Origin of the sequence: Lysinibacillus sp. NPDC097195 (genome assembly GCF_044762075.1) — a bacterium.
Taxonomy (GTDB): domain Bacteria; phylum Bacillota; class Bacilli; order Bacillales_A; family Planococcaceae; genus Lysinibacillus.
In genome coordinates this window covers 1,036,970-1,094,640 of the sequence record NZ_JBIWDP010000001.1, presented here as the reverse complement: position 1 = coordinate 1,094,640, position 57,671 = coordinate 1,036,970, and the positions used below count along the sequence as shown (strand labels likewise).

Below are 57,671 nucleotides of genomic sequence, written 5' to 3'. Positions count from 1 at the left end.
GTAATTTTTATATTCACCGCACGCTTATCCTTTTGACTAGCAACGATCTGGACATAGCCTTTTTTTTCAATTATAGAAATCAGTTGTTTAGCACTTTGCTTTGTGGTCCCTAATTTTCTAGCAATATTATTTAAAGTCGTTTCATCCTCTGGTAGATGAGCAATTGCAAGCATAGCCATATATTGTCTTGATGTTAAAATTTCAAGGTATTTGTCGCCTTTGACTTGAATTTTATTGGATAACGAAAATAAAGTAGCATATGTTTGCTGCATTAAAAATAGGTCTTTGTAAATATCCATTTAATTCCTCCTTTTTAGTCATTATACTGTCTAAAATGGAATTTAGTCAATATATTGTCTTTATGTGCATTTAATCACGCACAACAAAAAAAGCTACTGCTTTCGCTGTAGCTTTTTTATATTACACGTCATATTTTTGCACTTCTTCATCTTCATAGCGATTGTAGCGTTTCTTAAATAACTTGAATAAATGTGTCACGAGAACTTTAAAAATCGCATAGCCTGGAATCCCTAAAATAACACCTGGTACACCGAATAGTGAACCTGCTGTTAATAATACAAAAATAATGGAGACCGGATGGATGCTTAATGATTTCCCCATAATTTGTGGAGAAATAAATTTCCCTTCAATCAACTGTACGACTGTCCAAACGATGGCTAGTTTGACAAGCATAAATGGAGAAGTTACTAGCGCAATAATGGCTGCTGGTGTAATCGCGATAACCGGTCCTAAATATGGGACGACACTTGTAATCATTGCTAAAAAGCCGAGTAACAATGCATATTTCATACCGATTATTAGGAAGCCAATCGTCACCATGGCTCCAATACACATGGAAACTAATATTTGCCCTTGAATATAAGAACTAATTTGTTTGTCCATATCATGTAAGACATCGTGTAAACCCGTACGCATGCGCGGTGGGCAAATTTTCATAACGAATTTCGGCAGTTTTTCTCCATCTTTTAGTAAATAAAATAAAATAAACGGCACGGTCACGAGTGACAAAATAATGCCCGTTAAAGTAGATACAAATCCTGTTATACCAGTCGCAACACCTTGTGCTAAGTTTGCCGCTGTATCTTTTACGGTTTCAATGATATCCGTTGTAAAATTCGTCACAACTTTTTCATAGTTTTCAATATTGGCTAAGTACTCATTAATACGAGAGTTATTCAAGTATTCCACTATTTTTTCTGTTAAAGCCATAAAATAGACGGGGAATTCTTGTGCTAAATTGGTAAATTGATCACGTAAAAACGGATATACTAGCACGACGAGTAACGTAATAACGCCAATCACACCAATATATAAAATTAAAATGCCCCATGCTCTTGGAATACGCCACTTTTCCAGTATGCTTAATAATGGACGTAATAAATAATAACCTATTACAGCAAGCACTCCTGGTAAAATAACAACTTCAAATAATACTTGTAGTGGGGTAAATATGAAGGAAACTTTTCCAAACATGAAAATCACACATGCAAGTAATAATAAAATAAGTAACGTAAATAATAAATTTTTACCACCTAAAAAGCGGATAAACTTCGTTGAAAAAAAGTTTGAATGCTCCCTTGGTCTTTGTTCTCTCATATTGACACCCCAATCCAAATGCTCACCTTTATTTTACAGGATAATGTTGGCTTTTGCGAAATATCACTCTAATGAAATACCTAAAAATTCACTTAAAAACGCTTTATTTTTCTCTTCATCAATTACAATGGCAGAGCCTGCATGACTAAAGTTTTGGAAATCATAACTGCCTTCAATCGGTACTGTCGCTTTTTCAATAGTGACTTTCCCTTTTGATACCATTTTCAACACTTGCTTAATCTCACCTGCCGATGAATAATCGGTTGTAATATAGCCTTGAGCCGCTCCGATGAATTTTGGTAAATTCATCACGTTTTGAGGTGCTAATATTTCATTTTTTAAAGCTTCAATTACTTTTTGCTGACGAGCTACACGGCCGAAATCACCTTCTGCATCATGGCGGAACCGAGCATAGCCAAGCAATTCCTGACCATTCAGCTTGTGTGTACCCTTTGTAAGCGTTACACCAATTTTTTCAGACATATCCTTTTCTACATCTATTTCCACACCATTTGGCGCTAAAATATCAACAAGTGATTCAAAATTTTTAAAATCTACGAGTGCATAATGATGGATCGGTAATCCGAACATATTACTTAATGTATCTTTTAATAACTGAACGCCACCTAAATAGTAGGCAGTGTTTAGTTTGTAGGATTGATAGCCAGGGATGTCCGCATAAATGTCTCGCATAAATGACACGAGCTTAACATCATTCGTTTTCTTATTCCAAGATAATACCATCATTGTATCTGTACGTGATTTCTCTTCTCCACGTGTATCAATTCCTAAAAGTAAATAATTTTCAATATCGTTCTTTACTTCGTCTCCATTAAAATCCTCTTGGGCTACTTTCGTGTCAGATGCTAATTGTAAACCACTACGATACTGCATCACACTATAGCCGACAATGACAATGACACAGAGTAATAAGAACGTAAATAATGCTCTCCCTTTACGCAAGCGACGCTTTTTTGGCCGTTGCGACCGTCTTGTATACTCTTGCTCTTCCATAACAAATAACTCCTCTATTTTTTTATAGTTAATGTAACGATTGCTAGTAAGGAAAGTTTCATTTTTTACTTCGTTTCCTTATCAACAGTTCTCTATTCGCTATTTTACACCCTAATTGCCAGTAATGAGCAAAATAATGCTATAATATTTTCACAAAAGAAAGGATGATGAACATGATTGAAAAAGCAACATTTGCAGGTGGCTGTTTTTGGTGTATGGTGAAGCCATTTGTAGAATGGGACGGTATACATAAGGTCACATCTGGTTATATGGGTGGTCATTTAGAAAACCCAACATATGAAGATGTTAAAAAGGGCAACTCTGGCCATTTAGAAGTTGTAGAAATTGAATTTGACTCTTCGATATTTAGCTATGAGCAGTTACTAGATATTTATTGGATGCAAATCGATCCGACAGATGCTTTTGGTCAGTTTCATGACAGAGGTGAATCCTATGCAACCGCCATTTTTACATATTCAGACGAGCAAAAAAGAATTGCGGAGGCATCCAAAGAAAAACTTGCGAACAGTGGTCGCTTCGATAAACCTATTGTAACCATTATTCGTGATGCTCAACACTTTTATCCTGCAGAAGATTACCATCAAGATTATTATAAGAAAGAAACAGATCATTACGAGCAAGATCGTGCTATTTCTGGCCGCGATGAATTTATTGCAGAACATTGGAAGAAATAAGGCTACTTACCAACAAAAAAGAATCCATTGTGTGTTTTTTACACAATGGATTCTTTTTTCATTACTCATTTATGTTTGACGCTAGGTTAAATGACTGCATTGCCTCAAAGAAACGCTGGCCATATTTCTCAAATTTCACTTCACCGATACCACTTATTGTTCTTAACCCCTCAAGCTCAAGAGGTTTTTTATCACATAGTTCACGCAATGTTTTATCCGAGAACACCACGAATGGTGGTACTTTTTCTTCGTCTGCAATTTCCTTCCGTAATAATCGTAAATGTTCAAATAAAGGATCATTGTTTGTGAGTACACGCACAGTAACCGCTTCTTTACGCATTACAGTGCGACTGCCTAACAATACGGCCCTTCCTCCCTCTGATACATAGATGGTAGGAAACGTCCCGTGCTTCACTGCCAGTAAACCTTCCGCAATTAAAAACTCTATAAAATTTGACACTTCTTTTGAGGATTGGCCTTTTAGAATGCCGTAAGTAGAAAGCTTAGCAAAACCAAATTCCTGTACCTTTTGATTTTTAGAGCCAATTAAAACTTGAGCCACCATTGTTTTACCGAATTTTTGCCCCATGCGTACAACACAAGCCAATACTTTCTGTGCATCTTCTGTAACATCTTTTACTTCCCGATTATCATTACAATTACTGCAACGATGACACGGTTCGCCTGCTTGTTCACCAAAATACGTTAAAATCGCATTTTGGAGGCAGCCTTCTGTATGGCAATAATCGACCATCGTTTGTAATTTTTCCAATTCTTGTGCAATACGGGCTTCATCGCGCGTTTGTTCGATTAAAAAACGCTGGGTTTGAACATCACCTGAAGCATAAAGCAATATACAGGCACTAGGTAAGCCATCACGCCCTGCACGACCTGCTTCTTGATAGTAGCTCTCCATATTACGTGGCATTTGATAATGTATAACAAAGCGAACATTACTTTTATCAATACCCATGCCGAATGCATTGGTGGCAATCATAATACGCGCTTCATCCTTTAAAAAACGCTCCTGCTCAGACACACGCAAATCTTCGGATAATCCTGCATGATATTTTGCAACAGAAACACCTGCACGTGCCAGTATGTCATACAATCCATCAACTGATTTACGTGTCGCCGCATAAATAATGCCGACTTCTGTATTATTTTTTTCGATATAATTTTTAATATATCGTTCTTTATTTTCACCGATTAGTACTGTAAAAGCTAAGTTTTCTCGTTCAAAGCCTGTAATGAGTGTTGCTTTTTCATCTATTGTTAATAATTGACGAATATCTTCGCAAACTGCAGGCGTTGCAGTAGCAGTTAATGCAAGCACTGTTGGCTTTTGTGGCCATAAAGTAAACAGTTTTTGAATGGCACGATAACTTGGGCGAAAATCATGACCCCACTGAGAAATACAATGTGCCTCATCAACTGCTAGTAATGGCACATATAGCTGTGACAATGCCTGTAAAAAGGATGCACTTTCTAATCGTTCAGGAGCAATATATAACAGCTTTAAATAACCTGCACTTGCAAGTTGCATTGTTTCATCTACTTCTTGCGCTGATAACGTACTGTTAATATAAGCTGCTGGAATATTGGCTGCTCGCAACGATTCAACTTGATCCTGCATTAGTGAAATTAGCGGTGAGATAACAATCGTTAAACCATCAAGCATTAAGGCTGGAATCTGATAGCAAATCGATTTACCACCACCCGTCGGCATGACACAAAGACTTGATTGGCCACTTAACGTTTGCTCAATAATTTGGGCTTGTCCATTCCGAAACGAATCATAGCCAAAGTGGTGCTGTAGCATTTGTCTTGCTTGCTCCATTTTTTTCTCACTCCTCTGCTATAAGACGAATTAATTTGTATTCGCCTTGATCATTTTTAAATATTTCATAAGTCATGATGGAATTGGCTAACGCCTCTTGTCCTGCTGAATTGGTTAGCACATATTCCGTTTTTGCGCGCACAACTATATTTTGTCCAACTTTCTCTATACGTTTTATTGTAGTATTTGAAAAATGGATTTTGGCTTGCTTAGAAGCATAATAGGCTACCATCTCATCCAACGTATGCTGCAAATCTTCTGCCCCAGTAACCGTCTTCATTACGCTTGCATCGTTAATGGCAACAGCTGCTTTTAAATGCTCATGAAAGGTGTCAATAAATAGTTTCACTTCATCTGCATTATAAGCAAAAACATTCTTACCATATTTCTTAATAGCTTGTTGTACCGCTTCTTTATCTCCTTCTTCACTGTAGGCATAGAGATTTTTTGATTGGGATAAACGATCTTTTGCTTTCATGCCGTCGGTAATCCATTCATCTAGTAATGTGTCAATATCCTGCAATGGCAATATGTATGGCTGTGCAACGCCTTGTTGCTGACGATTAAAATAAATGCCTACGATTTGACCATTCTCCGCTTCCATCACAGGACTACCTGGAGGTAAGGCTTGCTCTGCATCTATATAATAAGCTGCTACTTTGTCCGTATATTTTTTGATTGTGTGTGGTAAGCCATCGATATACACTGCTAAGTCATCTAATTTCCCATTATAAACGCTTGGTACATTGACATCAGCTTTATACTGCACTTGTAGCACAGCAATATTATAAGCTGTCGACATATAGCGGACTTCAGCTTCAACTAGTTTGTCATTACTAAATTGCACAAGTGCCGTTGGCTTTGATGCAACGAGTGCTCCATTCGTGACAATATAAAGCATCGAGGGCTCCTTTTTCACAATGATGCCAGCCCCGATTGCATTTTCCCCAACAACCTTCACTTCTGGCACAAGCTTTTCCTCCTGCTTCACTACAGACTTCTCCGTTTTCACGTCAGCATTGTCCTTGTTAAACATATCTGCCACTGTTGGATCACTACAGCCTGTTAATAAAAAGGTTGCCGCTCCAACGATTAGCATCTTATTTCGCATACATTCACCAGTACTTTCTATCTTAACTTCTTTCCTATTCTATCATAAACAAGGATAGTATTCGTTTCAAGTTTACATAATAATATTATTTGGTTAAAGAGAGATAATAAGTTTAGAAAAATCGACTTTCCTATTAAGAACGAATTTCAAATATTTCATATACCAAATAAAAAAGACATGCTACTCTCATCAGCATGCCCTGTTCATCTTATTAGCTTTTCTTTAACACAAGTGTCGTCCCAATTATAGCAATCATTAGAGCTAGAAATATTGCATAAGTGTATGCATGATTGCCGGTTATATCATAGCAATAACCAATCAACGTGGGAATTACGGCACTCATCATAAAACCACCTGACAGTACCATCGATGACCAGCTATTGGCTTCGGCATGATTACGGGCTTCATCCAATGGTAATAATAAACCGATTGGAAACAAGCCACTTAGCACAACCCCGATAACTAATACAGCAATCCACAACACTACTCCTGTGCCAACCGATAAAAGCGCAAAACCGATAACCCCTAGTATTCCTAAAGAAAGTAGCCAACGTATACGATTGGACCATTTCTCCATTAGAATAGGTACCACAATATTGCCTATCATTTGCACGATGGATAAAAAAGTGAGCATCGTGCTTGCAGCAACGAGGGACATACCTTTATCCTGAAGCATAGGCGTGAGCCATGACATCATCGAAAAAAACAGCGAAGTTTGTAAGCCAAAATAAACTAATATTGTCCAAGCTCGAGCATTTCTCCATGGATTACGTGCCACTTCCTTCGATTGTTCGGTCCTTTGTTCAACAAGTTTAACTTCCTTGTTGTCAATGACTAGCAACCACAGTAAAAGGGCCAATGCTGCAAGTAGTGCCCAACTTCCAAGGGCAATCGTCCAGTTTTGCTGAAAGCCATTATAAAAAGACACAGTTAAGGCGGCACTTAATGTTGCACCTGTTCCGATACCAAAAGAATATATGCCAACCACTGTCGTAAATCGTTTCGGGAATTTTTCCTTAATAAATGCGTTTAACATTGGCCCGATAATAGCAATGGCAAAGCCTGCTGCAAAACTCGTTGCAACGAGCAATATATAACTTGCTTTCAACGAGCGTAACCCATTCGCTACCATAATGATCGCTAATAACAATGCAATAGCAGACTTCGTACCAAGACGTTTTTGTAATGGAACGGCCATTGGTGCAAAGAGCCCCATACAAAACACTGGAATAGATGTTAATAAACTCATTTGCAAATTTGAAACATGAAGTGACTCCATTAACACGTTAAACAGTGGACCAATTGCTGTTACTGCTGGTCGCATATTAAGAGCAACGAAAAAAATACTGACAACAACGAAAACCGTCGTAGTCGTCCATCGGTTATTTTTCATCATGATTAGTACCTTTCTGCATGGTAATCTATTCTCTGTCTTTTCCAACTTTAAGGACCAAGAGTGTTGTCAGACATCTGATTTCTTATTTATTTTTACCATTTTTTCTGTTTAACGTCAATATTATGGTAATCTAATCATTATTTTGGTTAATCAAAGGCTATACATTTTTACATATTTTCAGGTGCGCTAATACCTAATAATGCTAACGATTCTTGTAAAACTATGGCCACACATTGACATAATGTTACACGACTATTTTGCATAGCATCATTTACTAAAATTTTATTGTTGGCATAATATTTGTTGAAATGGCGGGCTAATTGTAAAGCAAACTTAGCCACTAATGACGGATCCGCTTGTTCATACGCACTGGCAACCACATTTGGGAATTGGTCTAGTAATAAAATAACTTGCCATGCTTGCTCTCCTAAAGGATAAAACGTCTCATCAAATTGGACATCAGCTTTTGCTAAAATAGAGTGAATGCGTGCATACGTATATTGAATATAGGGTCCGGTCTCTCCTTCAAAATGCAGCATTTGCTCAATGGAAAAGTCGATATCATGTAAGCGGTCATTTTTTAAATCATTAAAAATCACGGCCCCTACCCCGACCTGCTTTGCAACTTCCTCTTTATTTTGTAATTGAGGATTTTTCATCTCAATATTATGTTTTGCAGTTTCGATTGCTTCAGTCAACACATCATGTAGTAAGACAATTTTCCCTTTACGCGTTGACATTTTCTTTCCATCTTTTAGAATCATCCCAAATGCTACATGACGTAAATTTTGTGCCCAGTCATAGCCCATTTTCTCTAGCACACTAAATAACTGTTGGAAATGCAGCGTTTGTTCATGTCCTACAATATAGAATATTTTTTCAGGATGATAATGCTTAATACGATATAATGCTGCTGCTAAATCACGTGTAGCATATAATGTCGCACCATCAGTTTTCTTTATAATACAAGGGGGCATATTTTCTAATTCTACAACATACGCACCATCAGAAAGTGTCAGCAAACCTTTATCTTGTAATTCATCTACAACCGTTTGCATTTTATCATTATAGAAAGCTTCCCCATCGTATGCATCAAAATGAATGCCAAGCAACTGATACAGTGCTTTAAATTCATCTAAAGATACTTCTCTAAACCAGTGCCAAAGTGCAAGCGCTTCTTCATCCTTATCTTCTAGCGCTTTAAATGCAGCACGTGCTTGCTCAATTAACGAAGTGTCTTGCTCAGCTTCTTCATGGAACTTCACGTAGATTTTCAACAATTCCTCAATCGGTGCAGCTGCGATGGTTTGCTGTTGTCCCCATAATTTATAGGCAACAATTAATTTCCCAAACTGCGTTCCCCAATCCCCTAAATGGTTAATACGAATGGCATGATAGCCATTTTTCTCGGCAAGATTAGCGAGCGCATTGCCGATGACCGTTGAGCGTAAATGCCCCATGGAAAAGGGCTTGGCAATATTAGGTGAAGAAAAATCGAACACCACATTGCCTTTGTTAGTTAAATTCGTGCCATATAAACGTTGTTCTTTCCTAATCTTTTTTAATACTTGTTGTGTGATAAGTGATTGATTGAAAAATAAATTCACATACCCTCCTACGATGGTAACTGACTGTATCATGTCACACTTCAAGTTCTTTTCAATTTCAGCTGCGATTGTTTGAGGAGATTTCCCAAGTATTTTCGCTAACTTAAAACATGGTAGTGCCAAATCACCTACATCTGCATGTTTAGGTTTTTCTAGTAATGTTGCCATTTCAGTTACTTCTACTTGTTGATTTAACGCTTTAGCTAAGCTTGTTGCAATTTCTACATTCATCTTGATTTCCTCCTTTTCAACAATAAAAAAAGCTCCCGTCTCCATAAGAGACGAGAGCATAGATTCCCGTGGTACCACTCTAGTTGCCATTATTATGACCACTTTCAATTGATAACGGGGTGACGCCCCGGTAATCCCTACTAATTGTTCGGGAAACTTCTCCAAAGTGCGTTTCATTCAAATGTTCTGCATTAGGCTCACACCGTCCCTAACTCGCTTGGCAGCACAAAATGAATTACTGTCTTTTTCTTAGAATGTAACATTTTTCAATTTTGCAATATCTTACATTATCCCATCTTCAAAGTCAACTATGCCTAAAATATTAGGCTTTAAGTCAAATTTTAATAGGAACAGGAAGTGGTAGTCATAGAAATTGCTCTATAAGATAGGCGGACTATTGACTGAAAACGTTGCTGTCATAATGTTTATAGACTATGGAACATATTTCATGATATACTAGAGCCATTGTGAAAAAAGGAGGAACTTGCATGATTCAAGTAAGTAATGTAGGTCTTCGCTATGGCGATCGTAAACTATTTGAAGACGTAAATATAAAATTCACACCGGGGAATTGCTACGGTTTAATCGGGGCAAATGGTGCAGGAAAATCAACATTCCTAAAAATTCTTTCTGGTGAGATTGAAGCACAAGAAGGAAATGTTTCTATGGGTAAGGACGAACGTTTATCTGTCCTTAAACAAAACCACTTTGAATACGACGAGCATACAGTGCTTGATACCGTTATTATGGGTAACAAACGCCTATATGACGTAAAAAATGAAAAAGATGCAATTTATGCAAAAGAAGATTTTTCTGATGAAGACGGCATGCGTGCTGCTGAATTAGAAGGTGAATTTGCAGAGCTAAACGGTTGGGAAGCTGAATCAGAAGCTGCAACACTATTAAACGGTTTAGGCATCTCAGATGACCTTCACTATATGTTAATGGGTGACCTTGAAGGTTCTGACAAAGTCAAAGTATTATTAGCACAAGCTTTATTCGGTCAACCAGATGTTCTATTACTGGATGAGCCTACCAACCACCTTGACTTAAAAGCAATTCAATGGTTAGAAGAATTTTTAATTAACTTTGAAAACACAGTCATCGTTGTATCCCATGACCGTCACTTCTTGAACAAAGTATGTACGCATATTGCGGATCTTGATTTCTCTAAAATCCAATTATATGTGGGTAACTATGATTTCTGGTATGAATCTTCTCAGTTAGCGCAAAAAATGGCGCAAGACCAAAATTCGAAAAAAGAAGAGAAAATTAAAGAATTACAAGCGTTTATTGCTCGTTTCTCTGCCAATGCATCAAAGTCAAAACAAGCAACATCACGTAAAAAAATGTTGGATAAAATTGAGCTTGATGATATTAAACCATCTAGCCGTAAATATCCATTTATCAACTTCCAAATCGGCCGTGAAATCGGTAATGATGTCTTAACTGTTGATGGTTTAACCGCGAGTCAAGATGGGCAAACATTATTTAAAGATATTCGCTTCTCAATGAATAAAGACGATAAAATCGTATTACTAGGTAGCCCTATGGCAAAAACAGCACTTCTTGATATCCTTATGGAAGAAAAAGAAGCAGATGCTGGTACATTTAAATGGGGTGTGACAACTTCTCAAAGCTACTTCGAAAATGATCATGATAAATACTTCGAAGGCTCAGAAAAATCATTAGTAGAATGGCTTCGTCAATACTCACCTGATGACGAAACAGAAAGCTTCCTTCGTGGTTTCTTAGGTCGTATGCTATTCTCTGGTGAAGAAGTAAAAAAATCCCCTTCTGTCTTATCAGGGGGAGAAAAAGTGCGTTGTATGTTGTCAAAAATGATGTTAGCAACAGCTAATGTTATTTTACTTGATGAACCAACGAACCACCTTGACCTTGAGTCAATTCAAGCACTAAATGAAGGGTTAATCCGCTTCAAAGGTGCTATGATTTTCACATCGCATGACCATCAGTTCATCCAAACGATTGCCAACCGTGTCATCGAAATTCGTGAAGATGGTTCAATTTTAGATAAACAATTAACATATGATGAGTTTTTAGAGTGGAAAGATAGCCAAGGCTTAAAATAATCCATCTTTAAACAACTCTGATTCCACTCCCCCACTCGCTTGGGGGAGTTATTTATGTTTTAGAGCAATGGAGCGTAATAAATGAAACATAATAGCTATATGCATATATGGATTGAAGCAGAAAATTGGTCTGAAGGTGAATGGGACATCGAAAATACTAACCTTGATGTCATTGTAACTTTCCCTAATCGCTCTAAATATTTGGCAAGTTTTTTCACTTATCAAAACGTCATATCTTTGACAGAGCGCTATAAAGAAACAGGTGAAAATATGGAAGGCGCCTACTTTTCGGCAAGTGACATGGTTTTAATAGATATCGCAAGTCGAGAGCGAATTTATCAACTAATTGATTACCTTATCGATAATGATACGTTTAAGTCAGTTTTTACACGTTGTCCAGATGTTGAGATTGATGAAGATGATTTATTTCCAGAGGATTTTTTTGAAAAGAAAGTCATCAAGTAGTCATTTTAATATTGAAAAACGGCAAATACTTTGCGTATTTGCCGTCTGTTACAATTATTGCATTTCTTTTGTTGGTCCTAAGACACCTGGTACAGCTAAACCTGCTTGACGTAATAACACGGTCATTTGACCACGGTGATGTGTTTGATGATCGATTAGTGCACGTAATAATGCGCCTCGCGTGATAGGTCCATTAAAACCTTTCACTTCCACCAATAAGTCTTCCTTTGAAAGCTTTGCTGCTTCCTCTTTAATACTGTTTGCTGTTTTTTCATAAGTGGCTACGATTTCAGCAGCACTTGCTGGAACTGGATCTTCTTGACGGATCATTGGCACCGTTAAACCTGCTAAATAACTAAAATAGCCTGCCGCTCCTACTAAATGCCAGCCTAACCAGCCAAGTGAATTATGACCTTCTACAATACTTTGGCTTAACGTTTCATCTGTCATTGCTTTCAGTACTTGAACAGTGCCATTTGCTGCAATTGTCCATTCATTTAAAAAATCATCTACTTGTCGATACATATAATCGTCCCCCCATTTTGTAACTCTTCATTATCATAGACAATTCCTCAATGTATCGCAAGCTTGCTGAATTAAGTTTACATAAAAATATTATTTTAATTTTACTATTCTAATAAAGTTCTATATTTTCGTTAGTTGTAACATCTCTTTCACCAAGTTTTCTCGTTCACCCCTATTTTTCTCTACTCATGTATAATGGGCTACAACATTAATAGAAAGAGGTATTGTATGTTTTCCCCATTAAAAAAAGGCGATACAATTGGTATTTACTCGCCTTCAAAACCCGCTTCCATTATTGCACGAGCTCGATATGAGCGTGGCAAAGCACGATTACAAGCACTTGGCTTAACAATAAAAGAAGGTTCACTTACGGGCAAGCATGATACGTATCGTTCTGGGACACCAAAAGAGCGCGCCCAAGAGCTGAACGAACTATTGCGTGACCCGACAGTCAAAATGATTTTACCAACTATGGGTGGCACGAATGCAAACAGTATGTTGCCTTATATAGATTATGCTGCGATTCAACAATCCCCTAAAATGATTGTAGGCTTATCAGATGTCACAGCTATTTTACTTGCCATCTATGCAAAGACTGGCATTCCAGTATTTTATGGCCCTTCTGTAGCATCCACATTTGGTGAATATCCACCTTTCGTCCATGACACGGAACAATATTTTAAAGATCTTTTTATGCAATCCGTGGCCATTCCATATGAAATGTCACTACCCCCTATGTGGACGGACGACCGCTTGAATTGGCTTGAAAAGACAGCTGAAAAAACGCAACATGACAATGCTTGGATAACCGTTCAACAGGGGCGTGCAGAAGGTCGCTTAATCGGTGGAAATATTAATACGATGTATGGCTTTATCGGTACCCCCTACTTTCCGCAAATTAAACAAGGAGATATTTTACTGTTAGAAGACACATCTAAATCCATTGCGATAGTGGAAAAAAACTTCGCCATGCTGAAACTACATGGCTTCTTCGACAAAGCCGCTGCAATCATTTTAGGCAAACATGAGCAATACGATGATTTAGGAACTGGACGAAAACCTTATGATGTTCTTTTAGAGCAATTAGATGGGCTAGCTATACCCATTTTAGCTGATGTAGATTGTTGCCATACGCATCCATTGCACGCAATGCCACTTGGTTTACGTGTCCAAGTAGATGCAACAAATCAGCGTATCATATTTTTAGAAAACTGGTTCTCTTAATATTCGTATCTAATCTTCTATTCACGTATACTTAAAGAAAATTGCTAAAGGAGCTGGTTATGAAACGAATCTGCTTCGTATTTTCTCTAGCAATCATTCTTGCTGGTTGTAGTACACCAACGCAAACCGAACAACAACAAGCAACTACGAGCCAATTAATTAGTATTCTCGCTGCCTATTTTCCACCGGATGGCTCCACTGCCTATTTTCAAGGAGAAGGTAATGAATTTGCTAGTTACACACTTCAGACAACTTACATCGATGAATCGTCAATTGCACAAATTGAAAACAATGGTGGTGTCACATTGTTAAAAGTCTATCGGATGACGAACGCTGCTATCGAACTTGTCTATATGGAGGCAGTCGATGAAACACCTACCTTACCGTCAGCACAAGAAATAGCCATGTTTCCAGTTATTGAAACGATTCTACAACTACCTTTGAAAGTTGGTAGTCGTTTTAATGGCTGGGAAATTCTTTCGACAACAGCTTCAATCACAACTGAATATAATACTTTCCACGATGTCATGGAGATTCGTAAAATAACAGACACCATCACGACGACTAAATATTTTGCCAAAGGTATGGGCCTTATCCAGATAAAAGACGAAATGGTAACAACGAATCAAACATCATTTATTATTACGTCCACACTACAAAAAATCGAATAAATTGTAGAAACAGGCGTCTTATTTGGCGCCTTTTTTCTGAAGGATGGGGGGAGCTATTATGAGCGATATACATAAGCACTCGACTGAAGAAGCATTAACAGAAGAAGAATTCATTGAACTTGTACTTGCTGAACAACAAAAAGCGCTTGCCGAGGAACGTGCACGACGTCTCAATGGTCAAAAGCCGAAAAAACAAAAACCTCTATTTAAGTGGATTATGTGGTGTATGGCATTGGTACTATTTTTTAATACGTTTGCACTTATTTTTCAAATATACTCCATACCTGCTATAGAATTTATTAAGGTTTCGAGTCGATTATCTGCTCAAGAAGATATTCAAACCTATAAAAAAGCAATTGTTGAGATATCAACCGGATCTAGTAAGGGGACAGGCTTTGCTATTTCATCTGAAGGTCTTATTGTAACAAATGCCCATGTTGTTGAGAACGCGCTATCATTATCAGTCGTCTTCCCTGAGCAAGGGCTAATGGAGGCTCAATTACTTGAAAGCTTTCCTGAGGTTGATTTAGCACTTCTACAAGTTAAAGGGACTAATCTTCCCTCGTTAAACCTTGCACATAACCCTACTTATCAAGAAGATGATGCTCTTTATTTCATAGGTAATCCACTAGCCTTTACCGGTATTGCAAATGAAGGGACATTCCTACAAGCAACCAAACTTGAAGGTTGGCAAGAGCCCGTTATGATGATGCAAGCTCCTGTCTACAAAGGCAATAGTGGTAGCCCTGTTCTAAATAGCGACGGAGAAGTAATCGGCATTATTTTTGCCACAATGAAAAAGGAACCGTATGGACGAGTAGGCTTGTTTATACCTGTATCTGTTTTACAAAAAAATATACAGCCATTCATCCATGTACCCTCACAATAAATTTGCAAACTGCTCACTTATAAGAAGTGATTGACTGTGCTTGAAGCCTTTAACGTTTATCTTACGCTTAACAATATATAAGCCCTCCACTTTCCATAGTGGTTGGGCTTGCTTTTAGTTAAACGAGGAAGCAGCTGCATTACTTAATAACGAGCGATTGCTAAACGATCATACAAGAAATCAACGCAATCGTCTCCTAACCTGAAATTAATTTTATTTATTTAAAAATTAATATTTTTAAAATCGCAATTAAAATAATTAAGTTTTATTGTTTATTTTATTAATTCCTTATTGTATAATCAATTTAAATAAAAGAAAGGAACTAAATTATGGCGTATCAAGTAATTACGAATTGTCCTGTATGTAGTAAAACTTTAAAAATTACAAAGCTTCATTGTGCTCATTGTCACACGACGATTGAAAATGAATTTGAATTATCCAAATTAGCTTCGTTATCAAAGGATCAGCTTCATTTTGTGGAAGTATTTTTAACTTGTAGAGGGAATATTAAGGAAGTTGAAAAGGAACTTGGCATATCCTATCCAACAGTTCGAGGAAAATTAACAGAAATTATTTCTGCCCTTGGCTATGTGCAAAAAAAGAAACACGAAGTAGATGAGAAAAAAATTGTTACGATGCTGGAAAATGGCGAAATTACGCCAGAAGAAGCCATAAAAATTTTAAAAGAGGAATAGGAGGAACTAAAAATGAAAGATGAAATTTCAAGAGTGTTAACGATGATTCAAGAAGGAAAAATTGATGCAGATAAAGGATCTGAACTGATTCAAGCATTAAAAGATAAAGAAGAAACAGCCAATATTTCGTTAGAAAAAACAACGCAGTATTTAGATAAGACATTAAAAATCCGCGTAGTATCAGCTGAAAATGATAATGTTACGGTGAATTTGCCAATCAAACTTGTCAAAGTCGTGTTAATGGCTGGACACAGTATTGCTGCGAGCATTCCACAATCGGAAAAATACGTGAAAGATATCGATATCAACCTCATTATTGAAGCCATTGAAAATGAACTAGATGGCCAAATTGTTGATATTAAATCTGCGAACGGTGATACCGTTTCAGTGATTATAGAATAGAGATTTGCTTATGATGCAAGTTAAAGTAAAGACAAAAGGCGTATATTTTACGATACCCGTTCCATATGTATTTTTAAATATAGCTATTTCGATTTTATGTTCAAAGTTTGTGCAACAAATGGCGAACAAATGGACAAAAGAGCACTTCGAAAGAAAAAAAATAGACTTTTCCATCCCCCGTATTGAGAAAAAAACGCTCCAACCTATTGTGAATGAACTGAAAACCTATAAGGGAATTGTACTTGTCGATGTGAAAGCACAAGACGGAACAGAAGTTAAGGTTAAACTATAATTCACAACTGCCCACTTTGATGATAAATATTATAGCTATTCAACAATCCCTACTTTATAGTTAAGTAGGGATTGTTCATTGTTTCTCACCATTCAAGTTAACATAATAAAATTATTTTGATTTATTGCGTACATATTTTGTGAAAATTGATTTTACAGGGATATTTTGCAATAACTGATTGCTCGTTTCAGTAATATTCTGTAAAACTTCGAGCAATTTCTTATCCCCTGTCCAATGTTTCTCAATCACTGTTGCACCCCATTTATTAATCATTAAATTAAGTACAAATGTGGCCAATAATAAATCGTCAAGAAAGCCTCCAAAACCAAATATTCCTTCAGGTAAAAAGTCCATTGGGAAAATGAAATAGGCAATTGTAGCACCAATTAATGATTTACTTTTCGAGTCAATCGCAGGATCTGATGCGATTTTAATTAATAAATGAAATATATCAGGTACAAATAACAAATAATCAGCGTATTTATGCTTCTTCCCTGTTTTGGAGGCAAGAAAATCAACTAATTTTTGGCGTAATTTTTGATAAAAATCTTTTTGCTCCTGCTCATTCAATTGTTGTTCGTCGTTTTCCATCGCTCTTCCTCCTTCGCTCTCTATACCTATTACCCAAAAAGCAATAAATTAACCCGCTAAGTCATTAAATATATGATCAAAAGAAATATCAATTGTAAAAAACTACTCTTATTATAATAAAACTAGCTCAAAAGCCATACAAAAAAAGCACCCTAAGAAAATAGGGTGCTTTTTTTTAACGAAAGTAATTTTAATTACTGAGAATTAAAGTTTAGTTACGTTAGCAGCTTGTGGTCCGCGGTTGCCATCTACAACTTCGAATTCCACTTTTTGACCTTCGTCAAGTGTTTTGAAACCTTCGCCTTGGATAGCTGAGAAGTGTACGAATACATCGTTTTCACCTTCAACTTCGATGAATCCAAAACCTTTTTCTGAGTTAAACCATTTTACTGTACCTTGTTTCATGTAAAAAAACCTCCAAAAAAATAAAAGTGAACAATATGTAATTTCTTCAACGTAAAAAAATTCACATATTACAAAGAGTACCGAACTAACGCGATCACTTTTTGTAATATGTGAATCCTTGTTACCGGTGAAGCAATTAAATTGTTAAGTTAAGTATACCACCATTCATAATTTTGTCAAATAAAGAAAATTGTTTTTTTAATTAATTTGAAAATTTATTTAACTCTTCCCTTCAAAAGCCATTATGCCATGATATACTTGGGCATCATCATCACAAGCCTCACAATAAAAACTTTCATCTTCTGACCAAAAAGCCCAATATCCCCCTTCTTTACTTGCTTCATGTTCATATGCTGATCGGAAATGGTTCAATTTCCGTTGTAATGCTTGTTCAAATTGTTCTTTTGTGTCAAACGTTTCTTTCGTTTGAATAAAAGCTTCCCAGCCTTCAAATTTCCACCAAGGCTCATAATCAGCTTTCATGTAAAGTATTGTATACATATTTGCCACATTCCTTGCTGTAATAAGATATTCTAATTTTAGCAAACGCTCCTGAAATGTCTATTAAAACACCCTGCTATATGCTATTATTACCTTATTATTCATTATTTTTGGAGGTATTTTTTATGTTTTCAAGTATTCGACCTAAGGCCGAGCTAGAAGAACTGTTACAGCGCGGTACTAATTTACATGCAACAGGTCGCTTCCATAAGACTTTGGCTTTTAATCACTTTACTTCACATGATGAAGAAAACTTAAAAGCCCTCTATTCCAAATTAAAAGATATTACGCCTTCTATTAACGCCATTTTTAAACATTATTTAACAGAAATTTCACCTTCCTCTCAACAAACAATAAGTGAAGAGAATATACATCAATATTTAACGCAATTTTTCTTAGCCACTCGTGATGATGCCTATGTGGATGAAACCGTAAAATTTTTTAATTTGTTTCGAAAAAACCACTACGAACCCGGTAAACTAATTGTTGTATTTAACCAATTTGCCTTTTATATTACGACCTATATTTTACATAATTTTGGTTTAAAACCACATAAAGCTTTTGACTATATGAAATCTTTTCAATCGGCGGTCAATGTAGACCAGGAATTACTTGTTGAAGTATTGACAGAACGTATTATTGAAAACGTTGTGTCGGAAATCTCTTCTCTAATGGATGCCAATGCAAAAATTATGTACATGAAAGATTTAGTATTTAGTTTAGACAAACAAAATGAAGAAATCCAATCTTCTACAGCTGCAACAGAGCAAATTGCCGCTTCCATAAACGAAGTAGCGCGCATGTCTTCTCATATTTCTGAAAAAACTACTGAATCTGTTGACCATGCCGTAAAAGGAAAAAATGCCATTGAGCATGCATTATCTGAAATTTTCAAAACGGAGCAAACTTTTGCGACAATCGTTGATTCGTTTACAGAATTACAAAAGCGTGTAAATGATATAGAACAGGTTGTAACATTGATTAATCAAATTGCCGATCAAACAAACCTACTAGCTTTAAATGCATCCATTGAAGCCGCACGTGCAGGTGAACATGGCAAAGGGTTTGCTGTTGTCGCGCAAGAAGTGCGTAAGCTAGCGGAAGGCACAGTTTCTGCTCTAAGCGAGGTGTCGTCAAATGTGCATCATCTGAAAAGTTATTCTAATGAGGTGTCGCACTCTATTGCAGAAACAACGTCCATTATTCAAGAGGCAACAATAGAAGCTAAAGAATCGTTACCACTGTTAAATGCCATAGTAACTGCGATTGAAGGCATTAATTTAGATGTGACAAATACTGCTGCTATCTCACAGGAACAAGCAGCTGCAATTGACGAAGTATCTACTAGAATGATTGAAATATCTAGCCTTCAAGAAGATATTCGCGAGTATAGTACGAATACTTCAAGCGATATTCATTTATTAGGTAAAGAGATTAATCGCTTCCGTCATGACATCATTGCAAATAATAATGTCCAGCTTTCTTCAATTGCACTCTTACAATTATCGAAAGCTGACCATATTTTATGGAAATGGCGCATTTATAATATGTTCCTTGGTTTAGAAGACGTCCAACCAAATGATGTATCTTCCCATACGGAATGCCGTTTAGGAAAATGGTATACAGCTTCTCGCACAGTGGAACGTTTTGGCCATTTACAAGATTATCGTGAATTAGATGATTACCACGTACGTGTGCACAATTCAGCCAAGCTAGCTGCGGAAGCCTTTAAAGCAGGTCAAATTGAAAAAGCAGACGCTTATTTACAAGAGGTTGATGAAGCCTCTAAACGTGTGCTATTTTATATTAACAATTTAATTACGTATTTGGAAAAAGAACGTGTGATGCAGTAAGGTGGAGGGACTATCCTCTTCTACTATTGGGAGGTTTTAGCGTGAACAAAAGAGCGCTGATAAAATTTTTCGGAGATGTCTATGGAACAGGCTATCGTTTTTTTATTAAGCAAAAAGCGATTGAACTTGGTTTAAAAGGTTATTGCAAGTTAAATGCACAAGAGCAAATCGAAGTGGAAGTAGAAGGTCAAAAAAAAGCAATCGATGAATTTCTTCTTTTTGTTCAAAAAGGTGTTAGCCCACAGGCAGATTCTAATTCATTTGCCATAGAACTATTTGACGATTTAAAAGGTTATGTACGTATGGAGTCGGACATTGTTTAGGTCTGGCTTCTTTTTTCTACGTCTTTCCCGCGCAACAAAAACTAAAATGGACGGTCAATTGGTAATGGTCCTTTTAGAAAACGAACATACTATAAAGGTACTGGTACATCATTAGACAAGTTTGGAGTATATTCATTGAGAAACGAAGCAAACAGCAGTAAAATTAATAGAAGCCGATAATTATTATTGAAACTTTATGTCGATTTAATCGTATTAGAAAGAAGACATATTGCAAAGCAAGGAGGAAGAAACTATGCTCAGTATCGGACAGTTTTTCTCTAGACATACCGCAAGCCTTTTCATTTCGCTATCAACTGTTTCTATCGCAGCCATTGCAGCAAATCCAGGATTCTTCCTTGGTGGTTTATTGTTTGCTGGAACGTATGCAACAAGTACAGCGGTGTTAAAGCATAATCAGAAAAGGAAAGTTATGCATATAGCAGGTATTACAAAGGAAGAGTTTAAACATATCGAATCCCAGCTTTTTACAGCAAACAAACATATTCAAACATTGAGTCAAAACTATTTACGTGTCCGTTCTGTCTCTGCTTTTAAACAATTACTTGAAATGACACGTATTTCAAAAAATATCGTAAAAATTGTTAAAACTGATCCGCGAAAGTTTTACAATGTGGAGCCATTTTTTTATGCACACCTTCCTTCTGCCGTTGAATTGACTGATAAATATACAATGCTGTCAAAACAGCCCGTTAAGGATAAAGAAATTCAAGTCACCCTATCTAAAACACGTGAAACATTAACGGATTTAAACGCTACATTTCAAATTGATTTAAAAGATGCGCTAGCGAATGATATCGATCATCTTCAAATGGAAATCGAATTTGCGAATCGTTCCAATATGAAAAGAAAGGAACAACTGGGATGGCGAGGCGATGATAAATGACAGCTAACAGAGATGCGATTGTTCCATTACAATCGTTACCGGGTGTTTCACCATTAGTAGAAAATTATTTACAATCATCGACTGCTGAAGCGATGGCCACATATGAGACACTTACTCCACTTGCCCAAAGTCGCGCACTTTTATATGCTAGTCAAATTGACTTAACAAATTTTGAATCGGTTTTAACATTGGGCCAAGATTCACAGTGTGCTGTCTCTCAATTTGCAGATCGAATGCTGGCGCAAGTGAAAGATAGAGATGTCACGAAAATTGGCCAAATGCTTGATTCTTTAATGCAAACATTAGATCGAGTGGACCCTGCTGCCTTAGAGCCAAAGAAACCTTCCTTCTTCAAAAAAATGTTCGGTAAAACCAGTCCTAGCGTGAAACAAACGTTAACGGAGTTCGAGCGTATTAGTATTCAAGTCGAACGAATTGGCGTGCAACTCGAACGGGCACAGTTGCAACTTATTCGAGATGTGGAATTGCTTGAGCAACTATACTCACATAATAGAGGCTTCTTCGAAGAACTTGCTACTGCCATCGCGGCAGGTCAGATGAAAAAACAGCAAGCTATTGAAATAGAATTAGCTAAAAAGCTCGATATCGCTCAATCGACTAAACAGCCATTAGCTATCCAGCAGCTCAATGATTTTGTAGCACAGCTCGAACGGCTCGATCAACGTATTTATGATTTACAAGTTTCACAGCAAGTTGCATTACAAACAGCACCCCAGATACGGATGATTCAACAGGCTAATCAAACGCTTGCTGAAAAAATTGAGTTTTCCATCGTGACACTTATTCCACTTTGGAAAAATCAATTGGCCATGATGTTGTCAATGAATATGGACCAACATTATGCTCAGCTAGAGGAACGACTAACACGTACGAATGAACGATTTACGAACCCATCTTTCGAACAACAAGTTTCCAAATTTAAAGAAACACAACATGAGCTTAAAATGGCCATACAGGATGTTTTTGCCTTACATACAGCCACAGAACAGGAAAAACAACATTTACAACACGATGTAGCTGAAATGAAAAGACCAAAAACAATGGAATAAACGACTGGGTCGCTAAAATAATCAAAGGGGTGTCTCAGCAATACTGTGAGACACCCCTTTATCATTTTTAAGCAAAATATTCTTTGTAATATCCACCGACATTACCAGTGTTATCAATGATGAAAATGAACTCTTCTGTTTCATTTTTCACTTCATATTCTTTTCCAACTGTTAATACGTTTGATACTAAATATTTTGATGCGTTCGTATGTTTGCACGTAACGGTGCGAAGTGTTGGTGCATCTTTCCATTTTAAATGTAACATAATTTCTCTACCTCTCTTTACTAGCCCAAAGCTAATGTCTATTGTTTATTTTATACGATTTTAGCTCTTTTGTGGAGAAAAAACTATAGAAGTCTATATTTTGTCCTTAATAACGAATTGTTTACCTATTTCCTATTATTAAAATCTATATTCGAGGTGTTATTATGAGTTTCGGTGGTGTACCACAATGGTTTTTTATCATCGCAGTTGCGTTCGCAATTTGCTTTATTTTATATGCAGAGTGGAATTCCAGAAAATAAATATAATGTTCTAATACTGTTGATTATCCGTTGAGGGTATTCTAAGCTCTGGCTAGGATGATCCTTGCACAAACGGAGAACAACGATAGTGAATGAATACTTGAAGACAAACGAACGCTGAATTTATTTCAGCGTTCGTTTTAAAAACTCTTTTGTCCGCTCGTGTTCTGGGTTTACTAACACCTTTGAAGGTGGCCCCTCTTCTACAATTACGCCCTTATCCATAAACACAACACGATCTGCCACTTCTTTGGCAAACTCCATTTCATGCGTAACAATTAGCATTGTATTTCCTTCATTGGCTAGCTGACGCATTACTTTTAATACTTCCCCAACCATTTCAGGATCTAGTGCGGATGTTGGTTCATCGAATAACATCACATCTGGATTCATCGATAACGCGCGGGCAATTGCAACACGTTGCTTTTGACCACCAGAAAGTTGTCGAGGCTTTGCATTGACGTATTGATCCATGCCGACAATTTTAAGATACTTCAAAGCTGTTTTCTCTGCTTCTTCTTTCGAACGTTTTAATACTTTTACTTGACCTACAGTACAATTTTTCAAGACATTATGATTATTAAACAAATTAAACTGTTGGAAAACCATACCTAAATGAGTACGATAAGCTTGAATATTATGCTTTTCGTCTAAAATATTTTCCCCTTTATAAATAATTTCTCCGCCACTTGGTATTTCAAGTAAATTGATACAACGTAGAAGTGTAGATTTTCCGGAGCCTGATGACCCGATTAAACAAACTACTTCTCCCTTGTCCACTTTAAAATTCACATCTTTTAACACTTGGTTACGTCCAAATGATTTACTTAAATGTTCAATTTGAATGACTGCCATTTGTTCGTCCCCCTAATCAATTTCTTTCAGTTCTTTTTGGTAAGCATCCGGTCCATCAAGACGTTTTTCAACATAAAGTAAAATTCTTGATGCCGTAAATGTCATAATAAAGTAAAGCACACAAGCTACAAAGAAAGATTCGAAATAGCGGAAGTTATTCCCTGCAATCGATTTTGTTTGGAAGTATAATTCCGTTACCCCTATCACGTTTAAGACAGCCGTATCTTTAATATTCATAATCAATTGGTTACCTGTAGCAGGTAAAACATTGCGTGCCACTTGTGGTAATACAACATTCATCATAATTTGTACATGTCCCATACCAATGGCTGAAGCAGCTTCGTATTGACCTTTATCGACTGACACAATCCCACCGCGTACGATCTCTGCCATATAAGCTCCCGTATTAAGCGAGACGACTAAAATCCCAGCTGTAATAAAGTGCATATCGATGCCAAAAGCAATATCTAGTCCGTAATATACTACCATTGCTTGTACAATCATTGGTGTACCACGGAAAAATTCAACATAACAAGTCAGTATAAAATTTATACATTTTAATCCATAATATTTTATACCTTTTTTACGAACTGGAATGGTATGCATAATCCCAATAAAAAATCCGATGAATGCACCAATAATTGTACTAATTATGGAAATAAGTAATGTATAATACGTACCCCGTAAAAACATTTGCCAGTTGTTTTCTATAATCGAAATGATCCAATCAAAACTCATGATGTTCCTCCTAACAACGTTTGTTGCTTGATATCAATTATGTCTTAGCGAAATCATCTCTTCATTTGAATTTTTAGCTTTGTTCAAATTATGTGACATACTTCTTAGACATGCGTTATTCACATTGATTTCCTCACTGAATTAACGAATTTTTACTATAGAGGCTGCACTCAACTCCAACCATATTTTTAACAATACTTAGATACGAAAAAATAGCATACTCGTAAATTATCAGTATACTATTCTTTCGCATTAAGACAGCTCCTCTATCTTACTGCGCTGCCGGTTGTTGTAAAATTGCTTCTTCCATAATTTTTTGACGATCATCTTCGGAAATGCCTTTTAAGATTTCATTAATTTTATCTAAACTTGCATCACCTTTACGTAAACCTACTGCAATCGATGTATTTGAAATATCTGTATCAAATCCTTCTTCAAATGATACAAATGTGAATTTATCGTTTGCTGCAGCGGCAGAAATTCCTTCTGGACGTTCTGCTACATAGCCATCAATTTTTCCAGCTTCTAGCGCTACACGCATTGCAGCGAAGTTTTCCATCGCTGTTTGCTTCTTTACACCTTTAATTTGATCAATCACATTATAGTTAGATGTATTTAACTGTGATGTTACTTTTGCATCTGAGAAATCTTGAATTGATTTAGCATTTTCAAATTTGCTACCTTTTTGAATCACCATAACAAAATCAGAAGTATAGTAGTTTTCTGTGAAATCAATTGTTTGTTTACGTTCTTCTGTTGGAGACATCCCTGCTACAATTGCATCGATTTTTTTCGACTGTAGTGCTGGCACTAAACCGTCCCATTCCAATTTAACAATGACTAATTTTTTCCCTAATCCATCAGCGATTTTTTTTGCCATTTGTACATCGTAACCGCCTGCATACTCTGCATTATCGGCAATTTTCACTGCACCATTTGCATCATCTTGCTGCGTCCAGTTAAACGGTGGATAGCCTGCCTCCATACCGATGCGGAATTCTCCACCTGTTTCTTCACTCACAGCATCGCCAGCTGTGTTGTTCTCTTTTTTGTCGCCAGCACCACAAGCCGCTAGCAAAATTGCTGTCATTGCCGTTAACATAAATAGCAACCATTTTCTTTTCATCTAAAACTCCCCTTTTCTGTAAAAAAAATAAAGCAACTGTACAAAAAAAGACCTAAGTTGTGAACTTAGGTCTTACCTTTAATTGACAGTTGCCCAAATCCTCACTATAATTTCCATGTTTCCGAGATAGCACAACCTAGTAAACTGGAATTAGATTTACTAGGACAGTCCTGCACTTATTCACTGCAGACCCAGCATAAAAGTACGAGCTCCTTTTATACTTCGGCGATATTTCCTTCTCCATTACGTCTTCGCTTGCTTATACTCAGCAATGGACTAATAAATACCGCGCCTCTACCTCACAACTACAAAAGTGAGGTTTGTTTATTTAATTGATAAATAGATATTACTATAAAGCTAGCATATTCGTCAAGATAGTTTTATCATTTTTCTGACTAATGACAACATTAGGTAAATACCTTGCCTCCATACGACTATTTCCTTGAGAATTAAAGCATTCACGGTGCTGAATGGATAGCAATAATGCATAAAATATTATGATAAAAAGCATTTATGCTAATACTTATGATTCGTATATAGTGGAATATAGTATACTTTAGTACCATTAAGTCAATTAGCTTTCACCATACATTTTTTTGGCCAGTAATCGCATCGGAAAAAACCCTGCAAAACAGTTATGCTCGCAGGGTTTGAATAGATAATTTATAGAATTAAGAATTTAATAATAAATCTTCTGGATTTTCAAGTAATTCTTTCACTGTTTTAAGGAAGCCAACAGAATCTTTACCATCAATAATACGGTGGTCGTAAGATAGTGCTAAGTACATCATAGGGCGAATTTCTACTTCACCATTCACTTCTACTGGACGTTTTTTAATTGAGTGCATACCTAAAATTGCGGCTTGTGTACCGTTCATAATAGGTGTTGACATTAATGAACCGAATACGCCACCATTTGTAATTGTGAATGAGCCACCTTGAAGATCAGCTAATCCTAATTTTTTATCGCGTGCTTTTTTCGCTAAGTCAGCAATTGAATCTTCAATTTCAGCAAAGTTTTTACGATCAGCATCACGTACAACTGGTACTACTAAACCTTCTTCAGTTGATACAGCTACACCAATATCAAAGAAGTTATTTAAGTGAATTTCATCACCAACGATTTGAGCATTTACGTAAGGATACTTTTTAAGTGCCGCAACAACAGCTTTTGTGAAGAATGACATGAAACCAAGTTTAGAGCCAGTTGACTCAAAGAACTGATCTTTTTTACGTGAACGTAATGCCATAACGTTTGTCATATCTACTTCATTGAAAGTTGTCAGCATTGCAGTTGATTGTTTTACTTCTAAAAGACGTTTAGCAATTGTTTGACGACGACGGCTCATTTTTTCTACTGTCACACGTGAATCGTCAACAGCAACGACTGCTTGTGGTGCTGGTGTTGCTTGTGCTTTTGGTGCTGCTGGTGCTGTACCGTGAGCTGCAACATCTTGTACACGTACACGTCCTTGTGGATCTACTGGAGATACCGCTGCTAAATCAATGCCTTTTTCACGAGCAAGTTTGCGCGCTGCTGGTGAAGCAATGACACGCTCGCCAGAAGTTTCTTCTACAACTGGTGCTGCTGGTGTTGGAGCTGCTACAGCTTGAGCCGCTACAGGAGCTGAAGTTGCTTCCACTGGTGCTGCCGCTGCTGGTGCTGCTGCAGCGCCTTCGCCAGCTTCTACAACTGCAATTACTTGACCTACAAGAACAGTATCGCCTTCTTCAGCTAAAATTTGTGTTAAAACGCCAGCTTCTTCAGAAATGATTTCAGCATTTACTTTATCTGTCTCAAGTTCAACGATGAATTCACCTTTTTCCACGCGGTCGCCCACTTTTTTAACCCATTGTGCAATACTACCTTCTGTAATCGATTCTGCTAATTCAGGGACTTTAATTTCAGCCACTTTCATTTCCTCCTTTGATTAACGTGCATGATGCACATAAAGGGCTACCACCTCAGGCAAGTAGCCCAGCTTCCAGTAATAATGATAGATTTATTTAACTTTTACCGTTTCAGCAACTGCTTCTTCAATTAGAGCTGTTTGCGCTGCTTTATGAGAATCCGCATCACCTTCTGAAGTTGAGCTCATTGCAGGACGACCTACATAACGAAGTTTTTTACCTTCAGATAGTTCATGTAAAGTTTCTAATGCGTAATTCCAAGTACCTTGGTTTTTAGGTTCTTCTTGTACCCAAACAACTTCTTTAACATTTGGATACTTAGCAATAATATCAGCTACTTGCGCAGTTGGGAATGGGTAAAGTTGCTCTACACGAACGATGTGTAAGTGATCGAAGCCCTCTCCATCTTTAACGCGGTCAGCTAAGTCAATCATTACTTTACCTGTACCTAATACAATACGTTCAACAGATTCTGTTTTTGTACCTAGTCCTGGTTGCTCAATTACTTCTTGGAATGAGCCATTTGCTAATTGCTCAGCATTTGCTGCAGCTAATGGATGACGAAGTAAAGATTTTGGTGATACAACTACTAATGGACGTACCCCTTCAGTTTCTAACATTGCTGCTTGACGGCGTAATAAGTGGTAGTAGTTACCTGCATTCGAGCAGTTCGCAACAAACCAGTTATTTTCAGCAGACATTTGTAAGTAACGTTCCATACGGCTTGAAGAGTGCTCAGGACCTTGACCTTCATAACCGTGTGGTAGAAGAATAACAAAACCTGATTTTTGACCCCATTTAGCACGTGCGCCTGAAATAAAGTTATCAAACATCACTTGAGCCATGTTCGCAAAGTCACCAAATTGTGCTTCCCAAACAGTTAAAACATTGCCTTTTTCTAGATTGTAACCGTATTCAAAGCCAACAACCCCTGCTTCAGTTAATGGCGAGTTGTGTACTGTAAATGAAGCGCTTGCACCAGAGATATGGTGAAGTGGTGTAAATACATTGCCATTATTTTTGTCATGTAACACTAAATGACGTTGTGAGAATGTACCACGTTGTGCATCTTGACCAGTAAATCGCACCGGTGTACCGTCTTGGATAATAGTGGCATAAGCTAATGTTTCAGCATGGCCCCAATCAATTTTTCCAGATACAAAGGCATCACGACGTTTTTCTAAAATTTTGCCTAATTTCTTTTGTGGCTCAAAGTTTTGTTCAAACACTAATAATTCTTCATTAATTGTTTCTAAACGGTCGACACCTACAGCAGTATCAATTTGTGGGAAATTGATTTTTAATTCTTCAGGCATTTCTAAGTGTTTGTGTTCATCTTTATCAGCCATCTCTTTAACATGGTCGTAAGCAGCTTGCATTTCTGCATATATAGCTGAATCAAGTGCTGAAACTTGATCTGCAGTAACTAAGCCTTCAGCTACTAATTGAGCGCCATATAATGTACGAATCGTATCATGTTTCGCCACAAGTTTGTAAGTTTCTGGATTCGTTACAGTTGGGTCATCTGTTTCATTATGACCATGTCGACGGTAACCAATTAAGTCAACAATAATATCTTTACCGAATTTTTGACGGTAGTTCGCTGCAAAACGACCTACTTGACTAACAGCTTCAGGGCAATCTGCATTGACATGAACAACTGGAACTTCGTAGCCTTTTGCTGGATCAGAAGAATAAACAGATGAACGTGAGTCTTGTAGCTCCGTTGTGAAGCCAATCATATTATTGGCAATAATATGAATTGTCCCACCAGTAGAGAAACCTTCAGTTTTGGCATAGTTTAACACTTCTGTTACAATTCCTTGTCCTGGGAAGGCCGCATCACCATGCACAAGAATACCTAAACCTTTTGCTGGGTTATGCACAGCTTGCCCTGGTTTTGAAGTATCATCTTGTGTTGCACGAGTCGTACCTAAAACAACTGGATTACCTACTTCTAAGTGAGAAGGGTTATAAGCTAGTTTGACATTCATGCCTGATTCTCGCGTATATGAAGCACCCATATGGTATTTCACATCGCCAGTCCAGCCTTTTGTAATTTCAAGACGACCATGTTCTGGCATAAATAAGTCGTTTGATACATGTGCAAAGTCAGAGAACATCATGTCATATGGTTTGTTTAAAATATGAGTTAGTACATTTAGACGGCCACGGTGCGCCATACCAATACGTACATTTTCTACATTTTTTGCTTCTACAGTTTTTAAAATTTCATCAAAAAGGACGATTTGAGTATCTAAACCTTCACCTGAGAAACGCTTTTGACCAACAAATGTTTTATGAATGAATTTTTCAAAATTTTCAACACGTGTTAAACGATCTAATAACGCTTTTTTCTCATCTGAAGTTAGCGCTTGTTTTAAAGAACCAGATTCAATTTGTGCTTGAATCCATTCGCGTTCTTCAGTTGCTACAACATGCCCGTATTCAAAAGCTACTTTATCTGTATATACAGATTTTAAATAGTCAATTGCATCCTTACCATTTTTCACGCCCGCTGGCACATCTTTGAAGAAGATTGCAGCAGGTATTTCTGCTAAATCCGCAGGACTTAAGTTGAATGCACTTTCTTCAATTTGAGCAGTTTGAAGTGCACGATTTTTTAAAGGATAGATATCTGCTGCTAAATGACCTTGATTACGAATTGTATCAGCTAATTTAACAGCGGCCAAAATCTTTTTAAAATCGCCAGCAGGAGCTGCTGAACCACTTACTACAGCTATATCACCTTCTACTTCTACTGGTGCACCAAATTGTTGGAATAATGATACTAACTCCGGTTCTACTTCTTCAGGAGACTGTAAGAATAAGTCGTATTGCTCCATCACATATCCTAAGTTAGGACCAGAGAAAGCTGACCATGGAGAACTTACAGTTGTAACGTTGTTCGACATGAAAAATGACCTCCAAATTTTGCCTTTCGGCAGGTTCCATTAATTAAATTACAATTAATTATATAATATTATCCCGTTCATTAAAAGGATGTTCGACACAACTTATCCATAATTTAAAGAACGTTTTTTCCATCTCAATCTTACTACTCTTCACAAAAAATACAACACTTTTTAGCAAATTAAGCAATTTTTTTCCCGAAGGCTAAAAAACTTAAATAAACAGCGGTTTTTTCTTAATATTTCAGCGGTAATTTCAACAAGAAAACGGTTCCAACATTTTCTTCGCTCTTGACTTCTACCGATGCATTGTATTTTTCAAGTAACATTTTCGTGATACTTAGCCCTAAGCCAGTCCCGCCAATTTGACGATTTCTCGCTTCATCAACACGGTAAAAACGGTCAAAAATATATGGGAGATTGTTTTCAGCAATACCAATGCCGTTGTCTGCTATTTGAATTTCCACCTCGTGCTCTTTTTTGGATAAAGTAATATTCACTTCAGGAACTTTTTCACAATAACGAATTGCATTTTCCACGATATTGCGAATGATTTGACTTAATGCATTAAAGGTTATGAAAACCGCCCCTATTTCTTCTTTTTTCGACAGCGTAATTTTCGCCTTTGGATATACTAACGCCATTTCTTCTATGACGCTATCAATGACTTCTATAGGATTTGCTTCACTTAATTCATCTTTCTCTTCCCGACGTGCTAGTTCTAGTAACTCTTCAATCATTTTCCGCATGCGTGTAATTTCTGTTAGCGACGTCTCTATAGACTCTTCCAAAATAGCCGGATCATCTTTACCCCAACGCTTCAATAATGAAAGGTGGCCCTCTATTGCTTGAATGGGTGTCCGCAGTTCATGCGATGCATCAGCGACAAATTGTTGTTGTTGAGCAAATGAAATTTGGAGTTCATTCATCATGGCATTATACATTTTTAGTAAGTCTCCAATCTCATCATGAGATGTATAGGTTAGTTGAATTGGTTCATTAAAGCCTTGGTCCATTACTGTTTTCATTGATGCACGTAATGCATGAAGAGGCTTAGTTAAATAATTCGCTAAATAATAACCGATGGAGCCAGAAAGCAACAGTGCGCCAACTCCTGCGATAAGCATGGCAGTCAATAAATAGTGCATTAAAGATTCAAATCTTGCTAACGGATGGATTACTTGAATATACACTTGGAAAAAGCCGAGCTGTAACGGTTCATTGACAACATAGGCATCCTTTTTGTCAACTGTCATTTGGACAATTTCACCCATCGATGATGATGATAGCGGTGCTGCCTGTGACGCATTATTAATTCGTAATATTTCAATCCCATCATTATTAAATAGTCTTACAGTTTGATCGCGATCGACGATGGATTTTAATAAACCTGTGTTTTGTTGAATTTGTTGGATTGAAATATTCGGACCTTGCGACTCTAAAAAAGAGACAACGTCATCTCTAGTTCGTTTCACTTTACTTCCTTCATCATTTAGAAGCCAAGTATGCAATGAAACATAGACGACGATACAAATAATGGCATAGCTAATAAAAATTACAGCACTAGATGTTAGCATCCATTTTCTTTGTAAAGATAAATTACTGATATAATCTTTTATTTTTCTCATTCTCGCATCACGTATCCTACTCCACGTACTGTCTCAATATACGCATTCGAGTCACCTGGTAGTTTCGTCCGCAAATGGCGGATATATACGTCCACTACATTTGTCTCGATATCTGCGTCATATCCCCAAACGGTCGTTAAAATCAATTCCCGAGTACAAACTCTATTTTTATGTTCCATTAATAACTTAAGTAAATCATATTCGGTTTTTGTCAGGTCCAGTCTGTCGCCTTGAACCAATACCTCATACGCATCAATATCGATTTCAATGTCTCGAAATCGCAACGTATGCCCGCCTCGTTTTTCTTGCGGCTCCACACGGCGTAATATAGTACGTATTCGTGCCAGTAATTCTTCGATGGCAAAAGGTTTCACTATGTAATCATCCGCCCCACCATCCAATCCAGCAACCCGGTCCATTACTGCATCTCTTGCAGTAAGTAAAATAATAGGCACTTGAGACTGTGTACGTACCCTGCGGCAAATTTCAATACCATTGATACTTGGTAGCATTACATCTAATAATAGAACATCATAATGTTCACTTGTCGCTAAGGCTAGCCCTTCTCGCCCATCAAATGCCACGGTTACATCGTAGCCTTCATGCTGTAATTCAAGCTCTACAAATCGGGCAATATGTTTTTCATCTTCTACTAACAGTATTTTTTTCGGCATTTGTTCACCTTCTATTTTCAATATTAAAACTCCTTCACAATTATAGCATGCGCATAACACCAAATAAAAAGCCTGTACTACAAGTAAATACTCGTTTGTACAGACTTTTATTAATGTGGTGTCGTGATAAATAAATGATTTTTTCCACATTCTTTCGCTTTATATAATGCTTGGTCCGCTAAATCCATTAGCGATTCCAGTGTTGTTGCATGATCAGGGTAATAGGCGACGCCCATGGATGCAGTCGGGGCAAAAAAATGATTTTCAATCGTCCATCCCTTTTTTAAACCTTCGCGAATACGATGGATAATATGCATCATTTGCGTATGTCTATCATCTGGATTACGGGTTAAGCCAGTTAAAATAATGATAAACTCATCGCCACCCATGCGGATAACTAAATCATGACTCCGAACCGATGAAATGAGAACATGGCCAAATTTGCGGATAAAATCATCTCCCATATCATGGCCATATTGATCATTAACGTCTTTAAAATCGTCTCCATCAATATAAAGCATGGCAATACAGGTGTCTTTTGCATGTGCATCCGACATAATTTTAGGGAATTCTTTTAATAGATACCTACGATTCGGGAGTTGCGTAAGGCTATCGTGGTAAGCAAGATAGAGCAAATCATTTTCTCGTTCTTTTCGATGGGTAATTTCACGTGAAACCATGATTATTTGTGAAATTGTTTCGCGTTCCGTATCATGAACAACGGTCACATTTCCTTCAGTCCAAACTGGTGTTCCATCTTTTGCTTTCAATAAAAGTTCAAATTGCGTATCCGACTTAGCTGAAAAATCATTAAGAAACGCTTGCCATGCTGGTTTACTTTGATCATCAACAATATTGCTGTAAAACTGACCTTGTAATCCAACTATTTCATAGCCTAAATACACCTTATAAGACGGTGACGCATAAATAATGATGCCATCCTCGTTAAGAATGACAATTAAATCATTTGTATTTTCGGTAATTAATCGAAATGTCCGCTCAATATTTTTTAATTCCGTTAACATTCTTTTCTTGTCCGTAATATCATAGTTAATGGATAAATATTGTTCCACTTTGCCAAATTCATTTTTCAATGGCACGATGGCTGCCTCTACCCAATAGTCTGCATGATATTTGGTGCGATAGCATAGTTCACCTCGCCAAACCTCTCCTAATAAAAGGGTTTTATTAATCTTTTGAAAAACACTTTCTTTGTTATTCCTCGGCTCGATAAGATTATAAGGTTGCCCAATAAGCTCACTAGCTGTAAATCCTGAAGCATTTAAAAACAAATCATTCACTTCGACAATTTTGCCTTCCACATCCAAAATAGCAATGGAGGTAGCGGAATTTAGTGCAGCTTTAAATACTTCCAAACCATGTGATGTTGAACGCAATGCAGCCTTTTGTTCTGCAACTTGCGTAAAATCTTGCATGATAAGAAAAATAGCAAAGGAATTATCTCCCTGCATGACAGGAGAAAGCGATATTAAATACATGCGTTCCTTCTTATCCAAAGTATGAAGCTTAATGAGCTTTTCACCAATATTCTCGCCTATTGCAGCTCTTTGCAAATAATGTTGTATTTTTGCCATTTCTTCTTTAGGTATGATTGGTAAATCAATAAATTGTTGATGTTTTACCTTCTCATTATCTAAATTAAAATCTTCCATAAAGCTTGAATTGACTTCGTATATAGTACCCTCAGCAGACAAAATAACTGTTGAAAAAAAGGCATGATCAAACATAGATCGCATAAATAAAAATTTATCTTCAATACTTCTGTCGTATAAAATTTCTTTTGTAATAGCTAAAACATAGTATTCATCTCCGTCTTTAATCGGGCGGACAGATGTCTCATATTTTCGAACTTCAGATTTAACATAGGCATAATCCACATAATCAATTTGTTGATGCAGTGCAATTGCTCGATGGTAATTTTCTTGAATAATAACAAAATTCCGACTAGAAGTCACAGCAGATAACAATTTTCCTACGGCATTTTTGGATAACAATACTTGGGCAGCTTGATTTAAGCGAACATATTGATAATCGTCTCCAACTTTTTTCATTAAATAGACGAAATCTTCTCCAATAAATAATTCATTGAAAAATTTTTCGCTTAAAAGATATTCCATGATGTCACTCCCCATAATAAAGTCACATATATATGAATTCGTTATAAATGTATTGATGAAGAAAACAAAAAATTACACTAGTATTATAACATAATTACAATCGTTTAACTTTCTTGTTTTAAGAAAGATTATATCTTTTTTGGCGTAAAAATTGATAAAATTTCACGTTAATAAAAGGAAAACATTACTATGGAAATACACTAATTTCATCATTTTCATGTAATATATAACTAATATAGACTTTCTATTCATATCTATCAATTGTAGTTATAAATATCTTGGGTTCATTTTCAGAATTAACTGACAATTATAGTTAATTTTTGTTTTAAAGAGTAAATTGATTGCACGAAGCAGTAGACTTGTTATATTATATTAATAAAACTAGCCATTTTTCGGTATGGTCGCAAAATCAGTAAGACTGCGGGAGATTATGGATAACATAGTTATAACGTCTAGTTCTTTGGGTTTTTAATTCCAGTACGAATTTTAGTTTTATTCTTATGTTTTAACGGAATTGTTTTAACTACCCTTGTAAAGGAGGCGTTTCGTATGCTTAAACATCGAGACCTACATGAATGTACAGAGCTTTATGAGCTATTATCGCATCCATCTGTTTTTCCCTTCGTCCGTCAAAAAGCCAAATCGGCGGATGAATACTGGTTTATGACCAAGCAACTAATCGAAGAAGAAGCGAGAGGGCTCGCTATTTCTAGGACAATTACCGATGATTGGGGTCAACCCATCGGCACCATAAGCATTCATGATGTTGAAGATGGTGCAGGCTTCCTCGGAACGTGGATAGGATTCCCTTATCAAGGGCAAGGTTACAACCAAAAGGCTAAAATGCTTTTTTTGAACGAGTTGTTTTTCGAATATAATTTCCATACGGTTTTCCTCCGTATTCGAGTTGAAAATGCTAAATCACAACGTGCCGCATTAAAACTACCTTATGTGGTTTCTGCGAATGAAAGTCACCCTACCTTATTAGCACAAGTGAACAGTGGCGAGGCACAATTTCATTTATACAAAATTCCACGAGACTTGTTCTATTTAACAACGGCCAATCAAACACAAGAAGGCGAAGAACAAGCGATGTAATGTAATAATTCAAAAAGCTATGTGCACTGTTTAGCCAAACAGTGCACATAGCTTTTATTTTTTATATTGTAATATTAACTTCGCCATTTCATCTGGTGTTTTCGGTCTTTGCGTTTTTTCCATCGTTTGTATCATTTCAGCTTTACGTTCTGTCAATGTATACACCGATTTCATAAACGATTCCTTCGTCAATTCTTCTTCTTGTAACACTTCAGCATATCCTTGTTTTTTAAATAAATTAGCGTTTAAAATTTGATCTCCACGACTTTTTTGTGCTGATAAAGGAATTAACAGCATCGGCTTACGAAGGGCTAAAAATTCAAAAATGGAATTGGAACCTGCACGTGAAACGACAAAATCTGCTGCATGCAATAAATCTGGCAATTCCGTTGTCACATAGTCGAATTGTTTATAGCCTTTCAAAGACTGTAAACTTGCCTCTTTATTGCCTTTCCCACAGAGATGTATTATTTGAAAAGTTTGCAGTAATTCAGGTAAATTTTGGCGTAATGCATCATTTAACACAACCGATCCTAGACTTCCGCCCATCACTAAAAGAACAGGTTTTGAAGCAGTAAAGTCACAAAAAGCAAGGCCTTTTGTTTTATTACCATTAAATAATTCTTGGCGAATGATGGAACCTGTGCAAGTTGCCTTTTCCTTTGGCAAGTGCTGTAGCGTCTCTTCAAAAATCGTAAAGATATGAGAAGCAAACGGTAGCGCAATTTTATTTGCTAAACCTGGCGTGACGTCAGATTCATGGATAACGACTGGAATGCCTGCTAATTTAGCTGCCATCACAACAGGTACAGAGACAAATCCGCCTTTTGAAAAAATAACTTCTGGCTTCACCTTTTTTATAATTCTAAACGCTTGCATAAGTCCGGCAAGCACTTTAAAAGGATCTGTAAAGTTTTTCATAGAGAAATAACGACGCAATTTTCCACTCGCTATTCCATAGAACGGAACGTTAGGAAATGCCTCGCCTATTAATTCTTTTTCAATACCTTGCTCTGAACCAATATAGTGGACATCATAACCTAGTTCAAGTAAAGAAGGTAATATCGCTTGGTTAAGTGATACATGGCCTGCTGTCCCACCACCGGTTAAAATGATTGTTTGTTGTTTCACATTAATTCTCCTATTCATTAAAAGCCATAGCAGCAAATCGCTACTTTTTGTTTACAGTCTTTTATTTTACTATATGCCAGTGAAAAGATATAGATGAAGCTTTTAATTTTTCTCTCATATTATGTCTACTCTATGCTATACTAATTCATTATGCTTATAAAGGAAGTAACTGACATGTACAAAACCTCTACATTAAAACAAAAGTATGCTTTAATTTTAAAAATCATTGTGCCAATTTTAATCACCCAAGTAGCCATTTACCTTATATCATTTTTTGATATATTAATGTCAAGTCGCTATGGCACAGCTGATTTAGCGGGTGTATCGATTGGTTCCTCTATTTGGATGCCCGTCTATACGGGGCTTTCTGGTATTCTCTTAGCCATAACACCTATTGTATCCCAACTAGTTGGTGCTAAAAAAGAGCAATCAGCAAAAAAAGCTGTGCAACAAGGCTTATATGTGGCCCTTTTACTTGCGGCAGTTATTTTTATCTTTTTATATTTTGCTCTTGATTGGATTTTGGGCAATATGCAATTAGCTCAAGCCGTACATAACATTGCCAAGTCCTACATTCAAGCAATGTGCGTTGGACTGATTCCACTTTTATTGTTTTTTGTTCTTCGTTGTTTTATTGACGCATTAGGTCAAACTCGAGTAACAATGATGATTACATTGCTGGCAACCCCTATCAACATTTTATTGAATTACATTTTTATTTTTGGTAAATTCGGAGCGCCAGAGTTAGGTGGTATTGGTGCAGGTGTTGCTACCGCCATTACATACTGGTTAATTTTCTTTATCACGGTTTGGATTGTTGCAAAACGTGTGCCTTTTGAGCAATTTTCGATATTCCGTGAGTGGTCTAAACTAGAATGGCTTAGTTGGAAAGAGATTTTAGTAATTGGTGTGCCAATTGGTATCTCCTTATTTGCAGAAACAAGTATTTTTTCTGCTGTTACGATGATGATGAGTAGCTTTAGTACTGAAATAATTGCAGCCCACCAAATAGCGATTAATTTTACATCGTTGTTATACATGGTTCCTCTTAGTATATCAATGGGTGTGACTATTTTAGTAGGCTTCGAAATCGGTGCAGGTCGCTTACGAGATGCCAAGGTTTATAGTTATTTATGTGTAGGTACCGCTATTTTATTTAGCTTTTTCTCAGCATGCATCCTCTTTTTACTACGGGAACAAATTGCTACAATGTACTCAACGGATCATTTAGTTTTACAATATGCGCAACAGTTTTTAGTGTACGCTGCTATTTTCCAACTATCCGATTCGATACAAGCACCTGTACAAGGCGCTTTACGTGGATATAAGGATGTCACAATTACATTCATCATGGCCATCATTTCCTATTGGATTATCGGATTGCCTACTGGCTTTTTACTAGCTAACTACACGGATCTTGGACCAGTTAGTTATTGGATTGGTCTTGTAGCTGGGCTTTCTGCAGGTGCCATTACATTATTAATCCGCCTAATACTTGTACAAAGAAAATTTGTATTGCAGAAATAAGAGAGAATAATACAAAAAAGTGTTAGATTGATCTTTAAAATCAATTTAACACTTTTTTATTGTCCAACGAGACATGGCGAACTTTCGTTACAATGATTAAACAAAAAGACGCCCAAATAAGCCGCTTACGACTTATTGGACACCCTATTTGTTATTATAATATTGTTATAAACTACACATGTGATTATTTTTGAATAAATTGTTGTGTCCAGTAGTTACCTGATTTCACGTAACCAACACCAATATGTGTATAATTCGCATTTAAAATATTTGCACGGTGACCTGGTGAATCCATCCAAGCTTGTACAACTTCTTGTGGTGTACGTTGACCTTGAGCGATATTTTCACCGGCACTCTTATACGTAATTCCTAAAGCTTTCATACGATCAAACGGTGAACCAAATGTTGGACTTGTATGCGAGAAGTAATTTTTTGATTGCATATCTTGTGATTTTTCTCTTGCTGCAGCCATTAACTTATCATCTGTTTGTAATGCTTTTAATCCAGCTTTCGTACGCTCAGCATTTGTTAATTTTACTACCTCTTGTTCAAAAGCATTGACATCTGATGTAGATGTAGTCGGTTTAGACGTAGTAGGTGGTGTTGTCGTTGTATTGTTTTGTTCTTGATTTGTAGGTTTATTTGTTTGTTGATTTGTTTGAGTATCTTTAGATGGTGTTGTCGTATTTGGTTTTGTTACAACCCATTTATGATTTGACCAATTATAATAGTAAACTTTACAGTTTGTTGTTTGATTTGCTGTGTTCCCTTCTGTTGTATTAGAAGCAGCAGAAGCCAATTGAATTGGAGCCGCTAAAAGAAATGTTGCACAAATTGCAGTAAGTGTTTTTTTCATTTTGCAATTCCTCCTATCTGCAACCTATCGTAAAGTATGATTCTATTAAAAATCTTGCCATCATCTGCTAGCTTGCCCAATAGAGAAGTAGTTTCCGTTAAACAGGGGTTTTTTTGTTATAATTTTTAGCATGTTTCACCATGCTATGAAATACTTACGTTTCAGATGGGGTTGACATTGTTCAAATTCTAATCATTTTTAGTCTATTTTTATATCAAAAGTTGGCGGTATTGTATGAAATTTTTACAGCAAACTATTACAAGCTATAAAATTACAAAAAAAATCTGCTCGTGTTGTTACTGTATAGCTTAATGGCCATTCAGTAACAACACGAGCAGAAAATCATACATAGTTTTAGTCGATACCAGGTACACCAACAGTTCCAACATTTTCGCCAATTAACACAAGCTTAGCCGGCATTTTAATGTATTCTGGTAGCCATTGTACCATTCCATAGGCATATTGAAACAACATCGGGTTTTTAACACCTTCAATAGGAACATAGCCTTTCATACGATACACCGTATCTGGCAAAGCGCGCACCCACTCTTCAAATTGCTCTTGTGTAAAGTGAACACCTTCAAATTCTACTAAACGTGAAGCTAAATGCATTGAAGATAGTGGCGTTTTAACAATGTTTTCTTGGTCAATTTGCACAGTAGCTGTTAATCCTTCTAGTAAATGCAACGGTACCCGTCCATTAGTTGTTTGTAATATAAACGCATGTGGATTAAAACCTTGGAGCTCATAGACAACCTTTGCTTGCTCCGCTTCGCTTAGTAAATCCATTTTATTGGCCAGTAATAAATGCGCATGGCGAATTTGTTCCATAAATAATGTACGAACTTGAGGCGTCAGCGTCTCTCGATTTAGCCATAGCTTTGAGTCTGCCACAGTGACAATCCCCTTGACATATAATTGCTCAGCGAAAATTGGCGAGTAGACTGCATCCAATGCTTCTACAGGATGTGCCGCCCCAGTTGTTTCAATAATCAGGACATCAAATTCACTATCCAATAGTAGAGACTGAATTTGAGCTTCTGTTTTTTCGGCTCCTGAACAACAAATACACCCTTCTAACATCTCTTTTAACGGTACATCCTCCTCTACCGCTTGTGAGTCAAATGGCAACTTACCAAGCTCATTCATAATTACTGCTGGCTTTAATCCCTTTTCTTTTAGCTGACGAATAACATCAGTCAGCATTGATGTTTTACCGCTTCCTAGAAAACCACTAAATAAATATACATCCTTCACAATGTATGCCTCCTATTAAAAAAGCTGCCGCATTCGTCGTACGAGACGACTTGTGCGACAGCTACTGTGTTAGTTTGTTGTTGTCTCAGTTTGTCCTTTAGCATTTGAAACAAGTTCTTGTGCTTTTAACAATTGAGGATCTTCTGCTTTCATTTTCGCACGTAAAGCATCCATTAATGCATACGTTGTTTCATTTGATAAAATGCCTGTTTCTTCAAGCTTATTGTCCGCTTGTAGTTTTTTCACAGCACGTTCTGTATATTGATCAAATACACCGTCTGCTTTCCCAGGCTCATATCCTAGCACTTCAAGCATCTCTTCAGCTACTTTAACAGCATCTGATTGTAAGCCCTCTTTCATTTCACTCGTAGGATCTAAAATAGGCAATGATGCATAGGTAGGATAAGCCACTTTCACATCTGGTTCGATACCTTTTTCATTAATCCAATTACCGTTCGGCGTTAACCATTTACCAGTAGTGAATTTTAAATTCGAGCCATCTTTTAAAGGTGTAACGTTTTGTACAGTCCCTTTACCAAATGATGTTTCACCAACAATTTTCGCACCAACAGATTCTTTTAATGCAGCCGCTAATATTTCAGAAGCAGAAGCACTACCATTATCAACAAGTACTGTTACAGGTAAATCATATTTTTTCCCAGCAATCGCATTTGTAATAACAGGCTCCTCGTCTTTTTGCTGAACTTGCACTATAGCTTTACCTTCTGGTACAAATAAATTCGAAATTTCAACTGCTGCATCTAAGTAACCACCTGGATTTTGGCGTAAATCAAGGACAATCCCTTTCATGCCTTTTCCTTCGTACTCAGCAAGCATTTTTTCTAACTCTTCTCCTGTTTTCTCACTAAATGACGTAATTTGAATATGCGCAATATCATCATCTAGCATTTCACCATAAACCGTCTCTACAGGAATGTCATCACGAATAATAGTCATTTCAATCGGTTCAGCATTTTCGCCACGTTTCACTGTTAACTTAACAGGCGTACCTTTTTCTCCTCGAATAAGCGCTACAGCTTCAGAAGCACTGAATCCTTGGATACTTTTGCCGTCGACAGTCAAAATAATGTCTTTTGGTAATAATCCTGCTTTTTCAGCCGGTGAATTTTTAATAGGTGACACAACAGTAATGAAACCATTACGTTCTTGAATTTCAGCACCAATTCCTTGGAAGCTTGAAGATAAGCCAGAATTAAACTGTTCTGCTTCATCTTTTACCATGAAATCAGAGTACGGATCTTCTAGTGCTTCAAACATGCCATTGATCGCACCATCGACAACTTTTTCATCATCAATATCTTTGTAGTATTTGCCTTTAAGCATATCAAATGCTTCGTACAATTTTGTAAATTCCGCACGTTCAATCGGAACTTTTACTTCTACTACTTTCTTTTCACCGAAAGTTAACGCAAAAATTGTTAAGCCTGCAGTAATTAAGATTGTAAAGAACATTAGCATAATAAATTTAAACGGTTTCATTTTAATAAATTGTCCCGCTGGTTTTATCTCTACTTGCTGTGTTTGCTCTTGCTGTTGTTCTAAACCATCTTTTTTCTGTTCATCCATCTTGATTGTCACCACTCTCATATACACTAACTTGTTGTCACACTATTACCATCTTAACAGGTTATAGAGAAGACGAAAAGAAAAAGCGTGTCAAAAATTCATGACAGCTCTCGATTCTCTACAATCTTCATAAAATTGCCCATGCACAAGTCCCTTTTTTTCTACTATTCTCTCTGTACTAGAATAATGACTGTAAAAAGCTGCCTCGTTGCCAATTTATCAATAAAATGTGCCTCAGATACAATCCTGAGGCACCTTTCTTCGCTGCTAAGTTTTAAATATTAATAGTACTGTCTTTTTATTTTACTCATTTCCTATTAGCAGTCAACTAAAATACTCATCTATTTCGAAAATTTGTCATTATGCTTCGATAATATATGTCACTTGTGCTAACTTAGATGCTTTTATTTTATTCTCGGCATTTTTAGCAGCAGTTATCCCTGTAAAAGTACCTGTTTTCACACGGTATCTTGTTCCATCCTGCTCAATATAGGCAACCCAGCCAAATTGTTTTTGCATTATATTTAAGACGCTGCTCGCTGCGTTTCGAGTGCTATAGGTGCCAGTGACAATACGATATTTCATTGTCTCGGTTGGCGGTTTTTCTGGCTTGGGTGTTTCATTACTTGTGATCATTTGCAAAAAATTAGTCCAAGTGATTTTGCCTGCACGAATATTTCTAGGACAGTTTTTACCACTGAAATAATGATGCTGAACAACATTTTGAATTGAAATATTTTCGTCCTTTAATATTTTGGCTATTAAACTTGCTGCATTTTCGACTGCTTTTTTATAATCGCCATCACTATTAACACAAATCTCTACCTGAATACCTTGCGCATTTCCTAGATACGTTCCAGCCCCCCAACATTCCCAATAGTGTTCAAATGATTGGATGGCTTCATGATCATCTACTTGCCAATGCCAGCTTGCATCTCTACTATTGCCGTTAATTTGAAGTCGCGCATGGGCATCCGCATCTGCTCCTACATTCGTATTATCTGTTTCGTGTACTACAATATATTTTTTAGCATTATTTTTTCCATTTGTAATTTTTGCAGCTTGACTCGAGGATACTAACTTTTGTCGAATGGTTACCAAGTGATCTCCCCCTTTCTATTAATATAGCTGTTATTACTCTAGCTTTACTGCTATCAAAGCTGAAGACAGCAAACTGCCTTCGAACGTTTTTTTACTATCGCCCTAGCACGTATTGCAAGTTAAAGCCATCTAAAATCATGGTTATTTTATAGTATGCGATATGGCGAACTCCATTTGTGTTTTTATATGCCCTCTGTATCTCTACTGTAAAAAGCGTAAGATATGTACTTTTAATGCACGGAGCAATGAAAAATAAGTGCGCAAAATAGTTTCAGCTACCAATCTTTATAGTTTGTCATTTAATAGCTAGCACATTCCCTATATACAACATTCGGTACTAAAAAAGACAAATCGAACTATAAAATGCAGCTAATAAGCTTTTTTTAACGACACCAATATGTTACAATTTTTGTAATTATATCTATCTCTAAAGGAAAGGGAGGTGAGTTCAAATGTCTTATATAAGTGATTTACTGTTTGATTTAGATAGCAGACTACTAGGCAGTACATTAGAACTAATGATAATAACTCTATGTATTTCAACGATTATTTTTTTAGCAACTAAAAATCAATATATATCTTACTTATCTTCAGCACCAATCTATTACTTCATCGCAAAATTATTCTACACAAATACGCATTTATTATTTATTGTTCTGACAATGACTGCACAAGCTCTTATTCTGCTAATTATCCAAAAGAAGCAAAATAGCGAAGTAAAAACAATAAAAGCCCAAACGTTTGAGGGCTAATTAGGCAAAAAAATAGAGGACTTGCATTTATTCATAGAGTCAAGTCCCTTTTTTTAGCAGTAACACTTATTTGGAGGAATTATTATGAATCAAACCGTAAACTTTATGGTTAATACAAAATATAATGAAGAAATAATAGAAACTTTTACTTTTGAGCAATTGGGACTTGATGCAAATATGCATAAAGACGATTTAAACAAGGAAATCAATAGAATTTTTGAGTCTTGGGTTTCATATAAATTAAATATTTCTTACAGCATTATCTATAGCTGCAATGAATAATTTAAGATTGTCGCCTCTTTAGCTCCCAATTTCCTATAAACATCCGTAAATCCACTACCTCAATCCTTATATTGCGCAAGAAATTGACGATTGAACAGACAGGAGCGATTACATGAAAAAATTTTTGCTTGTCGCTTTACTCCTTATCGTGCTCGTTCCTTATTTTACAGTCCAACTGAAAAAGATTATGTATGAACATAAAATCCGCCGATATTTAATAGAAGAAATTCATTATGTAGAGGAAGATATACAGTCCGTTGACTGCGAGTGGTATTTAGGGGGGTTACCTAACTACTCTGTAAATGTAATTTTTAACGATGAACCGAATGTCGTTTATATTTATTTTGTTCATAATAAGGATCGCTTAGGACAGTTTGAACACTTTACGTTAGACGGAACGGTATTGCAACCAGAACAATTAAAACATTATAAGCCTTAGGAGTAATTTACAAATTATTCACATAGGAGGCACGTCATGCTTTTGAAAATCATCAACTCCTTAATTGGCATGATCATCATTTTTCTCGGTCTAATTTTTATGAGTATAACAGTCAATGACGAATCCTTTAAGACGTTTACTTATCGAAGTTTTGGTATTTTAATAGTACTAGCTGGCGGTTTTTACCTTAAAACAATTGCGAAGCTAGGACATAAATTTGAAACCCATTGTAGTACTGTACATTCTTTTATATAAAATACATATATTCATAGAGGCTCAATATCCATTATAATAGTATTAGTTAGTATGGGAGGTTTTATCGATGAAACAACAAGATGAAAAATTTATGGAAATAGCTATTGAAATGGCTTTAAATGCGCGGAATGCTGGTAATGAACCTTTTGGTGCTATCTTAGTAAAAAATGATGAAATTGTGATGTATGGTGAAAATAAAATAAATAGTTTTTGTGATCCTACCCATCATGCTGAAATTGGCCTTATTCGGACATATTGCTCTGAAAACAACATTTTCGATTTGAGCGATTATACTTTATATACAAGCTGTGAACCTTGTGTAATGTGCACAGGTGCAATGGTTTGGTCGAAATTAGGGAAAATCGTCTACAGTGTATCACATGATCAACTAGCAGACATTGCAGGCAGTAATATTATGATTGCAAGTAAAGAAGTGATTGAAAAAAGCCCTCATAAACCGCTATTAATTGAACAAGTTTTAAATGCTGAAGGGCTAAAAGTATTTGAGGGCTACACGTTCAAATAGTACAATTTGACGTGTTATTATATAATTAGTAAAACAAGCACATGCCTACTTAAGGTACGCGCTTGTTTTATTGTCGACCAATTTCATGATTATATGAAAAGACTGGCGTTTATTTTTTTATTCTCTAGCCTGTCAGTAAGTTCTTTAAAATATTGGATAACCTCCTGCATTGCTGAGGCTTTAGCTATTGCAGTCCCCTCTTGAATGGAATGATAAGCATCTTTCAATTTATTGGCATGAATCTGGGCATCTGCAAGGCAATACCAATAAAACCAAGTATCGATTTGTGCGATTTTATCAACATAAAAGTTTTCAATAATTGGATAGTATCTTGCATAGGACGCTTCATCATTAGTTAATTTTTCACCATTCCACTTCAGTACCTCTACTAAGTAACTATCTCCAATGTACAAATGCCAAACAGCGATTGCAACGTTTTGAGTTCCTTCTACAAACTCCATTTTATGATAAGGAGTTTCAGCAATCTTGGTCAATTCGCTATCGAGCGATTGGAATATTTCAAGCTCACTACCGATTGAGGCGCCAATTGTTACACCGAATAAATATTCTTTTATCCCATCACCAGTAATGTCTTTTAACCCTGAAAAGTCCAAGCTTACGCCAAGCATGGATGTTTCCCACGTTTTTTGCCAATCTTTTTCGGTCTTTTTTAAAACGATTGCGCCAAACTGTGAAGGGGCTGGTTGATTTTGTGCTTTTATTTCATACGTGAAAATGATTTCCTTTTGTCCATCGCGATTAAAATCGTAAAATTGAACAGATTTTGTAGAAAAAGGCTTTTCTGGACTAATAAGTGATGAATTCACTGGCATAAATGGTCTAATAATTTGCATTAAGTCTTCTTTTGGTTGCTCCTTGGCAAATACCACTAACGAAACACAATTCACTACGACAACTGACAGTATCGACAAAAGCACGATTTTCTTCACCAATACATCCCCTTTTCTCATGAAAATCAAAGATTGTAGGTAATAATTATAGTATGGACGTTTTTAGCAAAGTAATGCTTAACTAAAAGAAAAAAGTAACAGATTATTAAGTAGTCCGGAAACTTAGTTTTAAAGTAATTCTACTTTTAACTTTAGCTCTATACCTACAGGCTTCTCCTCTTCAACGACAACGCATGATAAAACATAGTCGCCTTTCGTTAATTCCTTAAACACGCGTTGAAACGTTTCAGCACTTTTTAAAATACCTTGTGCTACAATCGTTTCACTCTCAATTTGCCGAACGCTGTATAAAAAACTTTTACTACCAGTATTAAGTAAAGATATTGTAATGGGTGCTTTACCTTCATAGGAAAAATAGTGTTTACTTTCTCCTGTCGGTGCTATTGATTCTAAATTAATCTGATGAGGGAAATCACTTACTTGTGGCTCTTCGTTATGCTCCTTTGCGGTACGGTTTAAGTCAATTGCATTATTTGCAAGTGCTGGTGTTTTTTTAAACGTTTCGTTCTGCGTGTCAGTAAAAAATACGTTACAACCTGATAATATAAAGATAAATGTATAGATATAAAGTAAACTATAATTTTTCATACAATCCCTCACAATATATAGTAAATAATTACAATTATACCATAGGTTACATCCAGCAAAAAAAGAGCTGCAAAAAGCAACTCACTACAAAACGTATTAATAGTCTATGGAATTGGCTATTTGAACAAGGATAGCTGGCGATACTTTGTCTGCTACATCCTTATCGATACTAAATACATATTGCCAATTTTCTCTTTCAATGACTAACATATTAAAGCCGATTTGCGCTTGATCAATATAAAGAGCAATATTTCCATTGTTTAACTGAAAGATACTAGAACTATATTTTCCAAAAGAAATTTTTTCCTCAAGTGGCCGCACATCGATTTTATAATGGTTTTGAGGTAAATCTTCATGAATCATCGTCACTTCAAAATAACTATTTTCATTAAACCTGCCAAAATGATGCGTAAAGCTTATTGGTGGTACCCTAAGCGGTAGCTTCAGCTGTTGATGATATAGTAGTTCAAACTCTTGTAATGCACTTTCCACCGTTTTGTACCCTATGGATGGGAGAAATTCTTCTAATGGTTGAGGTAAATTCTTTTTATTTGCATATACTGCTTCATTCCCTACTCCATAAAGTAACACACTGATGAATACCAATGAATACAGCAGATATTTCGTCAATTTTATCGCTCGCTCCCTAAATAGTCTTAGCATTATTTTCTCCACAAAAATGAACACTATCCTTGTAGTCTTATTAATCACCAAGAACGCAATTCATACTTAATTGTGCGGGCGGTTTTACTTAATTAATGCATTTCATATTACTGAATCATGTTGAAAGATTAATAAAATCCCTAACGGTGATTATTAGCGCTACGAATGTTAACAATATCCATAAGCCGATTGACAAGTAGTCGCGTTTTTTAGCTTTTTTTGAATCTCGTATTTTATTCTGTACAATCATAGAAAGGGATATTATCAAAACAATATTACTGACATAATCATATTTAAAAATAAGTATTGTCATCAAAACAACAGCTACGACAAAAACAATGATTTTCAATTTTTCAATCTTCGTATACGATTTTTTCAATATTATTGTCCCCCTTTACGCATCAAGCATATGACTTATTTTAATCTTCTTGCGTAACTTCCATCTCTTGTATTAAATACATAGACACTGTCTTCTGGATAAATATAATACATTCCATTTTGGCCTCTTACTTCACGTTCCTTTGTATGATCAATTTTACCAAAGTTTTCCTGAATAACTAAATCCGTTGCTTCTTTATAAGTAAAGTTAGGTAACTGATAAAAAATCATTACACACATGAATATTAATCCTAGTGGATATATAATGAGGATTAAATTTGCTAGGTTTTTATTAATACTTTCCTTAATTAATAGAATAAGAAGCGATAAACTAACTACTAAATTTGGTAACCATGTATACATATAGTTATCCGTAAATACGTAAATATTGCCCACTAGAAAAAAAATGATGGACAATATAATATGAAGGACCGCAAGTACTAACAAAATGGTTTTCTTCATGATAGGTACCTCATTAAAAAGTTTATTTTTCTTCAACATCCATTAAAAAAATCGCTTTTTCAAAACCTCCCCGCTTAGCCCTTTTGTGCTCACGAACCTCTTCTAATTCGTTATAACTAATCCCTAATGCATTCATCGCCGTATGGACAAGTTCTAAAATATCAGCTAATTCTTCAACGCTGTCCTGCACGTTTTGCGCCTCTTGAAACTCCTTCGCTTCTTCTATCATTTTTGCTTTAACTGCCTTTAAAAAATCTTGTGGCTCCAACACGCTTGCATTATACGATAATCCTTTCGCCTCAATAATAGCTATAATTTTATCTCGTACTAACTTATTGTAAACAGGCATTGTAATTCTCCTTAAAAAATAATATAACCCATATTTTACCTTAAAAACATGGGATTTCAGCAATTATTTTTTGTGGAAAAAAATTCTACCGGGTCAATTAGCCATTAATCGTAAGCAAATGAACTAAGTCTTTTCACACTAAAAAATTAAAAAAAGAGCAACCGCTATCTTCGATTCCATATTATTATATGGTCGTTTTTTGGTCGGTTGCTTTGTTTCATCATGTTCAGTTTATACTTGAATTTAATGGATCAACTACTCTTGCGTAGCAGCCTATATCACAACAAAGATTTTGCTGTTTTCCAATCGCCTGTAGCACAATAAATTCACTTTCCATCTTCTAAACGATCCTCTATACGTTCTTCAATTTCTTTCTTTTCTTCATGCCACCATAATGCTTCTTCTGGTTCAGCTAAAATCTCTTTAATTTCAGCTTTCTCTTCAACAGCTGGAGGTGAACCTCGTAGTGCTTTTCCTGAAGTATCTTTTAGAAAGATACTTACAACGATAATACCGACCACAGATGCAAATATAACATAATAAGCAGGTACCATTTGATTCATCGTTTTACTAATTAACCACGAGACAAGTAAAGGTGTCGTACCACCGAACAATGAAGCAGAAATGTTAAATGTAATCGCCAATGCTCCATTCCGTACATTTGTAAAAAATAGAGATGGCAATAGCGCTGGCATTGTTCCTTGAAAAGAAGCAGAAAATACTGCTAAAATCAATAATCCCCAAAATACATGTAATGTGTTACCACTACCAATCAAATTAAATGAAGGTATACTTAAAAGGATTAGCCCAATTAATCCCCCCTGTATAATCTTTTTCGCTCCAATTCGATCACTAAAATAACCCATTAACAGAACAATAGGAATCATAATAACCATTACAATGACAATTAATAAAAGTCCTTCTGCTTCTCCATAGCCAAGAACAGCAGTTAAGTGAGAAGGCATATAAGATAAAACAGTATAATTTACAACAATATAAAAGAAAACAACAAACATACCGACAACTATGGCTCTCCAATGGAATTGTAATATATTTTTTACTGTTATATGATTATCATCATCTGACTTTTTTTCCTGCAGTGCCTCAAATGCAGGCGTTTCTTCTAAATTATTTCGTAAATAAAAGCCAATTAAACCAATAGGGGCTGATAAGAAAAATGGAATTCGCCAACCCCAATCTAACATTGTATCCTCTCCCAAAATATAAGTAAGTAAAGTAACAAGGCTAGCCCCTGCGATATAGCCAACTAAGGTTCCAACCTCCAGACCACTTGACATAAATCCTCTTTTTTTATCAGGAGTGGATTCAGCAATAAACGTCATAGCGCCCGAATATTCACCCCCTGAAGAAAATCCTTGCACTAAACGTGCAATGAGTAAAAGTACCGTTGCAGTATACCCTATTGATGAATGAGCTGGAATCAAACCAATACTTAATGTCGCCAGAGCCATCATCACTAAGGTAATAGCTAAAACTTTTTTCCGTCCTAGACGATCACCAAGCATGCCAAAGAAAATGCCACCGATAGGCCGAGCAATAAAAGCAACAGCAAATGTCGCAAAAGAAAATACTAATTGCATAGGACCACTTACTTCAGGAAAAAATACTTGTCCAATTGTAGCTGCTAAATATGAGTAAATTCCAAAGTCAAACCATTCCATTCCATTACCTACAGCAGTTGCTATAACAGCCTTACGGGCGGAACTCGTGTCTACAACAGTAATTTCTTCTTTTTTCAACTTTGGTTTCGATTTTCTTTTCAATTTTGGGCTATTATCGTTATTATTATCATCCAATCGAAAATCCTCCTCGTTGTTAAAATTAATTGATACTACTGTTAAGCTATCCAATATGTAATTTATTATTAATTCCGTTAAAGTAAAAAACGAGCTTATAATAAAAAATGACATTTGAATCGAGATTCCATTAAAGAAAAAAGCAACCGACTTCATCGATCCACTTTATAAAATGGTCGCTCTTTAGTCGGTTGCTTATATTTTTAATGATTTAGACTTGTTTAAAACCTTGCTATAATAACTTACTACTCTTGAATAGCCGCTTCTAAAGCTACAACGATATTTTCATATACTACTCTTCTTTGAAAATATTAGTATTAACTCCTCTTTATAAAATACATTATAATTAATAATTCGTAAATATCAGAAAAATATATTATATTATATATAAAAGTAGTCATGATAATAAGGGAGGAAGCACATTTGAATACAATTGTAAGAGTTTTAGCGTTTTTTGGTGTTCTTCTTATTTTAGGGAGTAACGGATTTAATAAAAATAGTCTGTTTACCTTGATATTAATTCCATTATTTTTCATTGGTAAACCCTGGTATAAGTCGTTGTCAAAAAAAGACAATTAAATTATATGTTTTAACGTTTCCCCAACGAAACTTTACATAAAGAAACGCGTAAACGTATCTTTGTAAATGCAAAAGAAAAGCATGGTATGCGAAGGACAATCCAAATGGAATAATGATTGTCCCTGCATACAATGCTTAATTTTGCTATAATGAATTCCCGTTGCAACTTTCTTCAGTTACAAATTATAGAATATTGATTATTCAAGTTCAACATGGTAATTCGTAAGTCTGTTACCTTTCTTATTAAACGATTCAAAATTCGCTTCATATACACCTTTCCCATACTTTCTTCCTGTCCTTACAGACCTTAATCCATCTTAACTAGTATAGAGCATTCCACCGTTAATTTTTTGAACTTTCGCTCCCTTAAAAGAGTATAAATCACTATTTTGAATAAATTAAATAATTCTATATTTAACAATATAAAATTATTAATAAGGGTAATTATTTTTGGGATTTTTCATTACCATATCCTTTTAATAACTTCGATCAGTTAAGAAGAACAACATTTCAAAATAGATTGTATAATGATTTTGAATTCCCTTTCCTCTGACGACTATGGAGATCAACAACATTTATATTAATCCATATCAACCCCACAAGAAGTTAATATTAACAAGGCGGAATCTTCTATCGCTTCTTCTGATATTTCATCTTCTTTCTTTAACGACTCCATTAAGATTCCATTCTCTAACCTGTTCATAATTTCTTAATGTTTTTTTAAAACCATTACTTACGCTTCATATATGATTAGAAATATATAAATTTCAAAGGCATTCAAGTACCCGAGCAATCGGATATAAAATAAACCCTCATTACCTACAGTCATTTAACGGAAAAGGACAAAAAAGCAAGTGACCAGTTTGACGAAATAAGGATAGTCACTTCATCGTCGTCTCTGGTCACTTGCTCACTTTTCACTATAAAATTAATGCCTTGTTATAACTACTCTTGAATAGCCGCTTCTAAAGCAACAACGATCATGTCATTAAATGTTGTTTGACGTTCTTCAGAAGTTGTTACTTCACCTGTAATGATGTGGTCGCTTACTGTTAGAACAGAAAGTGCTTGGCGGCCAAATTTAGCTGCTAATGTGTAAAGGGCAGCTGATTCCATTTCAATTGCAAGGACGCCGTATTTCGCAAGCTTTTCATTTTGGTGTTCATCAGAGTAGAACATATCTGCTGTGAAGATATTACCAACTTGCAGGCTTAATCCAGCTTCTTTCCCTGCGTTATAAGCTTTTAATAATAAATCAAAGTTTGCGATTGGTGCAAAATCAATGTTGTTGCCCCAAATGATTTGATTCATACGAGAATCTGTAGTTGCACCTTGCGCTAAAATAACATCGCGAACTTTTACATCTTTTTGAATTGCACCACAAGTACCTACGCGAATTAATTTTTGTACATCATATTCTTGCATTAATTCAGTTGCATAGATAGAAATCGAAGGCACGCCCATACCAGTACCTTGTACAGAAATACGTTTACCTTTATACGTACCTGTATAACCAAACATATTGCGGACTTCGTTATAGCAAGTAACATCTTCTAAAAACGTTTCGGCAATGTATTTTGCACGTAGTGGATCTCCCGGAAGTAAAATAGTGTCAGCGATTTCGCCTTTTTTTGCATTAATATGAATACTCATACTGCAATCCCTCTTTTCTGTCAGTTATCACTATAAATAATACTTTGTTTCACGTATTTACGCAATGCTAGACGTCTAGCAACTATAAAAGAAAGAATAATTAGAGCATTCTGATCATTAACGACCTTGTTCATTATATAAATCCCATAATGCATCAAACACTTCAATTGTTAAATTTTCAGTCGCATATGTTTCGATATATGTAGATAGCTCATCAAAATCCATGCTTTGTTTAGGAAAGTTATGTTCATGAAAGACTTCTTCGGCAAAACGCACTTTCGGATCTGACCAATCCCCTCCCCGAAATGTTAAAACATATAAATAAAAGCTCTTTTTCATATTTGAAAAATGCCCTCCCTCTTGTCATTTTTACTTTCAGCTAGTTTAACAAAAAAAATACATTTCGTCATAAATGGACTATCATTTTCATTAAGTATTTTTTCCTAAAAAGGAAATTAGGAAAAAGTCTTTTGCCCCTCGTTAGACTATTGTCATGTAAAAAATACCGCTTTTTTATCTGAAAAATGAAAATTTTGTGAAATTAACATAGAAATATTTAGTTTTTTACGATAGAATTAGATTCATAACTGCAAAAATTAGGAAGGTGATGGCGATGAAAAACACGAAACAATTAAGTAAAACAACGAAAAAACGCCCGTCTCTCTTAGCATCAGGCTTTTTTAGAAAAAAGAATGCTACTGATTCTAAAGCTAGTAGGCATAATCTCCCTCCTACTACAGAAAAACGACAACGTTTTTATCATTTAATTCGCGGCAAAGTGCTTATTATTTTCTCTCTACTTATTTTTATTACCGCCGCAATGGGTATATTGTCGTACAACAATATAACGAATCTTCAATTACAAATGAAAGATTTTACGGAAAAGAATGTCCAAGAGCAACTAACAGTTAACCAATTAGCTTATGAAATTGCTAGATTAACCAACTTGGAACAAGCCTATTTAATTACCGGGAATGGAAGCTATTCTACATCGTATAAAATGAAAATTGATTCGATTAATAAAAAAATAGCTGCTCTTCAAGAAAAATTCGCTGACCGTGAAGTTGAACTTGGCCATATTCAAGCAATCGGCCAATATTATAAAAATTATTTGGAATACTCCAAAAAAGTTATGACGATGCGAGATGAACTTGGTCTTGAACAGTCTCGTAAGCTCATGCTTGAGGGCAAGGGCGAAACAATGAAATTGCATATTGATCAAAATATTGAAGCCATTAATCAAGTCATGGACAAATCGAATAAAGCTAAACTTAATAAATTGAACAAGCAAGTAACTTTATCAAATACTTCTTTTATCATCATTTCGTTTATTGGTCTAATTGCAATCATCATATTTGGCTTTATGTTATTTAAATCTTTAAAAAACAATACACGTGCTATCAACCACTCCATACTGGATATTGCCCAAGCCGGTGGAGATTTAACTAGACGTGTTCGTGTACGCAATCGCGATGAATTCTCTACGATTGCTACTTCTACAAATACCCTGATTATATCGATTTCAAACCTTATTAAGCGTGTCAGCGAGCTTGCCGACCATGTGTCAAGTAGTAGCCAGGAGCTGATGTCTTTAGCAGACGAAAATGCCCGAACTATCCAAAATATTGCGGATGCAAGTGCCGATATTGCGAGCGATAGTGAAAATACCATCACAAGTATGAATAGTGCACAACAAAAAATGAGTGATTTAGAACATTCAATGCATCAATTAACAGAGCAAGCCAATGCAGTCCAACGTGCTTCACTGGCTATGCAACAGGCAGCTGATGAAGGCAGTCGTTCTGTTCAACAATCTACTTTAGTCATGCAGTCAATAGAAGAAACGATTGCCTCTACCTCTACTACAGTTGAGGCACTAGGTAGTAAATCAGCCAACATTACTTCTATAATAGGTACTATTACAGCCATATCCGAACAAACAAATTTACTTGCATTGAATGCAGCTATCGAAGCAGCCCGCGCTGGCGAACATGGTCGTGGCTTTGCTGTTGTTGCAGATGAAGTGCGCAAGCTCGCTGAGCAATCACAAAGTGCTGCAAAAGAAGTAACAACCATTGTGAAGTCTATTCAAGATGAAGTAGCATCCATTATTACGCAAAATCATGAAGGTGTGACAACTGTAATTCGTGGTGTTGAAGTGACAAATGAAACAAACCAGTCACTGTCCAACATCCTCATCCATACGAAAGAAACGACGTCCATTATTGCAACAATGGTTGATAAAATAGCACAAACACTTGATTATAGCAATGCTGTCGCACATGATTTTGTGCATATTAATGCTTATGCTGATCAAACTGCATCTAATACGGTGATGTCTGCTGCCGCTGCTACACAAGGTTCTGCTTCCATGCAGGAAATAAATGCAGCCGCTACAGAACTAGCCCATCAAGCAGATAGTTTACGCAATGTTGTTGGTGCTTTTAAAATTTAAACAAAAAGGAAAAGTGTTAGATTGCATATAACCAATCTAACACTTTTTTAATGTAAATGTTGTCTTCCATAGTAACGTTTCTTCGTCGATTTACCGGCGATTGTCAAACTTTTACTAGCGATTACTCTATTTGTTACTTAAATAAAGACTTGTATTCAGCATAGCCTTCTTGTTCTAACTGGTCTTTAGGGATAAAACGAAGTGCTGCTGAGTTAATGCAATAGCGTAAGCCTCCTAATTCCTGTGGCCCATCTGGGAAGACATGTCCTAAATGGGAATCTGCTTCCTTGCTACGCACTTCTACACGGCGCATGCCATGGGATGTATCAAAATGTTCCGTTACTTGTTGTTTGGCAATTGGTTTGGCGAAAGCTGGCCAGCCACAGCCTGAATTAAACTTATCGAGTGAGCTAAATAACGGTTTACCCGAAACGATATCTACATAGATACCTTCTTCAAAGTGCTGATCATATTCATTGCGAAACGGTGGTTCTGTGCCATTTTCCTGTGTGACATAGTACTGCATATCAGTTAGTTCTTTTAAACGTTGTTCTTTACTCATTTTCTATGCCCCCAGTGCTGTTCTTGAAATGCTTTTCGTCCAGATCCTACTGCATAGCGTTCATAATGCATTGGATTTTTTTTATAATAATATTGGTGGTAATCCTCTGCAGCATAAAACGTGCTTGCAGGTAAAATTTTTACTGCAATCGGTTTATCAAATTTACCGGATGCCTCTAAATCCGCCTTTGAACGCTCTGCTAATTCACGTTGTTCTTCATCATGATAAAAAATGGCTGTCGTATAGGATTGTCCACGATCATAAAATTGTCCCCCTGCATCTGTTGGGTCAATTAACGTCCAAAATGTAGCAAGTAACTGCTCGTACGAATAAATATCATCATCAAACGTAATTTGCACCGCTTCAACGTGACCCGTTGTTTCCGAACACACTTGTTCATACGTTGGATTTACCACATGTCCTCCTGTATATCCTGAAACCACGGCTTCAATACCAGGTGTTTCATCAAACGGCTTCACCATACACCAAAAACAACCACCTGCAAATGTTGCATATTGTATCGACATTTATTTCCACTCCTTATTCACCAGGGACGATGATTTCCAATAATATTTTATCGTTTGGTAAGTCTAATTCCTTCGCTCGAACGCGCGATCCTGAAGCAATGTTTACACGCGATAAGTCAATATATATTTCCGCCTTATTAGGATTAACAGTAATCCATGAAGGGAATTCCACCGAATCTCTCATTATTTTCATGGTCGTTTCCGGTGGAATATTTAATAACCCTACATTCATGCCTGTCTGTTTTAAAATAATATTCCCCTTATCATCAACAATAGGTTCAAAATTCATTGATATTGGGATTTCCGTGTAAAATACGGTTAATTTACTACGTAATTCAATATCATCTCCGATGGAGAAATCTAATGGTAAAGGTGAACCTTTAGCAGAGTCTTTCAAATATTTCTTAGTGATTGACTCCAGTTCTTTCGTTGTAGTTTGGACAACTAGAACATTGCCTGTTACTTCATTGTCACTCGTTGCGCTCTTCGCTGAATCAAATCCATCTACTGGTTTCGTTGCTAAATAAACGACGAGGAGGATTGAAAAAAGAACCATACCTGCTAACGCAAAAAATGCGAACTTCCATTTATTCATTTAGTCACTCCTCGAAGCCTATTGCCTTATTAATTTTTTGTTCCATTTTACATTGCTCCATTGCTGCTAAAATTCGCTCCGTCATTTTATCATAGCCTTTTGCATTCGGGTGAAAGAAATCTGTATGATAAACTAGTTCTTCGTTCGAATCAAACAAGTCTTCTACCGAGACATAACAAGCATTTGAATCTTTACTTGCGATTTTTTTAATAACGTCATTCCAATCGGTAATAATTGAATCAAATTCATTTGCTTCATTGGTAACAATGGAAAAAGGATTATAGAACCCAATGAGTAATAACGGCACTGTTGGATTTTTTGCTCTTATGCCATCAATAAT

Annotated in this window: 59 protein-coding genes, 1 riboswitch and 1 other annotated feature (2 of these 61 running past the window's edge); of the genes, 21 read left to right on the top strand and 38 right to left on the bottom strand. The window is 36.2% G+C overall.

The window, feature by feature from the left end; translation table 11 throughout:
* From ACIQXI_RS05655 to ACIQXI_RS05645, 3 genes are all read right to left on the bottom strand, one after another.
* Window positions 1-299, bottom strand: the 5' portion of a protein-coding gene (locus tag ACIQXI_RS05655) for a MarR family winged helix-turn-helix transcriptional regulator (RefSeq protein WP_402922427.1). The gene continues 256 nt to the left of window position 1, outside the view; 299 of the gene's 555 nt are visible here — the first part of the coding sequence; the start codon lies at window positions 297-299; the stop codon falls past the left edge of the window.
* A 121-nt stretch (window positions 300-420) separates the two neighbouring features.
* Window positions 421-1,617 carry an AI-2E family transporter gene (locus ACIQXI_RS05650; RefSeq protein ID WP_402922425.1) on the bottom strand — a complete coding sequence of 399 codons (1,197 nt, stop codon included), beginning with the start codon at window positions 1,615-1,617 and terminating at the stop codon, window positions 421-423.
* A gap of 63 nt (window positions 1,618-1,680) precedes the next feature.
* Window positions 1,681-2,631, bottom strand: a complete 951-nt coding sequence (locus ACIQXI_RS05645; protein WP_402922424.1) for an LCP family protein — start codon at window positions 2,629-2,631, stop codon at window positions 1,681-1,683.
* A 173-nt stretch (window positions 2,632-2,804) separates the two neighbouring features.
* On the opposite strand from ACIQXI_RS05645, the gene msrA (ACIQXI_RS05640) reads away from it, so the two are divergent.
* On the top strand, window positions 2,805-3,326 hold the full coding sequence (gene msrA, locus ACIQXI_RS05640; protein WP_402922422.1) for a peptide-methionine (S)-S-oxide reductase MsrA: 522 nt from the start codon (window positions 2,805-2,807) through the stop codon (window positions 3,324-3,326).
* Between the two features lie 61 nt (window positions 3,327-3,387).
* Here the strand turns inward: msrA (ACIQXI_RS05640) and recQ are convergent, their stop codons facing one another.
* The 4 genes from recQ to argS all read right to left on the bottom strand — a co-directional run bounded on the left by recQ (window position 3,388) and on the right by argS (window position 9,511).
* Entirely contained in the window at window positions 3,388-5,166 is a 1,779-nt protein-coding gene (gene recQ / locus ACIQXI_RS05635; RefSeq protein ID WP_402922420.1) for a DNA helicase RecQ, read from the bottom strand.
* Between the two features lie 7 nt (window positions 5,167-5,173).
* Window positions 5,174-6,277, bottom strand: coding sequence for a TcaA NTF2-like domain-containing protein (locus ACIQXI_RS05630; protein ID WP_402922418.1), 1,104 nt, complete (start codon window positions 6,275-6,277; stop codon window positions 5,174-5,176).
* A gap of 211 nt (window positions 6,278-6,488) precedes the next feature.
* On the bottom strand, window positions 6,489-7,673 hold the full coding sequence (locus ACIQXI_RS05625) for an MFS transporter (protein WP_402922416.1): 1,185 nt from the start codon (window positions 7,671-7,673) through the stop codon (window positions 6,489-6,491).
* Between the two features lie 167 nt (window positions 7,674-7,840).
* Window positions 7,841-9,511, bottom strand: a complete 1,671-nt coding sequence (gene argS / locus ACIQXI_RS05620) for an arginine--tRNA ligase (RefSeq protein ID WP_402922414.1) — start codon at window positions 9,509-9,511, stop codon at window positions 7,841-7,843.
* Window positions 9,512-9,554: 43 nt separating this feature from the next.
* Window positions 9,555-9,771: a binding site (T-box leader), on the bottom strand.
* A 228-nt stretch (window positions 9,772-9,999) separates the two neighbouring features.
* Here argS and ACIQXI_RS05615 point away from each other — a divergent pair.
* Together ACIQXI_RS05615 and ACIQXI_RS05610 are read left to right on the top strand one after the other, a co-directional pair.
* Window positions 10,000-11,604 (top strand): ABC-F family ATP-binding cassette domain-containing protein, encoded by a 1,605-nt coding sequence (locus ACIQXI_RS05615; RefSeq protein ID WP_402922412.1) that lies wholly within the window; start codon window positions 10,000-10,002, stop codon window positions 11,602-11,604.
* A gap of 81 nt (window positions 11,605-11,685) precedes the next feature.
* On the top strand, window positions 11,686-12,069 hold the full coding sequence (locus ACIQXI_RS05610; RefSeq protein WP_402922410.1) for a hypothetical protein: 384 nt from the start codon (window positions 11,686-11,688) through the stop codon (window positions 12,067-12,069).
* Window positions 12,070-12,123: 54 nt separating this feature from the next.
* Here the strand turns inward: ACIQXI_RS05610 and ACIQXI_RS05605 are convergent, their stop codons facing one another.
* Entirely contained in the window at window positions 12,124-12,594 is a 471-nt protein-coding gene (locus tag ACIQXI_RS05605) for a DinB family protein (protein ID WP_402922408.1), read from the bottom strand.
* A gap of 228 nt (window positions 12,595-12,822) precedes the next feature.
* On the opposite strand from ACIQXI_RS05605, the gene ACIQXI_RS05600 reads away from it, so the two are divergent.
* The 6 genes from ACIQXI_RS05600 (at window position 12,823) to ACIQXI_RS05575 (ending at window position 16,767) form a co-directional block, all read left to right on the top strand.
* Complete coding sequence (locus ACIQXI_RS05600) at window positions 12,823-13,818, top strand: S66 family peptidase (RefSeq protein WP_402922406.1); 996 nt, start codon at window positions 12,823-12,825, stop codon at window positions 13,816-13,818.
* A gap of 59 nt (window positions 13,819-13,877) precedes the next feature.
* A complete protein-coding gene (locus tag ACIQXI_RS05595) occupies window positions 13,878-14,489 on the top strand; it encodes a hypothetical protein (RefSeq protein WP_402922404.1) in 612 nt (203 codons plus the stop codon).
* A gap of 58 nt (window positions 14,490-14,547) precedes the next feature.
* Complete coding sequence (locus tag ACIQXI_RS05590) at window positions 14,548-15,378, top strand: S1C family serine protease (RefSeq protein WP_402922403.1); 831 nt, start codon at window positions 14,548-14,550, stop codon at window positions 15,376-15,378.
* Between the two features lie 329 nt (window positions 15,379-15,707).
* Window positions 15,708-16,073 (top strand): DUF2089 domain-containing protein, encoded by a 366-nt coding sequence (locus tag ACIQXI_RS05585; RefSeq protein ID WP_402922401.1) that lies wholly within the window; start codon window positions 15,708-15,710, stop codon window positions 16,071-16,073.
* 12 nt (window positions 16,074-16,085) lie between these two features.
* Window positions 16,086-16,475 carry an SHOCT-like domain-containing protein gene (locus tag ACIQXI_RS05580; RefSeq protein ID WP_402922399.1) on the top strand — a complete coding sequence of 130 codons (390 nt, stop codon included), beginning with the start codon at window positions 16,086-16,088 and terminating at the stop codon, window positions 16,473-16,475.
* 10 nt (window positions 16,476-16,485) lie between these two features.
* Window positions 16,486-16,767, top strand: a complete 282-nt coding sequence (locus ACIQXI_RS05575) for a hypothetical protein (protein ID WP_402922397.1) — start codon at window positions 16,486-16,488, stop codon at window positions 16,765-16,767.
* Window positions 16,768-16,878: 111 nt separating this feature from the next.
* Here the strand turns inward: ACIQXI_RS05575 and ACIQXI_RS05570 are convergent, their stop codons facing one another.
* The 3 genes from ACIQXI_RS05570 to ACIQXI_RS05560 all read right to left on the bottom strand — a co-directional run bounded on the left by ACIQXI_RS05570 (window position 16,879) and on the right by ACIQXI_RS05560 (window position 18,264).
* Entirely contained in the window at window positions 16,879-17,358 is a 480-nt protein-coding gene (locus tag ACIQXI_RS05570) for a YkvA family protein (RefSeq protein WP_402922395.1), read from the bottom strand.
* A 204-nt stretch (window positions 17,359-17,562) separates the two neighbouring features.
* Window positions 17,563-17,763: a cold-shock protein gene (locus tag ACIQXI_RS05565; protein WP_004230088.1), complete on the bottom strand. Its 201-nt coding sequence runs from the start codon at window positions 17,761-17,763 to the stop codon at window positions 17,563-17,565.
* A 219-nt stretch (window positions 17,764-17,982) separates the two neighbouring features.
* Entirely contained in the window at window positions 17,983-18,264 is a 282-nt protein-coding gene (locus ACIQXI_RS05560; RefSeq protein ID WP_402922393.1) for a DUF1033 family protein, read from the bottom strand.
* A gap of 125 nt (window positions 18,265-18,389) precedes the next feature.
* Here ACIQXI_RS05560 and ACIQXI_RS05555 point away from each other — a divergent pair, with 125 nt between their 5' ends.
* The 4 genes from ACIQXI_RS05555 to ACIQXI_RS05540 all read left to right on the top strand — a co-directional run bounded on the left by ACIQXI_RS05555 (window position 18,390) and on the right by ACIQXI_RS05540 (window position 22,414).
* Window positions 18,390-20,117: a methyl-accepting chemotaxis protein gene (locus tag ACIQXI_RS05555; protein WP_402922391.1), complete on the top strand. Its 1,728-nt coding sequence runs from the start codon at window positions 18,390-18,392 to the stop codon at window positions 20,115-20,117.
* A gap of 41 nt (window positions 20,118-20,158) precedes the next feature.
* Entirely contained in the window at window positions 20,159-20,440 is a 282-nt protein-coding gene (locus tag ACIQXI_RS05550; protein WP_402922390.1) for an acylphosphatase, read from the top strand.
* A 253-nt stretch (window positions 20,441-20,693) separates the two neighbouring features.
* Complete coding sequence (locus ACIQXI_RS05545) at window positions 20,694-21,344, top strand: 5-bromo-4-chloroindolyl phosphate hydrolysis family protein (protein WP_402922389.1); 651 nt, start codon at window positions 20,694-20,696, stop codon at window positions 21,342-21,344.
* Window positions 21,341-22,414, top strand: a complete 1,074-nt coding sequence (locus ACIQXI_RS05540) for a toxic anion resistance protein (RefSeq protein ID WP_402922387.1) — start codon at window positions 21,341-21,343, stop codon at window positions 22,412-22,414. Before ACIQXI_RS05545 ends, ACIQXI_RS05540 begins: the two co-directional genes overlap by 4 nt.
* A gap of 67 nt (window positions 22,415-22,481) precedes the next feature.
* Here the strand turns inward: ACIQXI_RS05540 and ACIQXI_RS05535 are convergent, their stop codons facing one another.
* From ACIQXI_RS05535 to ACIQXI_RS05495, 9 genes are all read right to left on the bottom strand, one after another.
* Window positions 22,482-22,679, bottom strand: a complete 198-nt coding sequence (locus ACIQXI_RS05535; protein ID WP_054611904.1) for a DUF6501 family protein — start codon at window positions 22,677-22,679, stop codon at window positions 22,482-22,484.
* Between the two features lie 383 nt (window positions 22,680-23,062).
* Window positions 23,063-23,794, bottom strand: a complete 732-nt coding sequence (locus ACIQXI_RS05530) for an amino acid ABC transporter ATP-binding protein (RefSeq protein ID WP_402922385.1) — start codon at window positions 23,792-23,794, stop codon at window positions 23,063-23,065.
* 12 nt (window positions 23,795-23,806) lie between these two features.
* Window positions 23,807-24,532: an amino acid ABC transporter permease gene (locus ACIQXI_RS05525; protein ID WP_402922383.1), complete on the bottom strand. Its 726-nt coding sequence runs from the start codon at window positions 24,530-24,532 to the stop codon at window positions 23,807-23,809.
* A 271-nt stretch (window positions 24,533-24,803) separates the two neighbouring features.
* On the bottom strand, window positions 24,804-25,658 hold the full coding sequence (locus ACIQXI_RS05520) for a transporter substrate-binding domain-containing protein (protein WP_402922381.1): 855 nt from the start codon (window positions 25,656-25,658) through the stop codon (window positions 24,804-24,806).
* A gap of 119 nt (window positions 25,659-25,777) precedes the next feature.
* Window positions 25,778-25,963, bottom strand: a riboswitch (Lysine riboswitch).
* 366 nt (window positions 25,964-26,329) lie between these two features.
* A complete protein-coding gene (gene odhB / locus ACIQXI_RS05515) occupies window positions 26,330-27,571 on the bottom strand; it encodes a 2-oxoglutarate dehydrogenase complex dihydrolipoyllysine-residue succinyltransferase (RefSeq protein WP_402922379.1) in 1,242 nt (413 codons plus the stop codon).
* Window positions 27,572-27,661: 90 nt separating this feature from the next.
* Window positions 27,662-30,484, bottom strand: coding sequence for a 2-oxoglutarate dehydrogenase E1 component (locus tag ACIQXI_RS05510; protein ID WP_402922377.1), 2,823 nt, complete (start codon window positions 30,482-30,484; stop codon window positions 27,662-27,664).
* 233 nt (window positions 30,485-30,717) lie between these two features.
* Window positions 30,718-32,109: a HAMP domain-containing sensor histidine kinase gene (locus ACIQXI_RS05505; RefSeq protein ID WP_402922375.1), complete on the bottom strand. Its 1,392-nt coding sequence runs from the start codon at window positions 32,107-32,109 to the stop codon at window positions 30,718-30,720.
* Complete coding sequence (locus ACIQXI_RS05500; protein ID WP_402925673.1) at window positions 32,106-32,783, bottom strand: response regulator transcription factor; 678 nt, start codon at window positions 32,781-32,783, stop codon at window positions 32,106-32,108. The genes ACIQXI_RS05505 and ACIQXI_RS05500 overlap by 4 nt, the downstream gene beginning before the upstream one ends.
* 110 nt (window positions 32,784-32,893) lie before the next feature.
* Entirely contained in the window at window positions 32,894-34,921 is a 2,028-nt protein-coding gene (locus ACIQXI_RS05495) for a diguanylate cyclase domain-containing protein (protein WP_402922373.1), read from the bottom strand.
* Window positions 34,922-35,470: 549 nt separating this feature from the next.
* On the opposite strand from ACIQXI_RS05495, the gene ACIQXI_RS05490 reads away from it, so the two are divergent.
* Window positions 35,471-36,019 carry a GNAT family N-acetyltransferase gene (locus ACIQXI_RS05490; RefSeq protein WP_402922371.1) on the top strand — a complete coding sequence of 183 codons (549 nt, stop codon included), beginning with the start codon at window positions 35,471-35,473 and terminating at the stop codon, window positions 36,017-36,019.
* A 54-nt stretch (window positions 36,020-36,073) separates the two neighbouring features.
* On the opposite strand, the gene ACIQXI_RS05485 is transcribed toward ACIQXI_RS05490, so the two are convergent.
* On the bottom strand, window positions 36,074-37,150 hold the full coding sequence (locus tag ACIQXI_RS05485) for an undecaprenyldiphospho-muramoylpentapeptide beta-N-acetylglucosaminyltransferase (protein WP_402922369.1): 1,077 nt from the start codon (window positions 37,148-37,150) through the stop codon (window positions 36,074-36,076).
* Between the two features lie 174 nt (window positions 37,151-37,324).
* Between ACIQXI_RS05485 and ACIQXI_RS05480 the strand changes: the two genes are divergently transcribed.
* Window positions 37,325-38,677, top strand: a complete 1,353-nt coding sequence (locus ACIQXI_RS05480; RefSeq protein ID WP_402922367.1) for an MATE family efflux transporter — start codon at window positions 37,325-37,327, stop codon at window positions 38,675-38,677.
* 184 nt (window positions 38,678-38,861) lie between these two features.
* Here the strand turns inward: ACIQXI_RS05480 and ACIQXI_RS05475 are convergent, their stop codons facing one another.
* The 4 genes from ACIQXI_RS05475 to ACIQXI_RS05460 form a co-directional block, all read right to left on the bottom strand.
* Window positions 38,862-39,533, bottom strand: coding sequence for a CAP domain-containing protein (locus ACIQXI_RS05475; protein WP_402922365.1), 672 nt, complete (start codon window positions 39,531-39,533; stop codon window positions 38,862-38,864).
* A gap of 354 nt (window positions 39,534-39,887) precedes the next feature.
* Window positions 39,888-40,790 (bottom strand): CobW family GTP-binding protein, encoded by a 903-nt coding sequence (locus ACIQXI_RS05470; protein WP_402922363.1) that lies wholly within the window; start codon window positions 40,788-40,790, stop codon window positions 39,888-39,890.
* Window positions 40,791-40,859: 69 nt separating this feature from the next.
* Window positions 40,860-42,377, bottom strand: coding sequence for a lmo1851 family serine protease (locus tag ACIQXI_RS05465; protein WP_402922362.1), 1,518 nt, complete (start codon window positions 42,375-42,377; stop codon window positions 40,860-40,862).
* 360 nt (window positions 42,378-42,737) lie between these two features.
* Window positions 42,738-43,478 (bottom strand): N-acetylmuramoyl-L-alanine amidase, encoded by a 741-nt coding sequence (locus ACIQXI_RS05460; protein WP_402922360.1) that lies wholly within the window; start codon window positions 43,476-43,478, stop codon window positions 42,738-42,740.
* Window positions 43,479-43,930: 452 nt separating this feature from the next.
* Here ACIQXI_RS05460 and ACIQXI_RS05455 point away from each other — a divergent pair, with 452 nt between their 5' ends.
* From ACIQXI_RS05455 to ACIQXI_RS05435, 5 genes are all read left to right on the top strand, one after another.
* Window positions 43,931-44,230 (top strand): hypothetical protein, encoded by a 300-nt coding sequence (locus ACIQXI_RS05455; RefSeq protein ID WP_402922359.1) that lies wholly within the window; start codon window positions 43,931-43,933, stop codon window positions 44,228-44,230.
* Between the two features lie 84 nt (window positions 44,231-44,314).
* Complete coding sequence (locus ACIQXI_RS05450) at window positions 44,315-44,512, top strand: hypothetical protein (RefSeq protein ID WP_402922357.1); 198 nt, start codon at window positions 44,315-44,317, stop codon at window positions 44,510-44,512.
* 112 nt (window positions 44,513-44,624) lie between these two features.
* Window positions 44,625-44,951 (top strand): DUF3139 domain-containing protein, encoded by a 327-nt coding sequence (locus ACIQXI_RS05445; RefSeq protein WP_402922356.1) that lies wholly within the window; start codon window positions 44,625-44,627, stop codon window positions 44,949-44,951.
* 36 nt (window positions 44,952-44,987) lie between these two features.
* The gene (locus ACIQXI_RS05440; RefSeq protein ID WP_402922354.1) at window positions 44,988-45,206 is read left to right on the top strand and encodes a hypothetical protein; all 219 of its coding nucleotides are present in this window, start codon (window positions 44,988-44,990) and stop codon (window positions 45,204-45,206) included.
* A 67-nt stretch (window positions 45,207-45,273) separates the two neighbouring features.
* The gene (locus ACIQXI_RS05435; RefSeq protein WP_402922352.1) at window positions 45,274-45,732 is read left to right on the top strand and encodes a nucleoside deaminase; all 459 of its coding nucleotides are present in this window, start codon (window positions 45,274-45,276) and stop codon (window positions 45,730-45,732) included.
* Between the two features lie 89 nt (window positions 45,733-45,821).
* On the opposite strand, the gene ACIQXI_RS05430 is transcribed toward ACIQXI_RS05435, so the two are convergent.
* The 9 genes from ACIQXI_RS05430 to ACIQXI_RS05390 form a co-directional block, all read right to left on the bottom strand.
* On the bottom strand, window positions 45,822-46,682 hold the full coding sequence (locus tag ACIQXI_RS05430) for a hypothetical protein (protein WP_402922350.1): 861 nt from the start codon (window positions 46,680-46,682) through the stop codon (window positions 45,822-45,824).
* A gap of 129 nt (window positions 46,683-46,811) precedes the next feature.
* Window positions 46,812-47,291 carry a hypothetical protein gene (locus ACIQXI_RS05425; protein ID WP_402922348.1) on the bottom strand — a complete coding sequence of 160 codons (480 nt, stop codon included), beginning with the start codon at window positions 47,289-47,291 and terminating at the stop codon, window positions 46,812-46,814.
* Window positions 47,292-47,387: 96 nt separating this feature from the next.
* Window positions 47,388-47,921 (bottom strand): hypothetical protein, encoded by a 534-nt coding sequence (locus ACIQXI_RS05420; RefSeq protein WP_402922346.1) that lies wholly within the window; start codon window positions 47,919-47,921, stop codon window positions 47,388-47,390.
* A gap of 148 nt (window positions 47,922-48,069) precedes the next feature.
* Window positions 48,070-48,333 carry a hypothetical protein gene (locus ACIQXI_RS05415; protein ID WP_402922344.1) on the bottom strand — a complete coding sequence of 88 codons (264 nt, stop codon included), beginning with the start codon at window positions 48,331-48,333 and terminating at the stop codon, window positions 48,070-48,072.
* A 35-nt stretch (window positions 48,334-48,368) separates the two neighbouring features.
* Window positions 48,369-48,794: a hypothetical protein gene (locus ACIQXI_RS05410; RefSeq protein ID WP_402922342.1), complete on the bottom strand. Its 426-nt coding sequence runs from the start codon at window positions 48,792-48,794 to the stop codon at window positions 48,369-48,371.
* A gap of 22 nt (window positions 48,795-48,816) precedes the next feature.
* Window positions 48,817-49,143: a pyrophosphohydrolase domain-containing protein gene (locus ACIQXI_RS05405; RefSeq protein ID WP_402922340.1), complete on the bottom strand. Its 327-nt coding sequence runs from the start codon at window positions 49,141-49,143 to the stop codon at window positions 48,817-48,819.
* Window positions 49,144-49,469: 326 nt separating this feature from the next.
* Complete coding sequence (locus ACIQXI_RS05400; RefSeq protein WP_402922339.1) at window positions 49,470-50,960, bottom strand: MFS transporter; 1,491 nt, start codon at window positions 50,958-50,960, stop codon at window positions 49,470-49,472.
* A gap of 1,524 nt (window positions 50,961-52,484) precedes the next feature.
* Entirely contained in the window at window positions 52,485-53,192 is a 708-nt protein-coding gene (gene deoD, locus ACIQXI_RS05395) for a purine-nucleoside phosphorylase (protein WP_402922337.1), read from the bottom strand.
* Between the two features lie 117 nt (window positions 53,193-53,309).
* Window positions 53,310-53,531 carry a YozE family protein gene (locus ACIQXI_RS05390; protein ID WP_402922335.1) on the bottom strand — a complete coding sequence of 74 codons (222 nt, stop codon included), beginning with the start codon at window positions 53,529-53,531 and terminating at the stop codon, window positions 53,310-53,312.
* A gap of 274 nt (window positions 53,532-53,805) precedes the next feature.
* Here ACIQXI_RS05390 and ACIQXI_RS05385 point away from each other — a divergent pair, with 274 nt between their 5' ends.
* On the top strand, window positions 53,806-55,647 hold the full coding sequence (locus tag ACIQXI_RS05385) for a methyl-accepting chemotaxis protein (protein ID WP_402922333.1): 1,842 nt from the start codon (window positions 53,806-53,808) through the stop codon (window positions 55,645-55,647).
* A gap of 133 nt (window positions 55,648-55,780) precedes the next feature.
* Here the strand turns inward: ACIQXI_RS05385 and msrB are convergent, their stop codons facing one another.
* The 4 genes in view from msrB to ACIQXI_RS05365 are tightly spaced (at most 13 nt apart) and all read right to left on the bottom strand, a layout consistent with a single transcriptional unit that may run on beyond the window.
* A complete protein-coding gene (gene msrB / locus ACIQXI_RS05380; protein WP_402922332.1) occupies window positions 55,781-56,209 on the bottom strand; it encodes a peptide-methionine (R)-S-oxide reductase MsrB in 429 nt (142 codons plus the stop codon).
* Window positions 56,206-56,736 carry a peptide-methionine (S)-S-oxide reductase MsrA gene (msrA, locus tag ACIQXI_RS05375; protein ID WP_402922330.1) on the bottom strand — a complete coding sequence of 177 codons (531 nt, stop codon included), beginning with the start codon at window positions 56,734-56,736 and terminating at the stop codon, window positions 56,206-56,208. Before msrA (ACIQXI_RS05375) ends, msrB begins: the two co-directional genes overlap by 4 nt.
* Window positions 56,737-56,749: 13 nt before the next feature.
* A complete protein-coding gene (locus ACIQXI_RS05370; RefSeq protein WP_402922328.1) occupies window positions 56,750-57,331 on the bottom strand; it encodes a YpmS family protein in 582 nt (193 codons plus the stop codon).
* Between the two features lie 4 nt (window positions 57,332-57,335).
* Window positions 57,336-57,671: the 3' end of a GDSL-type esterase/lipase family protein gene (locus ACIQXI_RS05365; RefSeq protein ID WP_402922326.1), read on the bottom strand. It continues 594 nt past the right edge of the window; 336 of the gene's 930 nt are visible here — the last part of the coding sequence; the start codon falls outside the window, past its right edge — the gene reads right to left on this strand; the stop codon is at window positions 57,336-57,338.

Excerpts from the sequence above, each read along its gene's own strand:
- ACIQXI_RS05570 (WP_402922395.1), bottom strand. The coding sequence starts at position 17,358 with ATGGAAAACGACGAACAACAATTGAATGAGCAGGAGCAAAAAGATTTT.
- ACIQXI_RS05405 (WP_402922340.1), bottom strand. The coding sequence starts at position 49,143 with ATGCCTGTTTACAATAAGTTAGTACGAGATAAAATTATAGCTATTATT.
- ACIQXI_RS05580 (WP_402922399.1), top strand. The coding sequence starts at position 16,086 with ATGAAAGATGAAATTTCAAGAGTGTTAACGATGATTCAAGAAGGAAAA.
- ACIQXI_RS05480 (WP_402922367.1), top strand. The coding sequence starts at position 37,325 with ATGTACAAAACCTCTACATTAAAACAAAAGTATGCTTTAATTTTAAAA.
- deoD (WP_402922337.1), bottom strand. The coding sequence starts at position 53,192 with ATGAGTATTCATATTAATGCAAAAAAAGGCGAAATCGCTGACACTATT.
- argS (WP_402922414.1), bottom strand. The coding sequence starts at position 9,511 with ATGAATGTAGAAATTGCAACAAGCTTAGCTAAAGCGTTAAATCAACAA.
- ACIQXI_RS05585 (WP_402922401.1), top strand. The coding sequence starts at position 15,708 with ATGGCGTATCAAGTAATTACGAATTGTCCTGTATGTAGTAAAACTTTA.
- ACIQXI_RS05370 (WP_402922328.1), bottom strand. The coding sequence starts at position 57,331 with ATGAATAAATGGAAGTTCGCATTTTTTGCGTTAGCAGGTATGGTTCTT.
- ACIQXI_RS05625 (WP_402922416.1), bottom strand. The coding sequence starts at position 7,673 with ATGATGAAAAATAACCGATGGACGACTACGACGGTTTTCGTTGTTGTC.
- ACIQXI_RS05455 (WP_402922359.1), top strand. The coding sequence starts at position 43,931 with ATGTCTTATATAAGTGATTTACTGTTTGATTTAGATAGCAGACTACTA.
- ACIQXI_RS05500 (WP_402925673.1), bottom strand. The coding sequence starts at position 32,783 with ATGCCGAAAAAAATACTGTTAGTAGAAGATGAAAAACATATTGCCCGA.
- ACIQXI_RS05555 (WP_402922391.1), top strand. The coding sequence starts at position 18,390 with ATGTTTTCAAGTATTCGACCTAAGGCCGAGCTAGAAGAACTGTTACAG.
- ACIQXI_RS05530 (WP_402922385.1), bottom strand. The coding sequence starts at position 23,794 with ATGGCAGTCATTCAAATTGAACATTTAAGTAAATCATTTGGACGTAAC.
- ACIQXI_RS05575 (WP_402922397.1), top strand. The coding sequence starts at position 16,486 with ATGATGCAAGTTAAAGTAAAGACAAAAGGCGTATATTTTACGATACCC.
- ACIQXI_RS05630 (WP_402922418.1), bottom strand. The coding sequence starts at position 6,277 with ATGCGAAATAAGATGCTAATCGTTGGAGCGGCAACCTTTTTATTAACA.
- ACIQXI_RS05595 (WP_402922404.1), top strand. The coding sequence starts at position 13,878 with ATGAAACGAATCTGCTTCGTATTTTCTCTAGCAATCATTCTTGCTGGT.
- ACIQXI_RS05495 (WP_402922373.1), bottom strand. The coding sequence starts at position 34,921 with ATGGAATATCTTTTAAGCGAAAAATTTTTCAATGAATTATTTATTGGA.
- ACIQXI_RS05590 (WP_402922403.1), top strand. The coding sequence starts at position 14,548 with ATGAGCGATATACATAAGCACTCGACTGAAGAAGCATTAACAGAAGAA.
- ACIQXI_RS05465 (WP_402922362.1), bottom strand. The coding sequence starts at position 42,377 with ATGGATGAACAGAAAAAAGATGGTTTAGAACAACAGCAAGAGCAAACA.
- ACIQXI_RS05505 (WP_402922375.1), bottom strand. The coding sequence starts at position 32,109 with ATGAGAAAAATAAAAGATTATATCAGTAATTTATCTTTACAAAGAAAA.
- ACIQXI_RS05520 (WP_402922381.1), bottom strand. The coding sequence starts at position 25,658 with ATGAAAAGAAAATGGTTGCTATTTATGTTAACGGCAATGACAGCAATT.
- ACIQXI_RS05510 (WP_402922377.1), bottom strand. The coding sequence starts at position 30,484 with ATGTCGAACAACGTTACAACTGTAAGTTCTCCATGGTCAGCTTTCTCT.
- ACIQXI_RS05615 (WP_402922412.1), top strand. The coding sequence starts at position 10,000 with ATGATTCAAGTAAGTAATGTAGGTCTTCGCTATGGCGATCGTAAACTA.
- msrA (WP_402922330.1), bottom strand. The coding sequence starts at position 56,736 with ATGTCGATACAATATGCAACATTTGCAGGTGGTTGTTTTTGGTGTATG.
- ACIQXI_RS05545 (WP_402922389.1), top strand. The coding sequence starts at position 20,694 with ATGCTCAGTATCGGACAGTTTTTCTCTAGACATACCGCAAGCCTTTTC.
- ACIQXI_RS05540 (WP_402922387.1), top strand. The coding sequence starts at position 21,341 with ATGACAGCTAACAGAGATGCGATTGTTCCATTACAATCGTTACCGGGT.
- ACIQXI_RS05450 (WP_402922357.1), top strand. The coding sequence starts at position 44,315 with ATGAATCAAACCGTAAACTTTATGGTTAATACAAAATATAATGAAGAA.
- ACIQXI_RS05535 (WP_054611904.1), bottom strand. The coding sequence starts at position 22,679 with ATGTTACATTTAAAATGGAAAGATGCACCAACACTTCGCACCGTTACG.
- ACIQXI_RS05645 (WP_402922424.1), bottom strand. The coding sequence starts at position 2,631 with ATGGAAGAGCAAGAGTATACAAGACGGTCGCAACGGCCAAAAAAGCGT.
- ACIQXI_RS05440 (WP_402922354.1), top strand. The coding sequence starts at position 44,988 with ATGCTTTTGAAAATCATCAACTCCTTAATTGGCATGATCATCATTTTT.
- msrA (WP_402922422.1), top strand. The coding sequence starts at position 2,805 with ATGATTGAAAAAGCAACATTTGCAGGTGGCTGTTTTTGGTGTATGGTG.
- ACIQXI_RS05475 (WP_402922365.1), bottom strand. The coding sequence starts at position 39,533 with ATGAAAAAAACACTTACTGCAATTTGTGCAACATTTCTTTTAGCGGCT.
- ACIQXI_RS05385 (WP_402922333.1), top strand. The coding sequence starts at position 53,806 with ATGAAAAACACGAAACAATTAAGTAAAACAACGAAAAAACGCCCGTCT.
- ACIQXI_RS05390 (WP_402922335.1), bottom strand. The coding sequence starts at position 53,531 with ATGAAAAAGAGCTTTTATTTATATGTTTTAACATTTCGGGGAGGGGAT.
- ACIQXI_RS05650 (WP_402922425.1), bottom strand. The coding sequence starts at position 1,617 with ATGAGAGAACAAAGACCAAGGGAGCATTCAAACTTTTTTTCAACGAAG.
- ACIQXI_RS05435 (WP_402922352.1), top strand. The coding sequence starts at position 45,274 with ATGAAACAACAAGATGAAAAATTTATGGAAATAGCTATTGAAATGGCT.
- ACIQXI_RS05605 (WP_402922408.1), bottom strand. The coding sequence starts at position 12,594 with ATGTATCGACAAGTAGATGATTTTTTAAATGAATGGACAATTGCAGCA.
- ACIQXI_RS05445 (WP_402922356.1), top strand. The coding sequence starts at position 44,625 with ATGAAAAAATTTTTGCTTGTCGCTTTACTCCTTATCGTGCTCGTTCCT.
- ACIQXI_RS05490 (WP_402922371.1), top strand. The coding sequence starts at position 35,471 with ATGCTTAAACATCGAGACCTACATGAATGTACAGAGCTTTATGAGCTA.
- recQ (WP_402922420.1), bottom strand. The coding sequence starts at position 5,166 with ATGGAGCAAGCAAGACAAATGCTACAGCACCACTTTGGCTATGATTCG.
- ACIQXI_RS05565 (WP_004230088.1), bottom strand. The coding sequence starts at position 17,763 with ATGAAACAAGGTACAGTAAAATGGTTTAACTCAGAAAAAGGTTTTGGA.
- ACIQXI_RS05560 (WP_402922393.1), bottom strand. The coding sequence starts at position 18,264 with ATGTATACAATACTTTACATGAAAGCTGATTATGAGCCTTGGTGGAAA.
- ACIQXI_RS05525 (WP_402922383.1), bottom strand. The coding sequence starts at position 24,532 with ATGAGTTTTGATTGGATCATTTCGATTATAGAAAACAACTGGCAAATG.
- ACIQXI_RS05600 (WP_402922406.1), top strand. The coding sequence starts at position 12,823 with ATGTTTTCCCCATTAAAAAAAGGCGATACAATTGGTATTTACTCGCCT.
- ACIQXI_RS05425 (WP_402922348.1), bottom strand. The coding sequence starts at position 47,291 with ATGAAAAATTATAGTTTACTTTATATCTATACATTTATCTTTATATTA.
- ACIQXI_RS05410 (WP_402922342.1), bottom strand. The coding sequence starts at position 48,794 with ATGAAGAAAACCATTTTGTTAGTACTTGCGGTCCTTCATATTATATTG.
- ACIQXI_RS05610 (WP_402922410.1), top strand. The coding sequence starts at position 11,686 with ATGAAACATAATAGCTATATGCATATATGGATTGAAGCAGAAAATTGG.
- msrB (WP_402922332.1), bottom strand. The coding sequence starts at position 56,209 with ATGAGTAAAGAACAACGTTTAAAAGAACTAACTGATATGCAGTACTAT.